Consider the following 56,168-nt stretch of genomic DNA (forward strand, 5'->3'; position numbering starts at 1 on the left):
CATCGCTTTAGAAGCCTTCTAATAGAGGAAACAGAACGACTGGCAAATATAATAGGTCTTGAAAGCGGCAAAACAATTTCTGATGCAAAAGGTGAAATTAGTAGAGGAATTGAATCGGTTGATTTGGCGATAAATGCTCCACATATGTTAAAAGGTGAATACTCTGTCAATGTTGGTGGAAATATCAACTCTTTTTCAATGAAACAACCTCTAGGTGTAGTTGCAGCGATTTCTCCATTCAATTTTCCAGTAATGGTACCGCTCGCAATGACTTCTATGGCAGTAGCTTGTGGAAATGCGGTAATTTTAAAACCCTCTGAACGTGTTCCGAACTCAGCTTTATTTATCTCGAATCTATGGAAAAAAGCGGGCCTGCCAGATGGGATTTGGAGTATCATTAACGGTGACAAAGAGGCAGTTGATGCATTACTTAAAAATCCAAAAGTATGTGCCATATCTTTTGTAGGTTCTACTAAGGTAGCTGAATATGTTTATCACGAAGGAAGCCGTAATAATAAGAGAGTAGCTTCTTTTGGTGGAGGAAAAAATCATATGATTATTATGCCGGATGCTGATTTAGATCAAGTCGTTACTGCCTTCCTAGGTGCAGCATTTGGTTCTGCATCCCAACGCTGTATGGCGATTTCAGCAGCTGTTCCGGTTGGTAAAGCTACAGCTGATGCATTTGTAGCAAAATTAAAAACTCGTGTACTAGAATTAAAAGTAGGGACATATACTGACAAGAATGCAGACTTCGGAGCTGTAATTACCCAAGAATCAAAAGATACTGTTATCAAGTATATCAATGAAAGTCTTGAAGAAGGCGCACAATTATATGTGGATGGCCGGAATCCTAAAATATGTGAAACGGAAAAAGGTTTTTATTTAGGACCAACGATTTTAGATCATGTTACTCCTGATATGAAAATTTATCGTGATGAGGTGTTCGGACCGGCACGTATTGTGGTACGCGTAAATAGCTTAGACGAAGCAATTGAATTAATTAATAATCACGAATATGGTAATGGTGTTACGATTTTCACAGAAAATGGACCTGCTGCAAGGAAGTTCTCAGAACAAATTGAAGTGGGAATGGTCGGTGTGAACGTACCGATTCCGATACCAGTTGGATACTACAACTTTGGAGGCTGGAAGCGTTCGAAATTCGGGGAAGGCCACATGTTTGGTCCAGACACCGTTCGCTTTTTCACAAAAACCAAAACGGTTTCAGAAAGATGGCCTGAATCCAAAAACAACGAAAATAAAGCGGAATTTTCCTTTCCAAGTAATCAATAACTAAAAAATTTCATTACATTGAGATATGGCGAATTTTCATAGGGAAATGTAATGAACAAATGAAATATATTGAAATAAGCGCAAAACGCTTGGATGATTTTATGATTCCAAGCGTTTTTTTGCTATTGAATTTATTTTATCTATAAATTTAAGAAACTCAAGATAATAGACAAAGAAAATTAGACATTCATCAAATAATAGCGACTGTGCTAAGTTATTCTCCTTATCAAAGAGTGAAGTATAGAGATATAACATACCAATTCTTACAGTCTATAACCGGTAGCATCAGGTAAATGTTTATCTACAACGATAAGCATTTGGTCAACTGTTTTTAATAGAATTATTTTACCTTTTTTCTGGTTTTCTTTTACTATTCACACCCAGTTAATTGACCGTTCACCCATATCACAAGAATGAATACCTAAAAAAACTATACAACCTAAACGTCACACTCCTTCCCCATTACGATATATTGGGGCAATCAAAGAAAATCACGTCATTATCCGGAATCTATTCACCCAAAAGAAGAACTAACAAATTGGGACTCCATCGTCCTCTCCCTTGGCCGCATACCCAACACAGAAATATTCGAAGAAATGAAAGGCCATGCACCCGTAGTGAAACAAATAGAAGACTGCCTTGGACCGCGTACCATAGAGGAAGCTACGCATGAAGAGATGATGAGTGTGATAAGTATATAAAGAAAAGAGACATCCTTTGGTGGGATGTCTCTTTCTCCCTAAACCCACATTTCATCCTTTTTTACATCGTTTTATTTAAATATCAAGACATCCACCTTTAATAGATCCTGTTTGTATTTAAAATATGATTTTCAAAAAAACACATTTAGTTAGTAATCCCTTTCATATAAAATTTAGAGGTGTAAGGCTGACCTATTATCACGTTTAACCTCATCTATGTATTTTATGATAGATGCATAGAAGGGTTTCTTAGAAAAGCGTTGATAATCACCAATTACATAAAACTCTTTTTTAGCTCGTGTAACCGCTACATTTAGTAAATTTGGCTTTGAACATGACCAATTAGCCGCTCCATCACTATTTACATCTGTACCGGTTACCAAATAAACAATATCGGCTTCTTTCCCTTGAAATGTGTGAACAGTACCTACAGATTTTTCCAACCAATCCTTAATTTCTTCATTAGAAATTGGCATATTTTTCAGCCTCTGTTTTAGGACCTGTTTGATACCATCTTTCACTGCAGTAAAAGGTGAGATTATATATACATCAGGAGGAGTGGAGGCCTTTTCCCATAACTCTACAATATGATCTGCAACTAAATCTCCCTGCTCTGTTACGAACTGACGATTTACAGCCAATCCTTTACAATCAAACCAGGCACTCTTCCCTCGACTCTTTTGAGGAGGTAATACCATTTTGTTATCATAGGCTATTTCATTCGCAATGGTAAACATAGGGTCTAAGCATCTTCTGTGAACCCATAATGGTGTTCCAATCCATTGGCCATAATTGTTGAGCGTTCCGTACGGATTTGCTAGATCTGCTAATGTTTGTACAGAGGCACCCGTACCAATATATTTATCATCTACATTGGAGTACTTCCTGATATCCCCTAAAATTGTTTCATCGATTGTTACAACTGGTTCAATTTGAATTGGGTCACCTACTACTATTACTCTCTTTGACCTCCATATAGCACCTGCTGATTGCTGGGGACTTGCTTGTCCTGCCTCATCTATAAACAAGTAATCTATACAATCCTCTTCTACACCTTTATACATAGAGCTAAAACTTGCAAAAGTTGTACTAACCAACGGTGTAATTAAATGAACTGACTTCCAAATATTCTTTAGATATAATCTATGATCCTTATCATTAAGATTCAATTGTTTACGATTATTTAATAAGCGCAAAGTAGATTTGATTGCTTCAAAATTAAAAGCTAACATTAATTTATGAAGCTTCATGGCCTTTAAAAACAGTAATCCCCTTGTGAAATTTAGTTCGTCCGTAAGCCAAATTGTATTTAATTGGCGACGTTCGTATGACTGCTTCGAATTTGACCAGTAGCCATCCTCAGGTAAAGTCAGTCCTTGATTTTTATAATAATCTACCTGTTCTGCGAAAGTAGCTAGTTTTTCTTTTACTCTTTCTACCTTCCCTTTAGTCTCCTCTAGTTGTTTTCTCTTTAGGTAAAGCTTTTTTTCTTCTTCTTTTAAGAATGAAATAATAACATTTAATTCCTTTTCCAACTCAATTTTTTTTATATTTTTTTTGAATAGGATTCTTTGCAAAAGGGATTGCTTAGGTAAGGTTTTAATTTGTTGTTCCGTCAATCGCTTTTGCTGTTCTAAATGTCTCTTCTCATCCTCTATATTCATTTGATCTTGCTCAAGTATAGGTAGCTGATTCTCTAACTCTTTTAATAGCATATCTGAAGCTTGTATGATCTTATAATCATCGGAAAATTTTTGAAGCTCCTCTTTTTTTTGCCTTACTAATTCGAAAATATTCTGAAAATCCTTTACAGCATCTTCCCAGTCTTTTAACTTTACTTGCTTACTATCCTGTTCCAATTGTTGAAGAAAAGCATCTCCATTGTTCTTACTACCATATAGCTTCCAACCAAATTTAGATATATTATCAGATTTTCCTAGAGCTCCAGAAAAAAGTCCCCAAGTATCACTATTGTCACCTAAAAGATCTTTTGCTGCTGATGGGTACATAGATAAATCTTCCGCCTCTTTAGCATACAATTCATCATAATCTTTGAATTTACTTTTTCCAGGAGGACGAATAATTTCATCCATTTTAGGTAGGTCCTTTGAGATATTTTCAACTGCCCCATTATTGCTAGAAGCAACAACCATAGAATATTTATTTAATGTTGAATCTAATAAATAGATAGGATAGGGATAACCATTTAGATTGATTGTTTTCACTTTCTTAAAACATTCAGTGGGATTATTAAATTGCACCATTCCTTTTGCTCTTTCAACTACAATGTTAGCAAAAATATCTTTTAATAACGTAGTCTTCCCTGTTCCTGGCGGTCCATTGACAGAACTAATTTTCTGGTCATTCTTTAAAATTTGATTTACAGCTACTTGCTGCATTAATGACAATCTATGATCTACTGGTGACGGCCAGCGACCATCTGGCATGTTATTCGGCTGTAAGATTTCTTCAATATATTTTTGATTTTCATCAATTTTTATTCGTTCTTCAATCCTTTTTCCTTCAATAAACTGACCAAGTGCTTTGTTCTCTCCTTTCTTTAGTATTTGTTCTAAGTCATCTTGGTAGAAGCTGTTAAAATTCTTAGATGTATGTTCTTGGTCTGCTTTAGTAACTTCCATCCCCAAATAGTTTAATTGATCATTATCTAATCGATGAAAATACTGCTGGTAAACTTGCTGAATCTCTATTAAAGACTCTTTTGTTACTCCATTAATAAAGATGGTCTGTGCCTGTTCCTCAAACAGTTCCAATTGGCTCCGAAAAGGTGTGCTGAGATCCTCGTAATTAACTCTTGAATTTTCCGTCATCATTTTCATTACATACATAAGAAAAGGAACAAACATAGAATTTTTTACATATTGCCCCCTGTTGTCCACCGAAAAGGAAAAACTAAATAAAGTTTTACGCTCCTTATTAATAATCTCTTCCTTATTTTTAAAATTTTCGCGTAAAAAACGGACAAGTTTATGATAATCAAAACAGGATAGATAATACTGGTATTGAACTTGATATTTGTTTTTATCTTTTAATTGATCTTTCTCCCAAGGGCTCTCATGAAACTTTATCAAACGTGTTTTATCCCTATTTTGATTATCTTTGAAATAATTTCCTTTTATATCACCTTTACCGGGAACCTCGCTTGGTGCTAATGATTCTAATAAGAGCCATGCCTTAAGAACTGACTTTATTTTGTTTATTTCCATCTTTTCACTCCCATTGTTATTAGCTTTACATTTACCTTAATGCTGACTGCAAAAGATTTCCAAAGTTTATCTTACAATTATAACACTTACCCAAATTTTGTATTTATCACAAACCTCACTTAATCATGATATTATTTAATCATAGCAAACCTATAGGAGGATAACATGAAAAAGCAGGTTAAAGTAGTTGCAGCCATCATTGAAAATGAAAAAGATGAAATACTATGTGCGTTACGCTCTCCAGATATGAGCATCCCGAACATGTGGGAATTTCCAGGTGGAAAAGTAGAGAAAGGCGAAGATATTTTTACTGCATTAAAAAGAGAGATTGATGAAGAATTACAATGCAAGGTTGAAACAGAGACTTCAGTCTTTAATGATAATACGCTTGAATATGAAACCTTTATCATTAACCTACTGTCAATAAAATGTAAGATCATTGAAGGCACCCCAACTGCCAATGAACATTCTAAACTGATATGGTTAAAGCGCGAGAATCTAAGCTCTCTAAAATGGGCTCCTGCTGACATTCCAGCAGTGGAGCAATTAATCAATGAAAAAAATAGTCTTCTCAAATGAGAAGACTATACTCTTTTAGTGAACTCAGTATATAAACTAGCTGGGACCTCATTCTCTAATTCCATTGTAACGGTAATTGGCTTTTCCCCTTCATATTCCACGGTGTTACCCTTGCCGATATAAATATAAGGTTCTGTCTTTCCATCTATTTCTTTATACTTTCTAATAAATAAATGTAAATGTATCCCTCTATCCTGGTTGAATACAATATTCTTTCCTCTCTCAGAACTTGGGGCTGTACTATTTGGAGTCTGCCATTGAAAAATGCGCTCGTTTATAAATTCATCGTGGTAATTAATGCTCTCTTTAATATCTTCTTCCTTGTGTAAATCAATAAATAAGAAATAGTCATTTCCATTCGAAAGTAGACCAGAACCCCTAAAGGCACTGTGGCTTTTGCGATAATTGGATAGTAATGCAGCATCACCCATTTGATATTGCTCATACAGCTTCAAATGTGGCACACCATAGTAGTCTTCTTTAAATTCCTTTTCATATCTAAAGATTCCATAAATAATAAGGTCTTCGATATACGTTCTATATTCTTCATTCTGTAGAACCTTTTGATAAGTAGAGGTCTTTGATAAATAGCCATCTTCAAGAGTAAATAACTTCAAGTTCCTCTTTTTCTGACCAGGATCATAAAAATCCTGATTTAGACATTGCAAGGCATGCCATACGCTATCTTCATCTACCTCTTTAACCAACTTCAATATCTCTTGTGTTGCGGTTTCTATCGAGATCTCATCATGATCCAATAGATATTTAGCAATAGCAAACTCATACACTCGCTTTAAAGGTAGCTTACTCGATAACTCCCTTAATACTCCTTCAAAAGCTTCGTCTAGTAATAGCCTTTTCAAGGAATCTTCTTTTTCTACCTTAGCTACAAATTGCAAATATGTTTTATCTCGATTAATAAACTTAATCGGATCTGGAGCTCCATCAAATTTCATATAATCCATTAATAATAAAGGAATTTTACCTTGATTCATTTTCTTAAATTCAAAGTACTCTTCCTTCAAATACTTCAAAGAATTAAAGTTTTCCTTATCAATCTGCGCTAATATCCGTTCTTCCGAGATTTTATCCATTTGAATATGTGTACAACCTGGAATATTTGCAAAGCCAGTCGCAATAGCAACCTTCAAGCTCTCTTTATCATAATAACGGCTTCCATTTAATGCGATGGCAATTAAAAACGTTTTACTATGATTCCCGATGAAATCAAGTACCGTTAGGAAAGTCTTGTCTTTATGTTTACGAAGTCCTCGTCCTAGCTGTTGAATAAAAACGATTGGAGAATTAGTAGGTCTTAACATTAATACGGTATTTACAGAAGGAATATCAACACCCTCATTAAAAATATCTACGGTGAAAATAAATTCTAAGTCATCATGATCATCTTCTAGCTTATTTATATAATGTGATCTCAGCTCGACTGAATCTTCTCCAGATAAACAGATACTTTTAATACCTCTACTATTAAATTCTTGTGCCATATATTGTGCATGTTCAACGGTTACACAAAAACCTAAACCTTTTCTTTTGTCCCCGTCATGGCCATAGAAATTCATATTCTTAATAATAAAGTCGACTCTCTCGTTAACCTTTAATCTCTTCGTTATCTCTGCTACATTGTCAATATCAACATCACTTAAATCAATTCCCTCAATGTCGGTAATACCAAAATAATGAAAGGGAATAACCAATTCATCCTCTAAAGCCTCGTGTAAACGAACTTCCAAAGCAACATTATTATCAAATAGGTCAAAAACATTTTGTTGATCGCTTCTCTCTGGAGTAGCTGTCATCCCTAACGTGAATTGTGGTTCGAAATATTCTAGTACTGCTTGATAACTAGGGCTTGTTGCATGGTGGGCCTCATCAAAAATAATATAATCAAACTCATCTCGTTTAAATTCCTCGTAACATTTAGACAAAGTTTGTATGGTAGAAAAAATATAATCAGCATTTTTTTGCTTTTGGTTCCCAGTCAGTAATCCAAATGTCAGTTTTTCATTAGGAAGGAGTTTTTCAAAAGTCTCTTTTGCTTTTTTTAATATTTCTTCTCTATGTACAATGAACAGTAATCTTTTAGGCTTGAATCCCTTTACATCAAAAGCAGACATATATGTTTTACCCGTCCCTGTTGCTGCTATAACTAAGGCCTTCTTTTCCCCAAACGATCTAATTCTTTCAAGGTTTTCAACCGCACGTTTTTGCATGTTATTGGGAATGATATATTCAGAGCTTTCATAAATAAATTGACTCGTATTTGTATAGCCCTTTAATTTACTCAAAAACTCTTCATACTTACTAATAAAATTGTCATCCGCAACGACGCTACTATTCCATAATCCATCATATTCCTTTAATACATCTTTAAGAAATTGAGCATCCTCTTTAGCAATAATCTCAACATTCCACTCAATATTACTCTTAAGGGCGCTTTGAGTAATATTAGAAGAACCAATAATCACCTTATAACGATCCTTAAATTCAAAAATATACGCTTTCGTATGAAAACCAATCGCCTTATCTGTTTCAAAAATCTTCAAATGGATATTACTAAACTCATTTACTTTCTTTAAAGCCTTCGCTTCGGTAAAATTCAGATAAGTAGAAGTAATAATCTTCCCCTTTACGCCCCTTTTTTCCGCGTTCTTAAAAGTATCCAACAACAGCTGAAGACCACTATAATTAATAAAAGCGACGCTGAAATAAAACCTTTCACACTCATTTATAGAAGAGATTAATTCATTTAATAAATTACCCTTGTCTGAATTGACAATTAGCTTTTTCTCGATGCTCATGATTTGCTCCTGACTGTGGTTATATGAGATTGTTTCAGATATCAAAAGATAAAATTGAATAACTTGTCGAACATTAGTGCTTAGATAATGATAGCATGGAATTTACCATAAAAAAACAGCTAACCAGAAGGGCCAGCTGCATAATCTTCGTTTATTTCAAATAATGTCTCTATATTCACTTTTGTTACTAGTAAAAAAAAGTGATACTATTATAGAAAAAGAGATACAGAGGCTAAAATTATGAATGGACTAGTTTTTGATAAAAGAAATTTCACTCCCGATCATGTGCATACTCTAAAAACACCGCTTCTAAATAACTATCCCATTGTATATATACTTTATAATGAGAAAAAGAGGCCCACTGCCTATATTGGGCAAACGGTTCAAGCTTCACGACGCTTGAGAAATCATATAGAGGATAAAAAGCGTAAGCATTTGAACCGTTCTATTTTAATTGGCCATGAGAAATTCAATCAATCTGCGACGTATAATATTGAATCGAATCTAATTAACTATTTCATCGCCGATAACCACTATCAGTTGCAAAACGTGAGCCAGACTAGATCTAGGGTAATGCATAATTACTATCAGAAATCCTTTTATAATGAAGAGCTATTTCAAGTTATTTGGGAGAAACTTAGGGAAGAGAAGATTGTGATTGATACTGTTGAGAACCTTAGGAACAAAGACATTTATAAGTTATCTCCTTATAAGGAACTCTCGCCTCAGCAGCTTGATATTAAAAATGAGATTCTTAATTTTTGTAAAGAACATGTTAGAAAAGAGGGGAATCATGTTATTGCCATTGAAGGAGATGCAGGCACAGGTAAAAGTGTCTTATTAAGCTCTCTGTTTAACACGATTCAAGATTTGGCTAAAGATGATAGCTCTCTTTTATTTGGAACAGATAATTACATGCTGGTGAATCACACTGAGATGCTAAAAACATATAAAAGTATTGCCAACAGCTTACCGAACTTGAAGAAAAAGAATCTCATGAAACCAACGCCATTTATTAATCAGAAGACAAAGGCGGAAGAAACAGCAGATATCGTATTAATAGACGAAGCTCATTTGCTTCTAACAAAGGAAGATTCTTATAATAATTTTCGCTACCAAAACCAACTCGATGAGATTATTAAGCGTAGTAAAATCGCCATAGTCATCTTTGATGCAAAACAAGTACTGAAAATAAAAAGCTATTGGAACGAGAGATTGCTTGAAGAAATCACCAATCAGTATAATGCGAAGACCGTAAAACTTACGGATCAAATGAGAATGAACGCCAATTCAGAAACGATCAAGTGGATTGACCACTTTGTTGAAAAGAAAATTCTTCATTTACCGTTAGAAGAAGACTCCTCCTTCGAGCTTGAATTTTTTGAAGATGCTGAGACATTTAAAACAGCTATTAAAAATAAAAACAACGAAATCGGTCTTTCTCGGATTGTATCAACTTTTGATTATTTACATAAAAAAGACGAAAAGACTTACTTTGTCGATGAAAAAGGAATTAACATGCCCTGGAATAGCACCCAAGATAATGTTACGTGGGCAGAAAATCCGAGTTCCATTAAGGAAGTTGGTTCCATTTATACCGTTCAAGGATTCGACCTAAATTACGTTGGAGTTGTTCTTGGCCCTTCCGTGAGCTATGATGAAAACAAAGACGAGCTAGTCATTTATCCTTCCAAATACAAAGATACAGGTGCATTCATTTCACGAACAGATTTGCCACCTGAAAAGAACCAAGAAATTAAAGAAGAAATCATCTTAAATTCCATCAATGTCCTTATGAAACGGGGTATACATGGACTATATATTTACGCCACAGACCCTAAATTAAGACAGAGACTACTCGAGCTAAAAAGGGGAAAACGATTATGAGTGATATTCAAAGGTTAATTAAGCAAGTTAATGAATTTAGAGATGAAAGAAACTGGAGACAATATCATAACCCAAAAGACCTCGCCATCTCTATCTCCATTGAAGCAGCAGAACTACTAGAAGACTTTCAATGGATCAACAGTGAAAAAGCACTTAAAGAAAATAAAGAAAACATCCGTGAAGAAATCGCAGATGTTTTGATCTATTCATTAATGCTATGTTCAGATCTTGGGTTAGATATAACAGAGATAGTGGAAGAAAAAATTATAAAGAATGGGAGGAAGTATCCAGTTTGTAATAAGGAGGATACTCCTTCTTAAAAATTATTAATCATATTTCTCCAGCTAAAAGGACCCTTCTTTCCAGAAGGGTCCTCAGTTTGTCGACAAAAGGCAATCAAGTGCTTATAGTTAATTCTGTTACATAATCCTGAACATTACTGAAGTGGTCCCATAAATTCAGTAATAATAAGAATATGTTCCTTCAGTTTGACTTTTTTTAGATTCTCTACTTTTTCTGCTCCACCTAAACCTAATAGAGGGGTATATCCAAAACACTCGTCATAGTTAGGGGTACTGTATTTACTTATCGCTTCAGGATAAGGCTGCCACATTAATTCATCGTTCATAAAGTCATTATCTTTTAAGTCATCAAAAAAGAATTCAAATCCGGATGAAACAACATTAACATATCCTTTCCTAAAGTTTAATAAATTTACATACTTATCTTTTTCCCATACTATAATATCACCCATTGCGGTTGTAAAAATAGGAATCGCCTGCTCATACCTTAGATAACTTCTCTCTAAAATATCTAAATAATCGTCTGGATTAATAACTTTTAAAAAGTCATTTACGAAAGTACCAAAACCATATTTTTTCCACGTTTCTATTAATTCTTCAGGAAGCTTATCCTTATATTTTAAAATAACATTTTCATCAACTGTTTCATGTTTTATAAAATCGCTCAATATAGTTTCCAATTAAAATACCCTCCTTTGATTATTGATTTAATTTCACATTTAAATAAGTATTCTTTAGCTGCTCAGGTGACATATTCTTCGCAATTTCCCTAATTTGTTCATCAACAACATCAATTCTATATTTCCATTGTGAACCTATCGAGGAATTTACTCTTTTATCCCCCAAACCTCCGATAATGTCTGCTCTTCCTCCAGCTATTTGATCTGGATTATGAAGTGCAGCTTTTGTTTCCAGCCATTCTGAAGCTTGCTTTGTCGCATCCGCTCTGGAAAGTCCTTGTTTTCGCAGTTCAGCAATTTTATCTTTAAGTGCTTCTTGTCTAGCCATTTTTTGAGCTGCATTTCCTTCTATTGCTCTACCTTCAGCAATATATCTGTCTCTATTTTTCAGATACTCGTCAACCGTTAATTCATTCATACCTTTTTCTTGGTCTTTTAATTGTCTTACAAACTCTTCGGAGTCATGTTTAACACTTTTTTTAAAATTAACTTCAATTTCTTTTATTCTAGGTTCAACATCTAATTGCTTTACATTCCCCGTACCCCTACCACTAACTTCAGACTCCACTTTCGCCATCGAAATCAACTGTTCCTTCAACCCCGCACCATTAACCACATTATAAGGTACTCCACCTGCCAACGACAGTTGGTTTTTAGGATTGTACGGCAATAGATTAGGAATTGAGGCTAATTCTTTTGCCTTCGTAGCGCCTTTTACTGCAGCGGCTTTTGTTGTGGCTACCCCTGTCTTTGTTACGGCTCCTGCGCCTTTTGTTCCGACTACTGATGTGACGACTGTTCCGAGGGCATAGGTTACCCAATGAGACCTGGAGTAGGCATCGCCATTTACCATATCTCTTTCATATGAATCAGATATTGCCTTTGAAATATATTTATAGGTTTTTATCGGGTGCATGATTGAATTTGCTACGCCTTCAATCGTTTCTCCAGGATCTGTGACAAAATCCCAAACTCCTGTCACAAAGTCTTTCCCTACATCATAAAGACCTACGCCAATTCCTTTTGCAATTTCAGCCGTTTGCTTAGCCGCTTCTAGCTGCAAAACATATTGCTGCTGGGTGGGTCCTAAGTTTTCATACCCGATCTGCTTGGCGATTTTGAGAAACTCATCCGGATCTGTGACATGATCGAGTTGTGCCTTCAATTCTTTGATCCGGCGATTCTCCGCTTCCTCTTTCTTAACCTTCAGATATTCCGCGTTCTCTTTCTTCCTTACTTCTAGGTTTTTATAGGCTTCACTATTTTTATAAGCTGTTGCATTAAAATAGAGAGGGGATACTTCTCCTCCCCTTGTACTGGATGCTTTCAATTGCTCCATAAGTGCCGCCACTGCTGCTTGGTCCTCTTCGGATTTTGCATATTCAGTCGTCCACTTATGATCGATTTTGTTTACTTTGTTTATTGTTTTGGTCCGTTTCTTTTCAGCCTTCTCTATATTCTCTAAGAACACATCATCGGAAAAAGGCTCTAACTGAATGATATCATCAATTTCAGCCAATATTTTTTTCAGATCATCTTTTTGGGCTGTGACCATTTCCTTGGAATTTCGGCTAGCGTTCTCCAGTTCTTCCTCTAAAAAAGGAACCGTAACCACGGTTTCACTGAGGTTAGCTTCGATTGTATCTCCTTGAATTCCACTTAAAAAGGCAACATGCCGATTGATCAGGCGTAGCCAAGAATCCACAACATCAATCTGTGCTTTGTAAAACCCTTTAATGGCCTCTGCGCCTTGACCCTGTAGCTCATCATCCAAATTAACGATACTCTCAAATCCTTTTTTTAATTCAGTGAGCTGTTTTTTTAGGTCCTTATATTGGCCGACACGCGTTTGCATGGCCTGAACTAGTGTTTGAGATTCGTAAATCATAGACATTATTGAAAGTCCTTTCATCTACTTTTATTATAAAATCTTAGAGATTAGCAAGTTTCCTTTTTATGTAATATACTCACTGTTAAATTGTGGATTATATATATTTTAGAAGAGTTTCTTCATTTATTCAAGAATTGAAGGGGTATTCACTAAACAATTACCCTCAAATACCCAGGATTTAATGTCACACATTTTATAAGGTAAAAAGAAAGGATAGATGAACAGTGAGGAATACCTGTTTACATCTATCCTTTTGTACGACATTTTTCGTTAACTGGTTTACTTGAAAATTTCATTGATTCTTTACTTCCCTTATTTCGACGACACCACCAGAAATCGGACAATTTGATCCGAGAAGTTAAACCAGTAATGGGCTTTTCTAGCATCGAACATGAATGACTGCTGTTCATGGAGTTCTGTTCTTTCCCCCTCTATTTCCACTGTTAACTTCCCTTCGATAATGAATAAAAATTCATGTCCGCTATGAGAAAAAGCGCTTCCTTTATTTTCTCCTGGCTTTAAGGTGGCAAGAATAGGCGAAAAAACAGCATCACGAATTCCGCTGGATAAGTTCTGATAATGAAATTGTTCATGATTCGAATCTGAATCTTCTTGGGAGCGGTCCTCAGAAAAAAAGAAACTTGGGTTGACATCTAATGTATCAGCGATTTTTTTTAATGATTCTAATGTGACGCTTGATTTTCCCCGTTCTACTTGTGATAAAAAACTGATTGAAACGCCTGTTTGTTCAGCCAGACTTTTTAATGTTAGTTTTCGCTCTTTCCTCAATAATTTCATTTTTTTCCCGATTGAATCAAAAGGCATACAGATTCCCCCTTTTTTTCATAGTATCTAGCTACATTATACATAACAAGTTTTGATGAATGTTCCGTCATTAATAGCTTATAAAAAATATTGACAGAAAATTTGTAATTATTTAAAATGAAAGAAATCATAAATTGAAGTGATACTTCAATTCCAAAGGGGTGACTCAAGATGGAGAAGAAACAAATGCGGCGAATTTTAGTCGCGAGTTTAGTCGGAAGTTCGATTGAGTGGTTTGACTATTTTTTATATGGGACTGTTTCAGCTCTCGTGTTTAACCAGATATTCTTTGTGAATGAGGATCCGACAATAGGGCTGTTGCTTGCCTATGCATCCTTTGCGTTAGCATTCTTCATCCGCCCTTTTGGCGGGGTGATATTTAGCCATATTGGCGATCGTATCGGAAGAAAGAAAACACTTGTTTTAACACTTAGTTTAATGGGGGTCGCAACATTTGGGATGGGGCTTCTGCCTACGTATCAAGCCGTTGGCATTTGGGCGCCGATTTTATTAATCACGTTGCGCTTAGTTCAAGGTCTGGGAATTGGCGGTGAATGGGGAGGCGCGCTTTTATTGGCCGTTGAATATGCTCCCGCTGAGAAACGGGGATTGTTCGGAGCTATTCCTCAGATGGGAATTACAATAGGAATGCTGCTTGGAACCGTTGCCTTATCTATTATGACAATGCTTCCTGAAAACGCATTTATGACTTGGGGATGGCGTATACCATTCATTTTTAGTGCTTTGCTTGTATTTTTTGGTCTATGGATTCGTAAAGGAATTGATGAAACTCCGTCTTTCAAAAAAGTAAAGGAATCCGGAGAAGTTCCAAAGCTGCCGATTGTAGAAACTCTTAAGCATTATTGGCGTGAAGTGCTTATCGCCGTGGGAGCCAAAGTGGTAGAAACAGCGCCATTTTATATTTTCAGCACATTTGTCGTATCATATGCTACTTCAAATCTCGGTTTCTCACGGACAGCTACATTAACTGCAGTCATGATTGCAACAATTATAACGACGATTTTAATACCATTCATGGGGAAGTTATCCGATACAATTGGCCGCAAAAAACTATTTATAGGCGGAACGATTGGGATGGCACTGTTTGCATTCCCATACTTCTGGTTGCTGGAGCAAAAATCGGTACTGCTATTAATCGTTGCAACAGTGATCGGTTTAGGGGTTATTTGGGCTCCCATCACAGCTGTTCTTGGAACGATGTTCTCGGAAATTTTCGATGCAAAAATCCGTTATACCGGCATCACGCTTGGATATCAAATTGGAGCAGCTCTGGCAGGAGGAACAGCGCCGCTAGTTGCAACAGCTTTACTTGATAGGTTTAATAACTCCTATGTTCCTGTCGCCATTTATATTATTTTTGCATCTGTCCTGTCACTAGCAGCGATTTGGGCAGTTAAGGATCGTAGCAATCAGAAATTAGACGAAACTCATAATAATAGAGCCATGTAATCCATGGTTCTTTTACTTCAAGGAGGACAATTGAATGTTAGTTATAAGTGAAAAGGAAATTCAACAATCATATGGAATGAAAGACGCAATAGCGGATGTAAAGGCGGTATTGCATGCACATGGTGCTAGAAAAATAGACAACCCTCATCGCACAGTACTTGCTTTCCCTCAACACGAGGCATCGGCACTTTACATGCCTAGCGCTGATTTATCTGAAGAAGTTTCGGCGGTCAAAGTCGTAACGATTTTCCCGAAGAATCCTTCAAGGGGGATGGCCACAACACAAGGAGTCATCTTGCTGTCAGATGCAGAAAATGGTGAACATTTAGCATTGTTGAATGCCTCCTATTTAACACGTCTCAGAACGGGGGCATTAAGCGGCATTGCCACAGACTTTCTTGCTCGTAAAGACGCCCGGGTACTCACGATCATCGGAACGGGAGCTATGGGATTTGAACAAGCAATCGGGGTGTTAGCCGTAAGGGACATTGAACGTATTTTATTAGTAAATCGCACACGAGAAAAAGCGGAGAAATTCGGTGAAAAGCTGCGGGCATTCGGAGTAACCGTTCCTTTTGAAGTTTTCGAAGATGTTTCAGCAGCTGTTCGTCAAGCAGATATTATTTGCTGTGCAACCCGCTCGAACGAGCCTGTATTTAATGGCCAGGATGTAAAGCCGGGCACACACATTAACGGGGTCGGGTCTTATTTGCCGGATATGAAAGAAGTGGATCATACCACGGTTTCACGCGCCGCTAAAATTATCGTCGACGATTTGGCGGGCGTGAAGGATGAAGCAGGAGAACTCATACATGCAGCCAATCGGGGAAATTGGTCGTTTAATGATATTCACGGGGAGCTTTATGAACTTGTAATGCTGAACAAAACAGGCAGGGAAAATGAAGAAGAAATTACCTTCTTTAAATCAGTCGGTGCCGCTTACTTTGACCTCGCTGTGGCAAAAGGTGTTTACTGCCAATCGAAAGAACGGAACATCGGGATGGAGATTGAGGTATAACAGAAGCCAATACATTTTGCTATCGCTGAATGAAATAACATACCGATTTTAAAAAAACAGGAGACGTTCAACATGAGACCTTGGACTTACCCCCGTCAGCTAAAAAAAGACTAGGCAACCATCGAGATTCGATATTCAATCGGAGCTCGATGGTTAAGTCGTTTTCCACCCTCAGCTTCAACAGACCTTAATCGATTCGCAACATTCCCCAAAGCAACAATACTCTGTTGTCCTATTACGGCATTTGGTGCCCAAATAATCTAAATGAACAAAAAAATGGATAGTCCCTTTGATTTTCAAAAGGTTCTATCCACTTCTTCTTACAGAAAAATATTTCTTACTTTTATAAAATGCAAGATAAAAAACTAATCCCTTCAGCTTTTACCCATCTTCTTCATCTTCATCCCAGTTTTCTTTTGCCTCTTCAAGACTTTCGATTGAATAGTCTAGGAAATTATCAGCTACCTTTCGACCATAGCCTTCTTGATTATCCCACATAATAACTGGGCATTCTCTATTTTTCATTTTATTAGTATCGAGGCAATAGGCAAATTCATCAATATCTTCTATAACCACAAGTCTATCTATTAAATCATAATACTTTTGATGACCTTTGGTAGCAATTTGTCCGTGCAATACAATATTCAAGATTAGTTGGTGATTTTGGTGAAATATTCGGCTTTACAGGAATTTATTAAGCAGTATGGCGAAGATGATGATTTTACAGGTGGAGTAAGTGAAGACAAAGTAAAAGAAACTGAACAAAAATTACAGGTCTTATTACCGGAAAGTTATAAGTGGTTTTTAAGAAATTATGGTTATGGTGGATTTTTTGGAGTGAGAATAATTGGATATGGTTTTACGGGTCCAGGTAGTAGATTGAGCGTATGGTAAGAGATTCTTCAAGACATTCAAGAACGTGGTGCGGAAGAAATCTTATTATTTGTATCAGATGGTTTAAAGGCATCGCAGATGCCATTCTCTCCATTTATCCAGATGCAAAATACCAAACGTGTTGTGTCCATCTTCAACGAAATATTTCTCATAAAGTACGAATTTCTGATCACCAAGAAATCTGTGACGATTTCAAAACGGTTTACCGTGCAGATAACTTGGAAAATGCACAGAAAGCGCTCCAAGATTTCGTGAAAAAGTGGAAAGCAGTCTATCCCAAAGTCACAAAACCATTAGCTGTAACCCCTTATATACTAACGTTCTATATCTTTCCAAAATCCATTTGGCGTAGTATTTACTCCACAAACTTGATTGAATCCTTCAATAAACAAATCAAGAAATATAGCAAGCGTAAGGAGCAATTCCCCAACGAAGAATCGTTAGAACGCTTTCTAGTTTCACCGTTTGAAGGATATAATCAACGGTTAGCAACCAGGTGCCATATAGGTTTTGACAAAGCTCGAGCAGAACTTGAAAATATGTTCAAAACAAAAGAATAAAAGAGCGTCTACAAGAAAAGGTAAAACTCATTTATACAAAATTATTGACGGTACCCAACACCATAATTGTTATTATTTTCTTCACTATTCAATATATAAAGTTGATAATGTATATTTCAATACTCTAATCTTTCTTAATCATCACCTAAAATTCTATCATCTAGCTTTTCTCTGTCTTCAGCAATTTGTTCATATGAACTAATAAGGTTACTTATATAATCAATTTGAACCTCTCGATTATCTTGAAACAAATGTACAGTAGCCCCCTTACTTATTAAAGACTCCATTGTTTTTTTGAAGTCTTTTAATTCATCTGTATCAAAATAATTACATTCTAGTACCACATTATTATCTTCTATATTTCTTTTAATATCTTGAATACTTGCTCCATTATTCTGTCTGATAATCGATACATACTTTAATTTATTTGAATCATCATCAATTTTCAGTCTCATCTTCACCATAAATTCTTACCTCCTTAAAAGTCTTTAATTGGTATTATAGGCTCACCTGGAATAGTAGTCCTCCACTCTCGAGTAAGCGGTTCATTATTTAATATTCTTTGTTGTTCTTGGTACCAAAATTCTTTAACTCCTTTATCCCTTTTTTTAGCAAATTTCTTATTCCAGATGTAGTCTGCATACTCTTGTTTTGTAATAGTTCTATTATCAATCTTATCTCTTAATTCTTTCATTTTCTTAGAACTCATTTGCTTTGTCATAGTTGGATACTCATTTAAATCTAATCCTTTTGTTCTCTCTGCTATAATATCTTTTGCTTCTTTTACATGAGGAACATCAGAGATTTTCTTACTAACTTCTTCCGTACCCCTACCATTAATTTCAGACTCCACTTTCGCCATAGAAATTAACTGATCCTTCAACCCCGCACCATTAACCACATTATAAGGTACTCCCCCTGCCATCGACAGTTGGTTTTTAGGATTGTACGGCAATAGATTAGGAATAGAGACTAGTTCTTTTGCCTTCGTAGCGCCTTTAACTGCAGCGGCTTTTGTTGTCGCTACACCAGTCTTCGTTACGGCTCCTGCGCCTTTTGTTCCGATCACTGATGTGACGACTGTTCCGAGGGCATAGGATACCCAGTGAGCCCGGGAATACATGAGGAGTAAATTCTTAGTTTGCGTTTTAATGTCTCACTTTTGATTTTAGGACGTTCTTATGTGTAAGTAATCGGTTTTATAGTTCAAAAAAACCTTGACTGAGTGAACACTCAATCAAGGTTCATTAGCTAATTAGTTTAATCTTTTTTATATTAATTATTTTCATTCTTGATTTGTTCAAACCATATCATAGCGATAGAACTTGCAGTTTTATTAGAATCATTTGTATGTACAAGATATTTATAATCTGTAGTCAGTTTATTTGCTTGGACATCATAAACAATCTTAATTTCTGTTGGCATTCACGATCATATTTTCTGCATAATTTAATCAATTCTTTAATGTTTTTTCTTTTATATTTTCTCAACTGCTTTTTGTAGATACACTGATATATCATAAGAAAAATTTGCATTACCCTCTTCATTGACTAATGCATCATTTCTCGCCTAAACTCGTATGTCTTATTTTATTGTGTCCAGAGATGGTATTACAAACAAGAGCTTATGTAGGTAAACTATCATGAAGTCAATTCTTTAAAATGACCTTTTCTTTTTCTGTCCACTTCTCATATGCTTTGCTTTTCAATTATCTGCACATGCTTTACTTTACTTTACTATTGAACTGGTCCCATAAATTCAGTAATAATGAGGATATGTTCTTTTAATTTAACCTTTTTTAAATTCTCTACTTTTTCCGCTCCACCCAGACCTAATAGCGGTGTATAACCAAAACATTCATCATATTCCAACTCATTATATTGTTTTATTGCTTCTGGATAAGGTTGCCAAGATAAATCTTCATCTCTGAATTCTAAGTCAGCAATATTTTGGAAGAAAAACTCAAATGTAAACATAATAGTCTTTACCTTACCGTACCTGTAATTAAGAAATCTAACATATCCATCTGACCAAATAACCAAATCCCCCATGCCAGTAGCAAACAATACTATTGAATTATTATACCTTTCACTACTATCTTCTAAAACCTCTTGAAATTCTTCTGGATTTACACTTTTAAAATACCCTTGCATAAAAGTTCCAAACCCATATTCTTTCCATAGATTTACCATTTCTTCTGGTACTACATGTTTATATTTTTCGATAATTTCATTCGGAACTTTATTATGTAACTTAAAATCCGTTAAATACTTATCCATTCAAATTCCTCCTCTAGTTTGTTAACTTTACATTTAAATACGTATTTTTCCGTTGTTCTTGTGTCATGTTCTTTGCTAATCCATTAATTTTTTCATCTACAATATCAATTCTATATCCCCATTGACTACCTATAGAAGAATTAATTTTCTTATCTCCCATTCCCCCAATTACCTCTGCTTTTCCACCCGCTATCTGGTCAGGATTATGCAGTGCAGCCTGAGATCTAACCATTCCTTGGCTTCTTTCTTAGCCTGAGATAAAGTTAGTCCTTCTCTTTGTAGTTCATTTATCTTTTGTACATAAGCTTCTTCCCTAGCAGCTTGTTGAGCTGCATTACTCTCCATTGCTCTACCTTCATCAATAAATCGCTTTCTATTTTGTTGGTATTCATATACAGTTAGTTCGTTCATACCCTTTTCTTGGTCTTTTAACTGCCTTGCAAATTCCTCTGAATCAAATTTAGTTTTATAGTTTACCTCAATTTCATTAATTCTTGGTATAGTGCTAAATCTTTAACTTCCTTACTATCCTTAACCGTACCCGTACCCCTAACTTCCGACTCCACTCTCGCCATCGAAATTAACTGTTCTTTTAATCCAGTACTATTACATTTATAGTTCCTGCATAAAAAGTGTCATCTCACCCCAATTCTCGTTCTTGTTACCCTACTGCAATCAAGCCCGTACGTTTGTTTACTATCATGAGTTTTGATTCAAGTTTAAAAATCATTCATAAAGCAAAAAAACTTGAAAGGCAGGTAGCCTATCAAGGTTTTTTTGACTCTTTCAGTACAAATAACATTAGAATTATAGAACGATATCTTGATAACCTACCTCTTCTACAACTTCATCTTCAATTTTAATTCCTAATCCATCTTCAATATCCCAAGTGACATCACATAGTAAACCTAGTCTTCTTTTTCCATTATTCCTTACTCTTCTTACAATTAACTCTGTAGGCTTCACTAATCTTTTTAAAGCTAGAATAGAATCGATTTTGGGAGCAATTTTATCTGCTTCTGATTTATTTCCTAACATCTCTCTATATTCTTCAAAATTCTCACTATAATACTCATATATTTGCATTTCCACTTCATCCATTATATTTTTCGTTTCATTTTTAAAATTACGAAAAGCCTCTCTCTGTATATTTGAAAAATTAGCATCTTCATGTCCATCTACACTTAATATTATTTCTATGTCCATATCAAACATTAGAATAGTTGTTTTACCTCTCCAATAGTTTTTTTGATATTCTAATTCTCCAAATAACTCATCATTAATCTTTATCATTCTTAATTACTCTCCTAACTTAACTTTTATGTTATATTCGCCAAATCCCCCCAGATGTTTAAAGACACTATTAATTTTTTAAGTTCATGCCAACTAGATTATTTTTTATCAGCAATACAAAATTATATACTTCTTAAAAGACTCTCACTGAAGTTTATTCAATAGAAAATTAATATAAATAGAGCGATTAATCCTAAGATTAATCGCTCAACCTCACTTATTTTTATCATGTATTGTTCTTATATACTAATCTAACATTTCATCCAAACGATAATAGAGATACTTATAAAAGTCATCAAACTTTTCCTCTCCAACTTCTTCATTAATTGGATCCCAGCTTACAATTGGACACTCATTATTTCGGAATATTGACGTGTCGATACAGTACGCCAACTCACCTAATTCTTCTATCATTACATATTCTTTCGGTAGATTGTCATCTTCATGTGATTTCTCCGTAAATTTGACACAAGAAGGAATATTTGTTTCTTTTGCACCTGCACCATAAATTTCAATTCCAAGTAGTATACCTTCACCATATTGCTCTAAAAACCATTTATAACTATCTGGTAGGATTACATTGAGCTTGTTTTCAATATCTCCTATTTGCTCAACACTGACCCCACCAGTTAAAAATATGGAATCATTATCATTGATAATCTCTATAATTTTTTCTTTTCCCAAATTTTTTTTCCTCCTTTTATGCAATTACAATCCTTGTCTTTCAATATCTAAAATTCTCCACTTCCAATACTCTGATTGAAATTTTTTATAATGGGCATTCAAAACTGGATTATTTCTAAAACTATCTCCATTTTCTAATAAGCGTGGTACCAATTAAACAGACTTTTATTATTTGATTCCTCCTGTAAAGCCGATTTTTCGTCACCAGTGACGGCTGCTATTCCTTCTAGGGCTGGAATACGGCTGTTGCACCCATTTCTGAAGATTCTAGTATACGTTTGATCCATTTTCCACCTAAGATGTAGTGGTTTAGAGCTTCTTCTACTAGCAGTTAAAATACGCTTTCAAAAATTCATAGAATGTAGGCCACGTTTCTTTTAATTCTCCTTTTAAAAGTAGCTCATCTCCGCTCTCAAAATTCACCGTATAGACTTTATCCGTTACTGTATCAAGCACTAATACAGCATTTGCTGACATTTCACTTAAAATTAAATACTTTTTCGGAAAGCCATGCTGTTTTCGGGAAATAAATGTATATGATTCAATATTATTCTCTTCATCTTCGATATCTAGTAACTCAAAAGGTACAAACTCTTCCCAAAAAGGTCCAGCATAATAATGATAAAATTCACGGAATGTATTTGATACATCTACTTCTAAACTATTTAATGCCTCATTTACTTTACTTTTATCTTCACGTTTATAAATGTCCTCTCCTAGAACTTGATCTAATTTCTCAGGCAAATTACTCATTTTTAATTCCCTCCTTAAGCTTCCGTCCCCTTGTTTTCTACTGATGTATGATACCTAGTTGATGCCCCAATAATAGCCCAATGCTTTTTGTTGTGAATGGTCTTTTGGTTTATTAGCAAAAAACACTTGTTGCCTATATTAGACAATCAAGTGCTTTTCTTTGTTTTTTGTCACCCAATCCCGCATTATATGATCCTTCATTATAATACTTTCGGCGTATAGAATTACAGAAGGCTTGCTTCAAGTGCATCACTCAACATAGAATCGAAATTATCAAAGAACTGAACTAAAATTCCTGAGGGTTTATCAAGTTCTACATATACTCTCTCATTTAAGTCATAACAATACCATGCAGTATCAGAATCCCCCCAAAATATGTATTTCTTTTGCCAATCATTTTCATACCAAAGCTCGTTTGTCTCAATAAATCCTTGAACCTCTTCATCTACTTCGTTATCAAGTAGCATTTCATCAACACCATAGATTACTAATCCATTAAAGTCTATTCCATTTACGTTCTTTAGAAATTCAAAATACGAATCAGGAATAATAATGTTTCCTAGTTTCTGTTGAATAGCTTGTTTCATTTTTATAATTTCTGAATTCGATACTGGCTGCCTAAGTGAACCATCATATTGTCCTTCAATTTTTTCTACCTCAATCAATAATTCTTTCCACTGGGGCATATGTACCTCTCCTGGTATCGTTTGTATTTGACATACCTTAATTGTATTAAAAAGGATAAAAGCAGCTTCCTATTGGCATCATTATTTAGATAAATATAGGTTATTAAAGAACCTAGCAAAACTATCTGCAAGGATATACATATTGCCTATTTCGTCCTCTGTTTCTATATCATGTACCCAAAAATATACCTTTCCCTGATACTCGCCACTAACCCCTAATAAAACTTCATTCCCTCCTGGGTCATTAGCAATTGAAATAAAATCTTCCGGTATTTCTCCTTCTAAAACCTCAAAAACTTTAGCTAAATTATTCTTCATATCCCCAATTCCATAAAACTTATTAACTAAATTTTCTCCTTCATCATCAGATATTCTGAAGTTAGATTCTTGAGGATATCCTCCATTGTATTCTAGTAGAAAATCAACATATTGTTTAGGTAGCGTAATATCGTACTCTTGTTCAAATTGTTTTATATCTTGTAAAGAAATCTTTGGATTTTTGCTTCTCATTTTTGTCATACTAACACTCCTATTTCCTTACTTATTTTTTATTATATTTTGATTGACCACCAATGTGTCTAAACTCTCTTTGGATGTCTTTATCTACTAGCACCATAGTAACTTCTTCTAATCTCTTCAATTTGTCCTGATTTTTCTTATACCCTTTCATGACTACATCATCTATATCTGTTACTACATCTGGTAGACCTTCCCCGGTGAGATCATCTCCTTGAGTCCCTCTATAGGCTATGACGATATTTTTTGTCTTATGGTTCACATATACCTTGGCATCAAAACCAGACTTTTTTATATTGGTAAGGGATTTATCAATTTTAATCTGTTCCCAAGCTTCTATTTTCCCATCTATTATTATTTTCACATTTTGAGTTTCTTTTAGATATGCTTCCTTCGTTAAAGCATAATAGGACTTATCACTTACACTCAAAGACTCCCATCCCCTATGCTATAATATCATTATATTGTAATTTTCCATTAAATTGGAAGGAAGTGCAACTATTTGTTAAGAAGATATCCAATACTCTTTCTTCTGTTAACTACATTATTGGTACTCGGAGGTTGTGGTATGAATAAAGCTGAAAAAGAAGAAAAAATCGAAAAGTCAAAAGAAGCAGCAATTGAATTTTATAAAAACTTAGAGGAACCTATTGATTTAGAGGTGACACAAGCAGAATTTTCTACAGAAACGAATGCAACAATCGTTTTTGTATATGGTCATGATAAAGGGAATAAGGATGTCTTGTATCATGCGACAGTTGAAACGGCTGACGACTATGCAGTCCTTAGCTTCGGAGATGATAAAGCACCAAAATAAAAAGGAGCCTTCGGGTTCCTTTAATAACAATAATAAGTATTAAAACCAATTCATAGCCTTAATCTTTTCGCATTAAACTTCGTCAGACAAAACATCATTGTAATCTTGTAATTCTTCCATAATTTTTTTAAATCTGTCAATATTGTTAATAAATTCGTCGTAAGAAATGTCTTGATAATTGAAAATCCCTTCTCCAAATTCATCACTTTCGAATATTCGCACTTCTGCACCTAACTTCAACAAATTATCAACTACCCCTTTTAAATTCTCCAAATTATCAATATCATCCGCATCCGTTTCGGCAATAAAATCTTTGTTTTCAATTTTATTTTTTATGTCTGTAATCCCTAAACCAGTGTACTTTCTTAAGGGAACTACACATTTACTAAATGGACCATTAGTGCTTATTTTAATTGCCATTTTACTCATCTATTATTCTCCTCTCCATTAAAATTCTAATTTGTCACACCTTTAAACGTTTCCCCATGATCTGTGACAAAATCAAGTCATTATCTATATGAGCCGTTTGTTCCTTATTTGGTAGGATACGGAGGTACATGAAACTAAATAAACCAAAAATGGATAGTCCCTTTGATTTTCAAAAGCTCTATCCACTTCTTCTTATATAAAAATATTCCTTATCACAAAGCATGAACTCACCAATCTTCTTCATCTTCATCCCAATCTTCTTTTGCCCATTCAAGGCGTTCGATTAAATAGTCTAAAAAATTTTCGGCAAGCGTTCGACCATACCCCTCATGATTATCCCACGTAATAATTGGGCATTCTCCATCTTTCATTTTATTCGTATCGAGGCAATAGGCAAATTCATCAATATCTTCTATAACCACAAGTCCATCGATTAAATCATAGTACTTTTGATGTCCTTTGGTAGCATCTACTACTGCAGGACCCGTAAAACCATATCCAATTATTTTCACTCCAAAAAGTCCACCATAACCATAATTTCTTAAAAACCACTTGTAACTTTCCGGTAATGAGACCTGTAATTTTTGTTCAGTTTCTTTTACTTTGTCTTCACTTACTCCACCTGTAAAATCATCATCTTCGCCATACTGCTTAATAAATTCCTGTAAAGCTGAATATTTCACCAAAATCACCTACTATTCTTGAAATTCATATTGCTCGGACAAGTTTGAAGAATACAACAAGGGAATAATCAAATTAGAAGCATAAATTCAATTCTCATTTTTCTTGAATCTTTCTGGGATTTTATTTTTCCATATTAACAGGAGTTCTTTAAATTCTTCAGTCTCCATTTCGTTTTCATAAGGCTCTTCATATGTATAAAAGTGTTCAAGCACTGTCATTTCTTTTTTTATTAACACACTTGTTGCATTAAGTTGGATTTCAAACTTATCATGTATACCATTTAAGACATTTTCAACTAACATAATATACTCATCTGCTTCTTCCTCTGTAGGGATGTCTTCAATAAAATCAGCGAATAATTTTATTTCATCCGATAATTTTATTCTCAATGTCCCAACATGGTCCCTAAAAAATTCGTATGAATATATCATACTCAACCTCCATCATAGTCCCTTTGAATTTCAATTGAGCTATCAGCCATTCAAAAAAACACTTATATCATTATCAATTCATATGAATCAAAATTTCACCAATCTTCTTCATCTTCATCCCATTCTTCTTTTGCCCATTCAAGGCGTTCAATAAAATAATCTAAAAAATTTTCGGCAAGCGTTCGACCATACCCCTCATGATTATCCCACGTAATAATTGGGCATTCTCCATCTTTCATTTTATTCGTATCGAGGCAATAGGCAAATTCATCAATATCTTCTATAACCACAAGTCCATCGATTAAATCATAATACTTTTGATGACCTTTGGTAGCAGTTACTACTGATGCACCTACAAAGTCATAACCAATTATATCAATACCAAAACTTCCCCCTGAGCCATAGTTATTTAAAAACCATTTGTAGCTCTCCGGAAGTGGGACTTGTAATTTATTTTCTGTTTCTTTAACTTTGTCTTCACTTACTCCGCCTGTAAAATCAGCATCTTTGCCATATTTCTTAATGAATTCCTGTAAAGCTAAATAATTCACCAAAAATCACCTACTAATCTTGAATTTTATATTACACGGATAAGTTTGAAAAATACAAAAAGGGTATGATTCATTAAAATTTCTTTATTCTTGTTCCCATGGGTGAACTTGTTCCAGAAGATATCTACGATTTTCTATAGAATTACTATTAAATCTTTTTATGTGGTTTTTCTTAAAAACACTTTCTTTGTCGGAATAGTCCATAGGTTGATCACTCATACCTGTAGTTACAAGAGTTACGAAATCTTTATTTATTGATGGAGAAATCATGTGAATATTGACCGACACTCTACTACCAGGAACAGTTTCACATATAGTATTTTTGATAGGGCCAAAGTATTTAGCCGCATGTTCTAAAATCACATTATGATGGTCTTGATCATTATCGTTTGTTTCAGTTACAGTAGTAGACCATCCTTTTTGATTTTCTAACAACTTAACGATTTCCACTTGCCCCTGTTCCCTTGCAAAAGTTAATGCGTCCATATCTTTCTTAGATTCACCACTATATTTAACTTCTGTATCTATGCAACTTTCAATTAATAGGTTTGCAATATCAACATGCCCATTACTAATTGCACCAAACAATGGGTTTCTTTCTGGTTCACTTACGTCCATATCTGCTCTACAAGATAATAAATATCTTACTATATCAATATGCCCTGCAGAAGCAGCTTCGTTCAATGCTCCACCACCGTATACTCCACCTAGCACATTAATATTTGAACCAAGTTCTATTAGTTTTTTAACTATATTTAACTCCCCTCTAGAAGCTGCTACATGAAGCCACGTACCAAAAGGAGTCATCATATTTAAATGTTCATTATTAGAGCCGATTAATTCGACTACTTTTTCAATATTGCCTTTTTTTATAGCCGAACGAATTTCTTTTGCAACTTGTTTATTATCCATCCCTTAACTATTTCCTCCTTTTCGCAATATCACCAAGTTTATTAAGCATTTCCACCATATCATCTCTGTCTCCGTCAGCATCTCTTACTTTTTTAATATTATCAACAACATTCCTAAGTGATTCAATCCCATGTAAACTGTGTCGTTACTTGGGGCAACTATAAAACTCTATAAAAGTTATAAAAAAACTCGACTGACTTTATCAATCGAGATCCGTAGATTTTATTATCGTGCTTATTTAAACAAAATATCGTTTTACAAATCCTTAGATGTACAATCTTCATGAGTATTTGATTTTCGTTAATCCCATTTTCTAAAATTGCTTCTAGTTATCTATTTTAGAAATCTTCTTCCCATGCTTCTTTTGCATCCAATAACCTTTGTGATAAAAACTCATAAAAGTTCTTTGCTGTATTGCAGTCATCAAGTCCCCCTTGTCTATTCCACGCTATTACTGGGCACTCATTATTCTCCATTTTGCTTGTATATAAACAATAAAAATATTCTCCAGCATTTTCTATAACTACTATATCCTTATCCAATCCCAACTCTCTATAACTCTTCGTATTAACAACAACTGGAGCTCTATTTGACTTAGCCACTCCTAAAATATCAACACCAAATGACCCACCAGAACCATAGGTCGTTAAAAACCACTTATAACTTTCTGGTAATTCCACCCCTAGCTCATTTTGAACAACATTGATTCGACTTTCATCTACTCCACCTGTAAAGTCATCGGATTCCTTATGTTCATTAATAAAATTTGTTAATTCCTCTTTTTTCATTCAGTACTCCCCCTGCCAACAATAATTGGTTTTTAGGATCGTAAGGCCATAGGTTAGGAATTGAGGCTAATTCTTTTGCCTTCGTAACGCTTTTTACTGCAGCCGCTTTTGTAGTGGCTACCCCAGGATTTGTGACAAACCTCCAAACTCCTGTCACAAAGTCTTTACCTATATGAGATGACTTTTTCGGTAGGATATGGGAATACGATAAATCTAAGTAATATATAAATGGATAGTTCCTTTTTGAATTTCTAAAGGCTCTATCCGCTTCTTCTTATATAAAAATACTTTTTACCACAAGCATGATAAATAAATTACCCTTAGCTTTTACCAATCTTCTTCATCTTCATCCCAGTTTTCTTTTGCCTCTTCAAGACTTTCGATCATATAGTCTAGGAAATTATTAGCTGCGGTAAAACCATATCCTTCTTGGTTATCCCAAAGAATCACTGGGCATTCTCCACTTTTCATTTTATTCGTATCGAGACAGTAAGCAAATTCATCAACATTTTCTATAACCACTATCCCGTCAATTAATTTATAATATTTCTGATAATCTCTGGTAGCATCTACTACTGATGGACCTACTAAATCATATCCTATTATATCTACACCAAAAATCCCTCCTGAGCCATAGTTCCTTAAAAACCACTTGTAGGTATCCGGAAGTGGGACCTGTAATTTATTTTCAGTTTCTTTAACTTGATCTTCACTTACTCCACCTGTAAAATCATCATCTTCGCCATACTGCTTAATAAATACCTGTAAAGCTGAATATTTCACCAAAATCACCTACTAATATTGAATTTTCAAAAGTTTTTTCAATTATATGGTTGGTGCTATCCATTTAAAAGGTAAAAATAATAATACTGTTAACCAATTTAATGCTAACAATTTAATCATCTAATAATTCATCATCTAGCCACAACTCTACGTCATCAACATCCAGCTTCTCAGTTTCATTAATTAATTCTAATCCACTTAAAAAACCTAAGAATGTTTCCGATATAAGATGTATATTTCCCCAATATAAGTTCATGTCATCTGAAGCAACTTCTATTCCTGCCATTATTTTAGCTTCACGTTCATTTTCATGGTTCCAGAAATAAACTTTTCCTATAAAGCTTTCCTTTACTCCTATGCATATTAAATTTCCTCCTGTGCTTTCTCCAATTGGAATCATACAATCTGGCATCCGATTTAAATAACCTTCTATTTGGTCGAATAAATTATTTTCACCAGCTAACCCATAAAAACCTTCAAATACTTGAGTACCCTCCTTAGATGTCCAAGGTGATGTCTCAATCGGTTTATACGTTACCTCATTTTCAAAAAACGTTTCATCATAGTTAAGAAGAAACTCCTTATAATCCTTTGGAATGAAAATATCATACATCGTCTCTATTTTCTTAATTTGATTTTCTCTTGAACTTAAAGAAAAGACATCTTGTTTCTTAATATTTAATGTGTTTAATTTATTTTCTATTTGATCTATATAATTGTTACCCAAATCAAAACCCTCCTCTTAAATCTGATGCAGAACCAATGTGTGGTTATTTTATGTAACTTCGTAGGTATTAACTGTATAGTAATGTCTTCTGAATGGTGGGATGATAGACCTTTTTCTCTCAGCCAGTTTTTCGCCTGGTTTTGACTACTAAACCCTTTTGCTTTCATTAATTTTTCATAGACTAACTTGAAGTCCCCATCAGATCCATTTTCCGCTTTAAATATTCAGCAATTTCTGTTTGTCCTCTTTCAATGGCAAATGCATAAGCATCCATATCTTTCATGTTGTCACCAGAGTATTTTATAGATATATCTATATTATTCTCAACTAACAATTTAACAATCTCAAAATGACCACCATATATTGCAGCAAACAGGGGATTTCTATCTGGTTCACTAGTATCAATCTCAGCATTCTGGTTAATGAGATATTCGGCTATATCTAAATGCCCTTTTGTAGCGGCTCTTTCAAGGGCATTTGTAGAAAAAGTTCCACCCTGTGCATTAGTATCTATCCCGGTATTAATAAGATATTCTATTATTTCTAAACGCCCATAAGCTGCTGCTATATGTAACCATGTACCAAAGGATGTCATCACTGTTAACATTTCTGGTTCTTTCTCAAGTAAATCTCTTACCGTATCCAATTGACCACTTTTGATGGCAACTCTAATGTCTTTCGCAATTTGAGTTTTATCCATTTAGTTTCTCCTTTAGGTCTTCTATTATTTCAATAATATCATCTAAGTCTGAATCCGCCTTTAGGGGGATATTTCTTCAAATTAAACAGTTGATAGGACCAACTTACGTCGTTTTTATCAAATCCGGCTATCTTTTTAATCTTAGTTTAGAAATTAATGCTTCAATACTTTCTGAAATAACCTCAAATGAATTCCTTTCGAAATCCTCTAACTTTACTCTACCGTTCTCATTATCAACCACCACTAACAAACCATTCCCTTCAATACCTAAAGGGATATTATCTAGTCTTTTGTTATGGTTGGTCTTATATCCTTCTAAGGCCCCCCGGAATGAATCACATTTGATGTTTGGCAAAACCGCCTCTAATTTGATATAGGAATCATTTGTATATCCGTCTAAATCCGCGAACCAATACGAATTAAAATATTCAACAATTGATTTATGAAATACCACTTCTAAAATCTCTTCTAACTGCTTGAAGTCATGTAATGTAGTTTTTTCTACCGGTTTCCATGTAATATAATCATCCTCGTCAACTTCACCTTCATACATTATTGAATTAAGCTCTTCAGTCACTGAAGTCTTAAATAAGAAGTCCATTCCTTCATCCGCAAGCTCTTGTCTCATTCTGAAGTATTGGCCCATTGATTTCTTAATAGACAAAGAACATCACCCTTTCCGTTATACTTATTAAACTCATTCCGGTAATTAATGCGCTAATTGAATTCCAAACTAAAAAGGCGAACTCCTTTGCGTTAAGGGTAGCCCCACGGAAAAAGAAATCTTGAAAGGTATATAGAGGTATATAGCCATTCAAGGTTCTGCTAATACATGTTTTAAATACACTTATTTTCCTTCTTTATAAGCTAATGCGATCTCCACTACTTCCTCTGGTGATAAATCCTCATCATTCCAAAAAATTAAGTCACTAGGGGCAGGATGAGGAACATTGCATTCTAAAACTTCTATATATTCACTTATTTCTTCATCAGACAGCATAGGATTATATATTTTATTTACTAGTTCAACTAATTCCTCTTTAGATAACTTTTTACTCATTTGTTCCGCCTCCCATTAATTAATGCCCTTTCTTTGCAAAATGATAAGCAGGATTTAAAATATTTAGGATACCAGATGGTCATGAGATATTCGGGTAGAAGAATATTGAATTAGTTGGACAATCGCCATCTTCGCTTTATGAGTAATGTTTTCGAGCTTTTTCGTTCCTTATTTTCGTCCTTTAGAGGATATGGGATTACATAAGGTGTATTATTTTTCTTCCAAAATAAAAAGTAGAACCAAATATCCTAATAGGGTTCTAAATCGATATAACATTTATCGTCGTCCATAATTTTCCTTAAAAATTCTTCTAAAGAATCAGCTATTTTTATCTCGTCGTAATAAATAGAATTATGTTTTTCGTCACCTAATTCAATAAGTAACAAGGCACTTTCATTTGATTCAAAAAAAATTAATTTATCCTCCTCAATTTCTTCATATCCTTCTATATCTGGAAAAAATTCAAAATCATTAACTTTTAATCTAGCATCTCTTATAGAAGCGGGTCCCATAATCCTGTTGATATTATATTCAGATTTTCTAAGAAAACCATAACCAACTTCTATAAGAAATCCTCTTAAATCATAAGGGAATTTTAGTCCTAAGATTGATTCAACCTCTTCAATTTCTTTTTCACTTACTGGGAAAAACTGATTACCATCCTTACTCTTAATAAAATCAAATCTCATTAATTACTTACCTCCTTTAAATAAATCATTGGCTGGAGATCAGTACCATGGATACCGGATTGGTGTTCGTTTGGAAATTTGCAGGATGTATATTCCACCATTCATGCTCTACTTGGAAACTATTCTTAATTATATGATGATCATATTTATCTTCCGCTCTTCAATCAGCAAAGGTTTTAATTCTTTCCGTAGTTTGATAAGTTCCTTTTTCTTGGGAGAAAAATTGTCTTTTTCCTTAAAGAACTTGTCTTTTCACTTTGTTGAATCCATCGATTTAAATAAGCAGGTGTAAGTTCATATTCTTCAATAAGTGCCTTTCTTGTTTTCCCACTTTGAAAATTGAATCATCTGATTTTTGAATTCGGAAGTGAATGTAAATACTATTAACTAAAAAGTTACTTTTCTTTTCTTTCTATTCTTTTTCATCCATCTTCTGCTTTAAATATTCAGCAATTTCTGTTTGTCCTCTTTCAATAGCAAATTCATAAGCTCTCATAGCTTTCATAGTATCCCCTGTATACTTAACAGTAATATCCATACCATTCTGAACAAGATACTTTACAATATTAATGTGCCCACCATAAATCGCTGAGATTAGAGGATTTCTATTGGGGTCACTAACATCTAAAATTGCACCATTATCGAATAAGTACTCGACAATACTAATTTCACCTTCACTAGCAGCATGTGCAATAGTGGCCGACTTTGGTACACCTTCATTTATGTTAATATCCATGCCAGATTCAACTAAAAACTTTATCATATCCAGTTTACCAGCTCTAGCAGCCACATGTAGCCACGTGCCAAAAGGTGTTATAAAATCAAGCAAACTTTTATCCGTATTAAGGATCTCTTTTGCTTGTTCTATATCCCCATTCTTAATTAAATCATAGATTTTTATTGCTTTTTCCTTATTATCCATTGTATTCTCCCAAAATATCTTTATTTCGATGCTGTTTTTTCTCCTAGTAGCTTAAGCATTTCAACCATTTTCAATATGTTGAAGACGTTCTATACCGTGTTGCCTTGCAAGACTTTCATTTCTTTAGTGAGACATCTTTTTACTTATCTCGAACAGCTCAACTACACTACAAGTAAGTGTATTTTTTAATTCATTTTTAAGCTTATTCATCTTAGAAGTTGTTGAATTGTTATTCTAGGACTTCTTCATTTTAATAGCATAACCATTTTTCAAATTTCCTACAGTGGGCGACCTTTTCGGCAAGTTCACTCGTCGAAAGCCATTTCGCTTTTGGTTGGTTTGAAGTATAACGACAATTTACATTATTCCCCTGATAAACACGACTACTTTTTTCTATTCTATCATTGCACACTGTACTCCATGATGGCACAACCCATGATCTATGAATTTCAAGAAAGCATCACTCATGTCGTCCAAAGCTTAAATCAAAAAAAACCTGCTGCCTAAAAGGCAATCAAGTGCTTATAGTTATTTCTATTACATAATCCTGAACATTACTGAACCGGTCCCATAAATTCAGTAATAATTCGAATATGTTCCTTCAATTTGACTTTTTTTAGATTCTCTACTTTTTCTGTTCCACCTAAACCTAATAGAGGGGTGTATCCAAAACACTCGTCATAGTTAGGCGCACTGTATTTACTAATCGCTTCAGGATAAGGCTGGCACATTAATTCATCGTTCATAAAGTCCTTATCTTTTAAGTCATCAAAAAAGAAATCAAATCCGGATGAAACAACATGAACATATCCTTTCCTAAAGTTTAATAAATTTACATACTTATCTTTTTCCCATACTATAATATCACCCATTGCGGTTGTAATAATAGGAATCGCCTGCTCATACCTTAGATAACTTCTCTCTAAAATTTCTAAATAATCGTCTGGATTAATAACTTTTAAAAAGTCATTTAAGAAAGTACCAAAACCATATTTTTTCCATGTTTCTATTAATTCTTCAGGTAGTTTATCCTTATATTTTAAAATAACATTTTCATCAACTGTTTCATGTTTTATAAAATCGCCAAATATAGTTTCCAATTAAAATACGCTCCTATGATTATTGATTTAATTTCACATTTAAATAAGTATTCTTTAGCTCTCAGGTGACATATTCTTCGCAATTTCCCTAATTTGTTCATCAACAACATCAATTCTATATTTCCATTGTGAACCTATCGAGGAATTAACTCTTTTATCTGCCAAACCTCCAATAATGTCTGCTCTTCCTCCAGCTATATGATCTGGATTATGAAGTGCCGCTTTTGTTTCCAGCCATTCCAAAGCTTGCTTTGTCGCATCCGCTCTGGAAAGTCCTTGTTTTCGCAGTTCAGCAATTTTATCTTTAAGAACTTCTTGTCTAGCCATTTTTTGAGTTGCATTTCCCTTCATGCCAATTATAATGTCGTTCTATCCTACTTTTCACAATATACATGTATTAATACTACTTTATGATGGTACAAACATTGTGAGCTGTGAATTTCAGTAAAGCATCTTCAATTCGTTAAAAGTTAAAAATTCTAACAAAAATCAATACCCGTTACCTAAAAGGCAATAAAATTCTCAACTTACAAATTTAACCACGCACTCATCATTCACTATCAAAGTATTTATAGCGTTTATAAACTAAATTGCTAATTAGTTCTACTTGTATGGTACAGTACAAATATATTTAATTTTTATATTCTCCGTTTCATCTCCACTTTTCGCTTCATCGTATTGGAAATCATAGAGTGCAATAACAGAATTAATCCAGTATGCTAAATTATCACCATTTACTAACTCTTTCATATTCGGAATAATTACTTCGCTATAAGAAAAATCATGTAAAATGTCGTCTATATTATTTTTTGGTTCTTCATAGAAACAAATTTCAATGTTATCTTCATCATAGTAACCAAATTCAAATTTTGTACCAAACTCAGAGTTTATTGAATCCCCATCTTCGGTATACTCTATATCAACAAACTCTTCAAAATCTTCAAATGATTTAGAAACGCCAAACCACACTGAAACCACACCACTATATTCCTTAGTTTCACCTCTCATTTTTTATTCACTTCTCCTCCCCTTGTACTGAATTCTTTCAATTGCTCCATGAGTGCCGTTACTGAGCTTGGTCCTCTTCGAATTTGGCATATTCAGTCGTCAACCTATGATCGATTTCGTTTACTATGTCTATCGTTTTGGTTCATTTCTTGTCAGTCTTCTCAATATTCTCAAAGAACGCATCATCGGAGAATGTCTCTACTTATTGATATCATAAATTCCAGCAAATATTTTTTTCAGGTCATCTTTTTGGGCTGTAACCATTTTCTTGGAATTTCGAGTGGCATTTTTCTGCTCTACCTCTAAAAAAGGAACCTTGAAGGGCATTTTGCCATTCAAGGTTTTAATCATTCACATTATATTTTAGGAATATCCACCACTTCGCCCCGAGATCTACTAATAAGAATATCAGGAATGTCAGGATTATTCTTTTTTAAGTTGTACTTTTGAATTTTGGATAATTCAGGGTCAAAGGAGATAGTCTGAGATGTAAAATTAAAGTTTATTAGTTTAATGTAAACCTTATTCAAAAAATCTTTCCATTCCTCTAACGAAGGACTTGAAACTTCATCAGGATTTTCTAATCTACGATAGCCGTCTGCATAATGAAACATTAGTAAACCCGTTCCTAAATCACAAGCTTCGTTATCCAAAATTACTCTTGGTACATCAAATCCACTATTCCAATTATAATTTGCAGCAAAATAATGAAGAAATAAAGAGTTGTCCGTATTCGTTAGCTCACTGATTATATAGTCTTTATCTGTATTAAAAAGTAACTGTTCGAGGAAACTAATATCTTGTTTATCCATTATTATCACACATACCTAACAGATGTAATGTAATCAAACTCACCTATTGTATAAATGTTTTTATCATACTCGAAATTATAAATTAGAATTACAGCATTATATGAATTTGTTAAATTAATATGTTTACTAATTTTAGGCATTATAACTTCTTCATATGAACAGCCTTCTAACAATATAGTAATATCATTACTATTCTCCTTTAATACATCTTTTTCTATAAAATCCTCGTCAGTTTCATCCAGATCAATATTAAAATCCATAAGAAATTTAGAAGCAATCGCCTCCCCATTTTCATCATATGTTATATCGACATACTCTTCTATGGAGTTTTCTTTTTTGAGATTACCTAACCATATAGAAACCATTCCTTGATTTTCCATAATAAAACCTCCAATAAAGGTAGGTTACCTTTAAAATATTATCAAGAAACCTTAATTGGTTTTAGCCATCAAGGTATATTGTTTTAACAGCTTCTTTTATATGTTCAATTACTTGATAGAGCCACTGAGTTGGTTCTATACCAAGAGAGGGAAAATACACACCATCTGCACAAAATTTAATGTATTCATTCTTTTCGATATCTGAATACTCGCTTACAATAAAATCTGTTAAAAAGACAATAGCAGATTCCAAATACTCTTTACTTTCCTCTGTTAATAATTCTTCTAATGCCTCTTCTGGTGATTCAATATCCTGATGAAAAGTTGCCGCCAAGAACTGAAAAACAGGTTCTTCTAATTTGTTAGAAGACAACAAAACATCACAACCTTCACTATTAACTTGGATATAGTCCCCTTCTTTGGATTTTCCCTTCCTTATTTTTGGTGTTATATAGTTAACTATAAAGCACTTAACTGACAATTAGATAATCTCTGTCTACATTGTCTGAACAAACAATGGCTAAAGAAACGACCACTCTTTACACAACGAGCCTGATCATATCGTAAGTTTCAGGCTTATTCCCTGTTTTTATTCTTTTTCATCAGTCTTCTGCTTTAAATATTCAGCAATTTCTGTTTGTCCAAATTCTCTAGCATATTCAAAAGCATTCATATTCTTAATATTTTCTCCCGTATACCTAATTGAAATGTCTATTCCTTTTTCAACTAGGCACTTCACTACTTCTATATGTCCACCATAGATCGCTCCAAATAAGGAATTTCTTTTTGCTAAGGTAACATCTAATTCTGCGCCTCTCTCTATTAAATACTTAACTATATCCACATGCCCCGCACTTGCTGCCGAATTTAGTGCTGAAGCATCAAATATATCACCTTTTGTATTGATATCAATTCCTTTATGTATCAGATATTCTACTAGTTCAATATGTCCTTTCTTTGCTGCAACATGTAACCAAGTACCAAATGGTGTCATTGAATGTAAAGATTCTGGATTATCGCCTATTAAACGCTTTACCTCATTAATATCACCAAGCTTAATAGCATTTCTTATAGTTTTATTTAGGCATTTTTCATCCATAACATTACCTCCTGTATTTCTAATTATCATTCTTGATTTTTTCAAACCATTTCCTGGCAATCAAATTTGCAGTTTGATTAGAATCGTTTGTATGTACAAGTTCATATTGATAATCTGCCGCTAGTTTATTTGCTTGTACATCATACACGAGCTTGATTTGTGTTGGCATTTCACGATCATGTTTTTTACATAAATTAATCATTTCTTTAATATTTTCATTTATTATTTTCACAACTGCTTTTTGTCGATTTACTGATATATCATAAGAAAAGTTTGCATTACCCTCTTCAGTGACTAATGCATCATTGAGTTTATGTCTCTCTACAATCTTACCATTGATATTATAAAAAAAATCGTTAGAGACTAGGCCTTCTTCATATGAACAATATATATATATTTTATTAGATCTTTCAAAAACATACTCTAAACATATCGAAACCATATCTACTTGCAATTCACTAAAGTAATCCTCAAATACTTTACCCAATTCATCTACTCCTAATTCAATATATTTACTTCATCATATTTTCGTCTATCTCATATTGTACGATAAATTGGATATCTCATTGTTTTATCAAAGCTACAAAACTTAATCCTCAGGTTTTTTGTATCTTTCTGGAATTTTATTATTCATTTGTCTTTTCGAAGATATAAAAGTGGTGAAGAAAGGTTGTATCTTTTTTTACAAGACACTCGTAGCATTCCCTTCTATTTCAAATTCATCGTATTCTCCTTCCATTACTTCCTGAACAATATCAATATCTCATCCACTTCTATTTCAAATACAATATCTTCAAAAATTTAGTCTTGCTTTACCACCATTCCATTTCTTGCTTAATAAAAATCATTGTTCCTCGTATAAACTATCAAGGAACTCATTAAAATCGTTTGATAAAAAGTACATATTTTCCATTTCATCATGTTCCTCATCATGAGCCCAATGAAATATTTGTCCAGAATACTCTTTATTTATTCCAATGCATATTTGATTTCCACTTGGGTCATCTGCTATTGGAATAAATCCTATTTGTACTATTTCCTCAAAAATATCAAACTTCTTCCCTAAATTATCAAACATACTACCAATTCCATAAAAAATATTCAATATACTTTCTCCCAACTCATCAGATATTTTATAAATACTTGGATTGGGATATCCACCATTATATTCTAATAAGAAATCTCTATAAGCTTTTGGCAAAATAATATCTTGGTTTTGCTCAAAACTCTCTAGGTTTTTTATAGAAAGATGGTCATGCACTTTTTCAATATTTATCATGCTTCTCACTCACCCATTATTCTGTCTGATTCACCCACATTACATTGAGCGTATTGATTTCTCACTTTCTTGTGCCAAATGGTAATTTAGCTTCGACACTATCAATACGATTAACTTCATTGGTTATTATCTTTCTTTAATCAGCTAGTAACTCCAAGTAATATTTATCATTTTCTTCTATCTTTCTTAAAAATTCTCCAAGAGAAGTCGCAATTTGAATATCATAATAGTAAACTGGACTTCTATTATTTTCATTCAATTCGATTGACATTAAAGCTGATTCACTACCTTCAAAAAATATTAGTTTGTTATTCTCAAATTCATCATAGATTTCTATGTCGGGATAAAACTCAAAATCATTAACTCTTAATCGAAAATCTCTTACGGAATAAGGATCCATAATACGATTAATATTAAACTCTGAACCTTTAATAAACCCGTAGCCAACCTCTATATAAAAATTAACCAACTCCTTAGGAAATTTTAAATCGAGTACCTTCTCAACCTCTTTTATTTCGTTTTCAGTCACTGGATTAAAGCTATTTTCTTGGTTTGCCTTAATAAATTCAAAGACCACTATTTTTTAACTCCTTTAAATAGTTTATTTGCTGGTGAACCCGTTCCATGAATACCAGCTTGATGCTCATTCGGGAATTTTGCAGGATGCATATTCCACCATTCATGTTCTCATCCAACAGTATTTTCAATTATATGATGAGCATCATACTTGTCTCCTTTTCCCCTAATTATTTTACCTGTTTTTTCTGAAATAACATTTTCATTATACAAATGCCACCTTTGCCCAGTATTTCCTTCCCACTCTTTGATTACTTTATTTTTTACTTTATCAAATTCAGCCCTATGCTTAGCTGTTTCTATTGATGACATTTTTTTATATTTTTTATTTCTTAAGGCCATATGCTTTGATCCCCTTTTAGATTAATTTTTATATCATGGATATGCCGTTGCTATTGATTCATCTCTATTCAAGTACATTTCTACTTTAATACAAAGCATACAATCATTATCCCATGATAGTACATGGTACAACCTTCATTAGCTTTGAATTTAAATATCTCATAAAAAACAAAAACACCTGTTACCTAAAAGGCAATCAAGTGCATTATTGTTAACTTTTATAAGCATTTCATGGCAATTATTATGCTTAAACCAAGGATTTTGTTTAATTTTGTAAGTTTAATACTTGTTCTTTGTAACGATACTTCATATATTTTAAATATCAACCCGTCAATTCTGAATTTCATTTTCACTGCTTAGTATCCTCATAAAGTCCCATGATTCTATGCTTAATTACACCAACTATTCCTTTAATTTAAGGATTTTCTATATAACTTTCTGCAATATCAATATCATCTGTCATTTCTAATTCTGGAAATTTTTCATCTAATTTTCTTAAGCAATTAATAAGTTCTTTACTTTGTATAATTTCTGCTATATCTTCAAAAACTTCACTTATCCAATATAAATCTTCTTTACTACAATTCTCTAAATACCTTATAGTATTTTCCTCATTTTCTGAGAGAACTTCTATTATTTCATTCCAACTTTTTTGTATCCCATAGTCATCATTTAAATTTAATTTTTTTCTTTCATTTAATATAACTTCCATTTTATTTGCATCCATATTAATCCTCCAAACTCTATCTACGGTTGTTTAGTAGCATCTGGAAAAATCGTCCCTATCTCTCCATTTGTTTTTATAACTCCAACCCTAACCCCAGTATACTATGAAAGTTAATACACCATTTTCCACCATAATGGTGTATTACGTGAAATGATAAAATAGAAAAAGAAGTACGAGAATAGGCGAGATGACATTTTACTGGGTGATGAATATAAACACATGGACTAGACATAAAACTAAATTTATGCAACTTAAAGCACTTGATTGTCAACTAAAGACAACAAGTGCTTCTTACGTTTTAGAAGTGAGTAGGTACATTATTTCTTGACGTTTATACGAGGTACAATAATTTTTTAGCAAGCAGGAAAATAGTTTTTATTAGTAACTAAAAGACAGAAAGTTACCTAAAAACCAAATAGAGAAGTTGAAGGAAGCTTTAAGAAATAAAAAATATAAAAAAATGTCACCAATAGAAACAGCTAAGCATAGGGCAGAATTTGATTATCTAAATTATTTTTTTCACCTATTTGGTGTTCTTCTATAATAAAATTAAACTATTTAATCAGTAAACGAGTTTACATAATAGTAATACATCTTAAACTTCCAATTCTACTTTTAAATTATTTATCAATTCAGCAAGTGAGTTAGCAAGAACTTCGTATTCTTCAGTTTCAAAATTCTCTATCAATACCTGTCCTGTTTTATTGTCAAAGATAATACCCATATCTTCTGGAGAGACAAATCCTATTTGTATATATCTAAGTTCTCTCCCATTTTTCTCTTCATATTGTTTCATTACTTCAAAAAATTCTAATATAGATTTACCTGGTTCTAAAGGTTCAAGATTAACTAATCTTGAGCCGTAAAAGCCTTGTAAGCTTAAGAACCAATACGAATTAAAGTATTCTTTCATTGCATGGTGAATATTCATACCCAGTTTTTCTTCAATTTCTGTAAAATTATCTAAATCAATTTTTTCAATAGGTTTCCAATATACATATTCTTCGTCATCTGGATTACTTAAATACAATCGAGGATCAATCTCTTCATCCCACGGTACTTTAGGATATGTACCATATTTTGTATCCCATACATTTATGAGTTCTTTAAAATAATGTTGTAATGCTTTTTTTATGTCCATGTTATACCTCCAATAAAATTACTTAATACTTGAAGACGTTCAGCGTTTTCTTGATCTTTCCCCCATATACCTATTTGTTTCTCTATATTATGGATTCCTCCACTCCCCGGATGCAACAGTTGTGGAATAGCCATTGCTTGTCCGCCACCACCAATATGATGATGTACTAAAGGTTTTCCTTCTGTATGGCGGCTAATTCCTTCGGAGTCATAGACTCTTTCCCTAAACCGATAGGGGTAAATTCTTTAACCCATTTATAAATAGTTACGTCTGATACACCATATTCGCCACTTAATTCTCTTACTGAATTACCCGAGTGATAAAGATCTACAATAGTCTTCTTGAATTCATTATTATATTTTTTACCTGTATTTCTTACATTAAAGTGGGTCCATGAAACTATACTAACTCCAATAAGCAAATTCATCTATATCTTCTATAACCACAAGTCCATCGATTAAACCATAATACTTTTGATGATCTTTGGTAGCTACTACTGATGCACCAACTAAGTCATAACCAATTATATCAATACCAAAACCTCCACCTGAGCCAAAGTTTTTTAAGAACCATTTGTAGCTTTTCGGTAATGGGACTTGTAATTTATTTTCAGTTTCTTCAACTTTGTCTTCACTTACCCCTCCAGTAAAATCATCAACATTACCATAGTTTTAATGAATTCCTGTAGACCTGAATAATTCATCTAAATCACCTTCTATTATTGAATTTCAAAGTCCTTTCAAATGGTTGGTGTTATCCATTTAAAAGGTAATCATAATAATACGGTTAACTCAGAAAAGCCTTGAAAGATCTACGCTTTCAAGGCAAATTGTAACTTATCTATACCGCCAATTTATCTCCCCATCTTCATGTATTGCCGGTAAATATATTCCCTTTTTAATTCTATGCTCATCAACAATAAACCAATTATCTTCGTTCAGCAATTCTTCATTGAAACTACCTTCCTTGAATTCTTTCTCCTCATTAACAAGAGCCTCTAGAAAATCTTTATACTTTATTAAATTTTCATAGGCTACGATAGATCCATAAAACCACACGCCTTCTTTATTATCATTCTGTATTTCACCCAAACATTCATTACGGAAATATAAGAACATAACCTCACTCCTTTGGAGAAATTATTATAAACTTGCTAGGAACTTCTCCTCTTATTAAATATTCCTATCCCTTTCGGTCCAAGTTACGCTCTTTTCTTCCAAATCTCTACTATCTGGATAAAGAGCGGTTTATTCGGGACTGGGTAGCCCCACAAAAAAGAAACCTTGAAAGGCATAGCAGCCAGTCAAGGTTCTTGTGCGTATTTATATTTCTTGCTTAACTAAATCTAATAAAAAATCCCCAAAGTCATTAGCAATTTTTTCATATGTTTGACTTTCTAACTCAACTCCAGGTACAAATGAAACTACTTTAGGTTCTCCTTTATCATCAAGTTGATTAAAGTCTAAACAAAAAAGTTCATCACTTCCAGTATCATAAATAACCAAGAGGTTACTAGGAAGATTAATTTCTTTCCGTTCCGTTAGAGTATACCATATAGCGTCTGGAACAGAAGAGTTCTCAAAATCAGCACTAATAATTCCGTAAATCTCTTGGGCCCCGAAGTTACCTGCACCAAATGTCTGTAAATAATCTAAATATAAACCAGTAAACCTTAATCCTAACTTTTCTTCAGCCAAATTTATTAATTCAGTTGAACGGCCTCCAATAAAGTCAGCAATATCATCATCATTCAATATTATTTGTTTTGCTTTTTGATAAGCTTCAACACTCATTTTCATCCCCCCTTTTCTAATTTAAAATCCTTTGTTCTGTTTTTTCAGTATTCACTTCTCCATTTATTAAATTCAGCTCTAAAAATTTATTCCCGAAGGTATGGTGTTAGGATTGATTGATATGAATTATAGAACTATTCTCTTTATGAAACGTCTGTGTAACCTCTGCTATTGAACTCTCATTTCTCTGTGTCGTGTGATGAAGATTTATAGACTTTCCATCTGGTCCAAGTGGAGCCAATCCCTTTTTCATTCTCTCAAGATTAGTTCTTCCTCGTGCGTCTTTCATATTCGGGTCTATAATATCATCTCTTTGGTAAACTTTCATATTTTTAAATTCAGTTGTTTTATTCTAATAATTATAACCATTACCTATACCCTTACCACTAACTTCCGACTCCACTTTCGCCATAGATATAAGCTGATCGCTCACCCCCGCACCATTATAAGGTACTCCACCTGCCAACGACAGTTGGTTTTTAGGATTGTATGGCAATAGATTAGGAATAAAGGCTAATTCTTTTGCCTTTGTAACGCCTTTAACTGCAGCTGCAGTTAAATTGTAGGCGATGCTATATCATAACGGTCCTGCAAAATGTCGATTGGCTGTTTTTGATACCTTATACAAGTAATGAAACAAACTTGCATGATCATCCTATTGTCATGAACTATGAATTCAATTATTACATTTCATACTAAAAAGAAAAAAGCACCTGCTGCCTAAAAGGCAACCAGTGCTTTATCGTGTTCTTTAGCAAATAATCCACAAAATATGTTCGTTAGCCAACTCGCTTGTTTCATTTCGTTAGTTGTTTTTTCCCTCTAACTATACGCCGTATTTCTTTCTTTTTTCATAACTAAGTTTCTTTATACAACTCATGATGATACAACCGTCAATCCCAGTTATCAATTGCCTCTTGAAAGCTATCTTGTAAATATGCATTAAAAGTTTTATATCTATTTAATGCTTTTTGGCTTATATCATCCCATCGCACAACATTATATTCATCTATTGTGCTTAAGCAGTAAACAAACTCATCAACATTCTCTATAACAATATATTTTTTTGGTAAACCAAACTTTCTATAACGCTTTGTACTTTCAACTACGGATGCGCGGTCTGCTCCTTCAACACCAAGTATGTCTACTCCACAAATCCCTCCGGAACCAAACTTTTTAACAAACTCTTTATATTCTGGTGGGAAAGTCACTTCCAATATTTTCTCTCCCCTTGAAATGTCACTATCAGAAGCCTCTCCAATAAAATCTCCTTTTTCCATATATTGATTTATCAATTCTAATAGTTCATTATTCATGATTAATCACCTCACTCCAGATTATTAAAACTCCGTTTCCAGTACTTCTTTCTGAAGTTGTTGAATTGTTTATCTAGAACTCCATCATTATCAATTACATTCGAAGGGCGAACTTTTGCGGCAAGTTCACTATTAATTCGAATGCCTCTTGGCTTTTGGATGGTTTGAAGTATAAGGCTAATTGATTTTATTTTTCTGATAAACACGTCTCAAAAACTCAATAAATCATAAAAACCCTTGAATGGTGGATAACAAATCAAGGATAAGTTTTTGTTAATCCATCATATCAAAAAAGTATTCATTGTCTTCATCAATTTTTTTTATAAAACTCTCTAATGAATCAGCTATTTTAGTATCAAAGACGTGTACAGAGGTCCTTTGAGTATCATTTAAAGCAAGTGTTAAATATACACCCTCATTTACTTCATAAAAAACTAGTTTGTCTGCTTCTTCATATATCCCCTCTAAGTCAGGGTCATACTCATAGATACCTTCCCTTAGTGTAATATCTGCAATTGTATCAGGATCCATTAATCTACTTATTGAATTCTCATTATTGCCTTTAAAAAAACCATAACCAACTTCTAAGTAAAACTCCCTTAGTTCAGGGGGAAATTTAAATCCAAGTCTTTCCTCTGCTTTAATAAGATCATCTTCTTTTAAATGAAAAAACTTATGATTACTATTTTTTATATAATCAAATTTAGCCACCATCAATTACCTCCTTAGAAACAATTACAGCATCATATGACTTTGTAAAATTAAAGGAACCGAAGTCATTGGACGTGGTGTGAAAAGACTCCCCTTCTTCATCATATGTAATACTGCTTTTTCAATATAATCCTCGTCAGTTATATCCAAAAATTCTTTCCATTCCTCTAATGAAGAACTTGAAACTTCATCTGAATTCTCTAACATACGATAAAGTACGGCCTTCTAGTATTTAGTTAGCCTTCTAAGGTATGAGGCTACCTGCGCCGAGTAAACAAATAAGAATAAATCGCTTCATTTCCTCCTGGATCATTAGCAATTGAAATAAAATCTTCTGGTATTTCTCCTTCTAGAACCTCAAAAACTTTACCTAAATTACTTTTCATATCCCCAATCCCATAAAACTTATTGACTTTCTTGCTCTATTAACCTCTACAACTACTTCAAATTGACCGAATTTACTTTTTCCACCATTCTTTTCCCACTCCTCAACTACTAACATAATATTTTCTATAAACACTTTAAAAATTTATTAATAAACTAAAATAAAAAGCATTAGATGCAAGAATCAAATCCCGCATCTAATGCTTCTCAGTTTTATTAGCTAGAATTTTTAGAAACTCTTCAAAATTATTACTCGCAAAATAAGTCACGGGTTCTAAATCTGCAGACTCTTCATGATTCCAAACACAAATAGGAGGTTCTTCGTTATTCCCTCGGTAGTCTAAACATACAAAATCACCTGCAAATAAAACTGCTATTGGCAATAATTCTACCCCTACTAAATCTTCATCAGAAACAATTCTCTCTTCTAACTGGGTTCTAACAACACCAATATCATAAAATTCATTATCACTTTGGCCAATCACTTTTAGTATACACAAAAACCTATCAATAACATAACTCTGATTATTACAGACGAAACTATCTTTTATCGGAACAGCTCCATTATTCTTTTTAATAAATTCTTTATATGCACTAGGTAATTTAATTCTCCATTTCGTTTCTTTCTCAGATAACAAAGTATCGTCTGGTACTGGATAAATTACAGAACCATCTTTAATTTCCATAATACTTATACCTCCTCAATTTTATGTTATCTTGGAGCATCTGCCCACATACCTTTTGTTCTTCCACCATTATGAGGTGTGATATGAATGCCAAATGGAAATAATTCCATCTTACCAGGCACTTCGGTATGATGCCATTTTGAGTTCCACCAATTTTAACCGTTTAAATTGATGTTTATCTGACAACTTACAAAACTCTTCAGGCAGATGAACAGTTTCCTTAACTAGATCCACACTAGAAAAATCAGCAAATCCATATCTCATACCTTCTACTTTATTTACAGTTATTTTTGGAATATGACCTTTTGATATTGCCATTTCTTTTATCTTTCTTCTTTGAGATAAAGATAAACTATCTCCACCTGGAATAGAGATTAATAGTAATACCGAATTCTGCTTTAAAAGAACTTATTGAATTAAACAAAAAAATGCATCCAAAAATGAGGAAATAAAATGAATGATATTTTTGTTAAATCACTTTATGAGTCTATCGTGAAAGAGAACCTTCAACTATACAAAGACTTTTATGAAACAACGAATGTTACTTCTAAAACAGATGATTATTGGAAAAAGGCTATTGGTTTTTACGATAGTTTAACTGACGAAAATAAAGATACATTAATGAAGATAATTGAACAAACTATGATTGATACTATTTCAAACATGCTAGGAGTAATTGATGGAAGTTCGACTTTAAAAGATTGTTCCTTAGAACCTAAATTACTGCTCGATTCTATTGATACGGAAGGAGAACTGCAAGATTCGTTTTTAGAATTCATAGAAGAAAGAGATAGTAACAGCTAATTGGATTTTTTATTACAGAGGTGTGACAGCTGTTCCAAGGGCATAGGATACCCAGTGAGCTCGCGAATAGGCGTCGCCATTTACCCTATCCCTTTCATATGAATCCGAGATCTAAATGAATAAAAAAATGGATAACTCCTTTTTCGAAAGGCTCTATCCACTTCTTCTTCAGTTTGTTCGGCACTAGCCCCCATTAAAAAAACCTTGAATAGCCTTTAGCCAATCAAGGTTTTCGTGCATCTGAAAATATTCTTCTGTATCTATAATATTAAATATAATACTATTTCACCCTATAAATTTTATTCACTAAAGCTGACAAGTTCTTCTTCCCAGAACCCACCTTGAGTTAAAGAAACAGCGTCAATTTGATGAAGGCTCTTGGAAATCCAGTCTAACAATTCTTTAGTTGCATTTTTTTCAAGATAAGCTCTTCTTCCATTAACAGCTTTTACCTTTTTTATAAATTCTACATAGAACAACAAAGACTCTGCAAACTTTGCTATTGTAGAATTTATTAATACACTATTATTTTCATTATCATAATCAATATATACGACCTCAGAGTTAGATTCATTAATACACACTGGATATCCGCTACCAGTATACCCTAAGTATATAAACCTATCATACATTTTTCCTAAACTGTTATTTTTTTCAGTTAGTCTAATCCCACCACCGTTGATTGAAGATTCGAATGTTAGAAAAGGTGGAGCAGACTCAGGTAATCCTGATTTAATTAAAAAACTTTTGGTTTCATCAGTTAATGAAAATGAATTAATATTAGATTCATCATAATTAACCAAACCATAGGTTTCACTATTCCATTTGTCCAAAAATTCCTGTGGCGAAATCATATTTTATACCCCCACTGTTTAAAATTAATAATTTACTTCAGTTGATTGTTTGTAATAATGTTATGGTTTCTTTTCAGAAGTAAATACTTCTCCAATTTCAGTCAACGGGTCGTTCCCCCTAATATTGTGTTCTTTCTCAAAATTGTGTATTCCTCCAAAGCCTTTATGCAATGATTGTGGAACCGCAGCAGCTTGACCTCCGCCACCGATATGGTGATGTATTAACTTATCACCCTTAGAATCTTTATACTGAAGAAAATGTTTAATAAAATCATCATCTACTACAGGGACTAATCCATTCTCAATTCTTTCAACATTTGCTTCACTGAAAAATTCAGGATGATTATCTAGTAATTCATTAAAGTGTTTTGAAGCACTTCTTTCCCATCCTGCTGCGTTAGTTCCGCTTTTTTTCTTTCCCTTATAGTTCATTTCGGTGACGAGTCTAGGGTCAGCCCTGTATTCTATTGGTATTTTTTCAATTTCAATATCACGGTAAGCTCTAATATTACTATAATTAAATTTCACTGTATTTTCTACAGCATTATCTATACCCTTACCATTATACGAACGAGATATGATAAATGGCGACGCCTACTCCCGCTCTCACTGGGTTACCTATGCCCTCGGAACAATCGTCACATTAGTATTCGGTTGGCGAAGGCTTGTTCCTCCTGCGAGGGAAACTTGTTCCATAATTATCCGTTTTGGTATTTCTTTTTCACCTATTTCTTCACCTATATTTTTTAACTTGAGTTTTCCTGATCTAGCTATGTCTGTTATTGTAGCTTGAACCTTCTGAACCTGCTTTTGCGCAAATTTCTTACTGTAAGGAATGAACTTTGTACCACTTGGACCTTTTATTCTAAGTCAGCTCGCCGGAGGTAAATCCATATTTTTTTCTAAAGAATGATTTTTAGACCCGGACTATTATCCTAGAAACCCGATATGACTTAAGATGATATATATTCAAATTTCAACAATGAAAAGACCTTAACTTTTTTCGTTAAGGTCATACACAAGCTTTGCTTGTCCTCCATTATTCTTTTTTAAGGTATTCCAATACTCTTATCATATTCAGATTCAGGTAAGTAAGTCATATAGTTAATCACATTTGAAGTTATTGGAGCTGGTTTATCTCTAGTCATTTTTATCATTTACATAGTTTTGTACAAACTGTCTATTTTTGTCACTTTGAGGCAACAAGCCTAAATGTTGAAATTCAAAAATCATTTGTCGTTGAGTCGGCGATATTTTTGAGTTTATTACGTCTTCATAATTATAATGAATATTTATCTTTCCAGGATACTGCAATGTTAAGGTTAAATTTGTCCATGCCTCTTGATCATTCTTAATAAATATTTGTCTTAATTCACTAAACTTTGTTTGTAATTCCAATAACAAGTCATCGTAAGTTTTTTCATTCACCCTATATTTTTCAGGAATATCATGAGAATAAATAAAATCCTCATTCTCAGAAGTATTGAAATAAAAGTACACCTCTCTAGAACTATCCAATATTTCGGCATACAAGTAAATCTCATACCATTTACCATCAGGTATCATACTTAAAACATGCTCTGCTAACATGGGATACATCCGATCCATCTGTTGCTCCATAACTTCACTAACCTCCAATTTGATTTTGTATTGTGACCTTCTTGGCTCTACCAGCGTCGATTGAGTACTCAACCATAATACTATCAGGTCTAGCAGAATTACCAATGTGAATGATTGATGCAAGTTCTTACAAGACAAGTGAAAAGACGCGCTAAACCAAAAGAAATGCTGGGTGATTAAAAGCCGGTTTTCTAAATAAAAAAGAGCCCAAACCAACAAGGTTGTGAGCTCTTAACCTAAGCTTAAAACAATTTGAGACGCTGTAATGATGTCTAGCGACACTGACCATCAATGCGAGTTCTTCAGTTGCGCAAGTTAGGAAATGGTTCATTTTTTTCACATCTTTACACTTTATATTTAATAAAATTAATTAAATGAGATTGTAAATAATTATGGAAACCATACCAATTAAAATCAACGTAATTAACAGTGGCTTTTCTCGTTATGTAAGTAATATCGATCATTACGGTACAGGGGATTTAGAGGTTGTAATAGCTAGCGATGAAGATATCAAGAAGGCAAAGCATTTTATTAATATGAGTTATGACGGAAGTTAACGGGCAAGCATTACGCAAGCCCATTTATTTTTATGTAGTACCAATTCAACAACTTTTAGGATTACATCCGCACCTGTAACTTATTAATTTTCGTTCTTTAGGCCCCTATATTATGAAATCTAGGTGTTATGCCCATGCTCACTTATTCCTTTTCCATATAGTAATAAAAAAAGGAGGAGAGAAAGTGAGCAAAAAAAAGGATCGCTCTTCACGCAAGGATGAAGTAAAAGTGAGCAAAAAAAAGGATAACTCTTCACGTAAGGATGAAGTGAAAGTGAGCAAAAAAAAGGATCGCTCTTCACGCAAAGATGAAGTAAAAGTGAGCAAAAAAAAGGATAACTCTTCACGTAAGGATGAAGCAAAAATAGGATCGGCACACCAAGAGTGTATTGACCATGCTTATCGTATTCCTATATTTTTAAGTACGACAACTCATTTAAATGATAACCAACAACAGTTTCTTAACCGTCTAATTTTTGAGATTGAGAATGCTTTGCTTTTTCCACGTACATTACCTTTAAGCGAAAGTTATCCCGAATCCATTTTAACCGATATTCGTCGGTTAGTCTCATCAAGCTATGGAATGTTGGCAGTAAACTTCCGTCGTTTTCAAATTCAAACAGTTGGCGTCAATGAGGGACCCCTTCCACCATCCACTCCAATCTGGGAAGGATCAGTTTACTCACAAGTAGAACCTTCAATGGCTTTTCAATTTGGTCTACCCTTATTATTAGTAAGGGAAGAGGATACTGACGCAAATAATGGAATTTGGGCAGGAGGAATTGCCCCACTTAACCTATTTATAGTTTGGCATTCTGAAACTCAAACTGTTGATCAATTCTTTAGCACTCCTGAATGGAAATCAGCCTTTGTAAATTGGAGTGCACAAGTAAGAAATGCTTTTTATATTCAGACAGAGCCTAAGTTCAAGTACAGATGTGAATGATAAACTGGTAATTTAGCATCCAGTCGAAAATATACAAGGCTTTGTTCACCTTATATATTTTCGACTTATTTATAAAAAAACAAAAAGTTATTCACCAGTTGAAAAAAGTGTCAAGAACAGTGAATAGTTCACTAAAAGTAAATTTGTGCTTACTCGAGACAAACCTTTTAAAATTTCTAAAAGGGCCAAAGCAATTCTAAGAGCTCCCATTTGTAATTCACATAGAAGCTTTTAAAATATATGTTTTCATTTTGTGGATACTAACTACAGAAGAGCCTTGGCCTGTATCCATAAAATAATAAGAATACAAGATTAAGTGGGTTTACACATTTGATTTGGCCAAACCCAGCTAAGAGAAGGATTTCTCCTCCTCTCTGTTCTTCTAATTTGCGCTGGAAAGACCTGGGTACAGCATAAGAAATGTTTTCTGAATCGCTTTTAAGATTAATCCTTGAATCTAGTTTTTATAGATTTAATTTCTTTTTAACCTCTTTAGACAAATCATCCGCTTCAATCACCTCAGGATCTCCGGTATATCCTTCGAGACTTCTAGGAAGATGTAAAAGCGTTCCTATTTTGTATGGTTCTTCAACATAAAAATATACAGCCTTTTCGTTCCCATTTTCATCGAATCCTTTTAAATTATAAACATATTGCCCCTCATTATTAGTTTGTTCTGGTTCTTCATCGATTTGCACATAATAATCTTTTTCAAACATCACTTCTTTTTTACCACAACCGACTAACATAAAAGTCGCTAGACAACTAAATATCGCTAATGATTTAATAATTTTCATATTTATTCCTCCTCGTATGATAAGCTTTAAATGAAGGATGAATTACTTTTAACTTTTTTAATAGTCAAATCCTTCATTCAGTAGCTACTGCTGAAAACCATATTTTAATTTCTCAATAATCTCACTTTTAACCAGATTTCCCTGTTAGTTGCCTTTTTTGTAGTGCTGAGGCACTTTTCCATATGTGCCTATACGCCATAATAACTCGATCGGACCCATCTTAAATCGCTTAAGCCACATGGCACTATAAATCATTTGAAGAATTAATATTCCTACAGAAATCATTATTAATGTCGTTAAATGAACATGATTGTTCAAATTAAATATAGAGTCAATGCATATAATCAAGAAAGTTTGCACTAAATAATTTGTCAATGCCATTCTCCCTAAATTCTTCAAAGGTGAAAGCCAATTTTTTACTGTTGTATGCTGAAGAAGCAGCGTCAATGTTGTAACATAAAACAGGCTGACAGCGAGTCCGCCAACAGTACCGGCCACATCGATCATACCAGTGGTTGATGTAATCCTGTACTGCAAGTATAAAGATATTGGGATAGCTGCCAAAGCTATTATTTGCAGTTGGCGAATGGTCTTTTTATACTTATTAAGATTCTCAAGAACTTGTAATTGCCCCACACATAAACCAAGTAAAAACATTGTAAAAATCATAAACACATAGCCGATCCAAAGAGATGGAATCAACAGAATGACTGCGATTATAAAATTTGTTTTAGGTTTGAATTTATAAAATGGGATTAAAATAAAGCCGCATATGGCATAAGGAAGTAACGCTTCACCTGGCTGGAAGAGATGATGAATAAATCCAATAGCTAATAAAATTAGCAACCGACGGATAAATAGTTTTCTTCCATTGTTCCCATTTGAGTTGGCTCGGAATATAAACAGATAAAAACCAATTCCAAATAAGAAAGAAAAAATCGGGAAAAACCGCTGACCCACGCCATAATCCAAAACGACCCTTGCAACATAATCAAGTGTTCCCTGTTCAGGGACAAGGTAGTTAATCATTTGTGTAATGTTAATCAGAATAATTCCTATTAAGGCAAAGCCGCGCAAGAAATCTAATTCATCTATTCTCTTCATAAATATCACTCCGCCTATCATGTAGTTTAAGAAAACAGTATGGAAGGAAGATTAAAAACCTTCCATTTGCTGTTTGCATATTAATCTGCCAGTTTGTTTAAATAACTCCGTCGAATGATGAAAAAACTTATAACAAATAGCAGTAAAAATATACCTACACCGAGGGCTGTCATTTGATAGAATGTAGATGAAATATAGTTGCGCATACTAAACATCCCTACAAATAAAACAATAGCTGCGATGGTAAACGGGATAAAAGTTAAAGTGGCCAACTCCTTCGTTACAACAGAAGATAGTTCTTTAACAGAAAGACCAATTTTTCGAATGCCCGCATATTTTTCCTTTTCTTCTGCGAGTGACGTTTGCAGATAGAAATAAAGAATACTCATTGCTGCGCTCAAAAAGATCAAACTCAACATAAATCCGATGAAAAACATGATACTTTTCACAAATTTCTCCGCATCATATAAATCAATTTTAGAAGCTGTTAGGCGAATATCCGGCTCTGTATGAACCTGTGATAAAATGGTTTCAGCTACCTCTACCTTGTCCGTCCAATGATCTACCTCATATGCAAACACTTTATAAACTGGATAATCAATTGTTCTATATACCTCATCAGGAACGATAAAATATGCATTTCGTAAACCTGTTGATAAAATATTTTTTTCTTCTAGATCGGCATAATGAAGTTCTCCAAACGGGTAATCATGAATGATTTCAGTATTTGGACGTACACCCTCATTACCGGCTGCAACATAATACTCGTTATCCCCTAGTTTTATCGGCTTATGCAAACCAAGAGCATTATAATTCGAAACGGACATAAAGCCAATCCGATGTTCATCCTCGGCTTTGAAGGCTGAATAATCGGCAGTATACTTACCTTCTTTGCCTAATGTTTCTTCAATAAACGTTATATCTTCCTTCTCGGCCTCCGATGTGTTACTAGGAAGGGAGATATATTGGAAGCTGTAAGGATATGCGGCCTCAGTATTTTCCTTCACATTATAGTAGGAGCTATATAGAACGCTTGTACATACAAAAACACCAAGCAGTAAAACCGTTAAAAGGTATATGATATGCGCATGGGAACGTCCTTTTGCCTTTAAGTTGGAAACAAACAGCATATTCGTTTTTCGAAAATATGATGGTCTCCTTTGCAATAGACGAATGGCTAGTAGCGCACCTTGAGTAATTATGAAATAAAGGGTTAATAATAGGCTGGCAATTAGAGCAATATAGCCGAGCGATTCAAAAGGCTTTATCCAACTCATTTCCTTGATTATTGACACGAATAAAAAGGCACTGACAATAGCGGATAGCACTAGTTTCAATGGTGCTGATGCAATGAGCTTTTCCTGTGTCATATCTGATTTTAAGAGCTGTACGATTTCTTCTTTTTTAATAAAGCGTGTCATCCATTTTGATACTACAATAAATAAAATACCAAATAAAACAATCGTTAACATGATGGATTGTAAGGGTAGATACATGCCAAAGCTATCCGCACGTAATACCCTTTTAGCTACCATTAAAAATAACGGGGCGATGATAAGTCCGAGTCCAATCGCTGTGATAATTGCTGCTCCGGCAATAAGCATGTTTTCTCTAAAAACCATTTTGCGAATTTGCTTCATGGAGGCACCCGTCATCATAAATACGCCAAGCGTTTTTGTTTTCTTTTTTAGAAAAGCAAACAGCGAATAAATGATAAAGACAAATGAGAAAATATAAATAAAGAAGCTAGCAAGCATCATTGTTATTCCCAGTGTGCTTGTGGTATCAACTTCCGCCATCATCGGATGGAAAGCTGTTGTCGAAAAAAGAAAAAAGATGAGAATCGAGAACACACTGCTTAAAAAGTAAGAAATATACGTCGATTTATCTCGTAAAATATTTTGGACGACAATATGATTAAAACTCATGCCGACCACCGCCTAAAAACGTGAGGGTATCCATAATTTCTTGATAAAATTGCTGTTTGCTTTTACCCCGATGTATCTCATTAAAAAGAACACCATCTTTTATAAAAATGACACGCTGGGCAAAACTGGCAACATAAGCGTCATGCGTCACCATTAATATGGCTGTGTTAAAAGACTTGTTAATCGATTCAAACAATCCCATCACATTATTTACGGCTTTAGAATCTAAGTTTCCAGTTGGCTCATCTGCTAGCAATAAGCTTGGTTCATGAATGACCGCTCTTGCAATCGCCACACGTTGCTTCTGTCCTCCTGAAATTTCAAATGTACGCTTTTTTAAAATCTCTCCAATCC

At 33.9% G+C, this 56,168-nt stretch carries 67 protein-coding genes and 10 pseudogenes (2 of these 77 cut by a window edge); 12 read left to right on the forward strand and 65 right to left on the reverse strand.

Translation table 11 applies throughout. The features are described from left to right. A protein-coding gene (locus tag ACQKKK_RS08280) for a CoA-acylating methylmalonate-semialdehyde dehydrogenase (protein ID WP_427615831.1) crosses the window boundary here: on the forward strand, positions 1-1,296 show its 3' portion. It extends 228 nt beyond the left edge of the window; the window shows 1,296 of its 1,524 coding nt (coding positions 229-1,524); the start codon falls outside the window, past its left edge; the stop codon is at positions 1,294-1,296. A gap of 874 nt (positions 1,297-2,170) precedes the next feature. Here ACQKKK_RS08280 and ACQKKK_RS08285 read toward each other — a convergent pair. After that, on the reverse strand, positions 2,171-5,224 hold the full coding sequence (locus tag ACQKKK_RS08285; protein WP_427615486.1) for an AAA domain-containing protein: 3,054 nt from the start codon (positions 5,222-5,224) through the stop codon (positions 2,171-2,173). A gap of 165 nt (positions 5,225-5,389) precedes the next feature. Between ACQKKK_RS08285 and ACQKKK_RS08290 the strand changes: the two genes are divergently transcribed. After that, a complete protein-coding gene (locus ACQKKK_RS08290; RefSeq protein ID WP_427615488.1) occupies positions 5,390-5,803 on the forward strand; it encodes a (deoxy)nucleoside triphosphate pyrophosphohydrolase in 414 nt (137 codons plus the stop codon). Between the two features lie 5 nt (positions 5,804-5,808). On the opposite strand, the gene ACQKKK_RS08295 is transcribed toward ACQKKK_RS08290, so the two are convergent. Beyond that, positions 5,809-8,619 (reverse strand): DEAD/DEAH box helicase, encoded by a 2,811-nt coding sequence (locus tag ACQKKK_RS08295; RefSeq protein ID WP_427615490.1) that lies wholly within the window; start codon positions 8,617-8,619, stop codon positions 5,809-5,811. 240 nt (positions 8,620-8,859) lie between these two features. Here ACQKKK_RS08295 and ACQKKK_RS08300 point away from each other — a divergent pair, with 240 nt between their 5' ends. Both ACQKKK_RS08300 and ACQKKK_RS08305 read left to right on the forward strand, forming a co-directional pair. Next, positions 8,860-10,506, forward strand: a complete 1,647-nt coding sequence (locus ACQKKK_RS08300) for a DUF2075 domain-containing protein (protein WP_427615492.1) — start codon at positions 8,860-8,862, stop codon at positions 10,504-10,506. Further along, complete coding sequence (locus tag ACQKKK_RS08305) at positions 10,503-10,826, forward strand: nucleotide pyrophosphohydrolase (RefSeq protein WP_427615494.1); 324 nt, start codon at positions 10,503-10,505, stop codon at positions 10,824-10,826. The genes ACQKKK_RS08300 and ACQKKK_RS08305 overlap by 4 nt, the downstream gene beginning before the upstream one ends. A gap of 116 nt (positions 10,827-10,942) precedes the next feature. On the opposite strand, the gene ACQKKK_RS08310 is transcribed toward ACQKKK_RS08305, so the two are convergent. The 3 genes from ACQKKK_RS08310 to ACQKKK_RS08320 form a co-directional block, all read right to left on the reverse strand. After that, the gene (locus ACQKKK_RS08310; protein ID WP_427615496.1) at positions 10,943-11,488 is read right to left on the reverse strand and encodes a T6SS immunity protein Tdi1 domain-containing protein; all 546 of its coding nucleotides are present in this window, start codon (positions 11,486-11,488) and stop codon (positions 10,943-10,945) included. Positions 11,489-11,507: 19 nt separating this feature from the next. Next, the gene (locus ACQKKK_RS08315) at positions 11,508-13,382 is read right to left on the reverse strand and encodes a polymorphic toxin type 15 domain-containing protein (protein ID WP_427615498.1); all 1,875 of its coding nucleotides are present in this window, start codon (positions 13,380-13,382) and stop codon (positions 11,508-11,510) included. Positions 13,383-13,691: 309 nt separating this feature from the next. Next, the gene (locus tag ACQKKK_RS08320; protein ID WP_427615500.1) at positions 13,692-14,204 is read right to left on the reverse strand and encodes a helix-turn-helix domain-containing protein; all 513 of its coding nucleotides are present in this window, start codon (positions 14,202-14,204) and stop codon (positions 13,692-13,694) included. A 171-nt stretch (positions 14,205-14,375) separates the two neighbouring features. On the opposite strand from ACQKKK_RS08320, the gene ACQKKK_RS08325 reads away from it, so the two are divergent. Then, complete coding sequence (locus ACQKKK_RS08325; RefSeq protein WP_427615502.1) at positions 14,376-15,674, forward strand: MFS transporter; 1,299 nt, start codon at positions 14,376-14,378, stop codon at positions 15,672-15,674. Positions 15,675-15,708: 34 nt separating this feature from the next. After that, positions 15,709-16,692 (forward strand): ornithine cyclodeaminase family protein, encoded by a 984-nt coding sequence (locus ACQKKK_RS08330; protein ID WP_427615504.1) that lies wholly within the window; start codon positions 15,709-15,711, stop codon positions 16,690-16,692. A gap of 381 nt (positions 16,693-17,073) precedes the next feature. Here ACQKKK_RS08330 and ACQKKK_RS08335 read toward each other — a convergent pair. Continuing rightward, positions 17,074-17,310 (reverse strand): annotated as a pseudogene (locus ACQKKK_RS08335) (SMI1/KNR4 family protein); the annotation flags it as partial. 48 nt (positions 17,311-17,358) lie between these two features. Between ACQKKK_RS08335 and ACQKKK_RS08340 the strand changes: the two are divergent. Next, positions 17,359-17,586, forward strand: a complete 228-nt coding sequence (locus ACQKKK_RS08340) for an SMI1/KNR4 family protein (RefSeq protein ID WP_427615506.1) — start codon at positions 17,359-17,361, stop codon at positions 17,584-17,586. Then, positions 17,587-18,146, forward strand: a pseudogene (locus tag ACQKKK_RS08345) (IS256 family transposase); the annotation flags it as partial. 134 nt (positions 18,147-18,280) lie between these two features. Here ACQKKK_RS08345 and ACQKKK_RS08350 read toward each other — a convergent pair. The 11 genes and pseudogenes from ACQKKK_RS08350 to ACQKKK_RS08400 form a co-directional block, all read right to left on the reverse strand. Further along, on the reverse strand, positions 18,281-18,610 hold the full coding sequence (locus tag ACQKKK_RS08350; RefSeq protein WP_427615508.1) for a hypothetical protein: 330 nt from the start codon (positions 18,608-18,610) through the stop codon (positions 18,281-18,283). Positions 18,611-18,624: 14 nt separating this feature from the next. Beyond that, a complete protein-coding gene (locus tag ACQKKK_RS08355; RefSeq protein ID WP_427615510.1) occupies positions 18,625-19,215 on the reverse strand; it encodes a hypothetical protein in 591 nt (196 codons plus the stop codon). Between the two features lie 667 nt (positions 19,216-19,882). Further along, on the reverse strand, positions 19,883-20,425 hold the full coding sequence (locus ACQKKK_RS08360; RefSeq protein ID WP_427615512.1) for a T6SS immunity protein Tdi1 domain-containing protein: 543 nt from the start codon (positions 20,423-20,425) through the stop codon (positions 19,883-19,885). Between the two features lie 13 nt (positions 20,426-20,438). Next, positions 20,439-20,908: pseudogene (locus tag ACQKKK_RS08365) on the reverse strand (polymorphic toxin type 15 domain-containing protein). Positions 20,909-21,232: 324 nt separating this feature from the next. After that, positions 21,233-21,718, reverse strand: coding sequence for a DUF6985 domain-containing protein (locus ACQKKK_RS08370; protein WP_427615514.1), 486 nt, complete (start codon positions 21,716-21,718; stop codon positions 21,233-21,235). 246 nt (positions 21,719-21,964) lie between these two features. Beyond that, positions 21,965-22,402, reverse strand: a complete 438-nt coding sequence (locus ACQKKK_RS08375; protein ID WP_427615516.1) for an SMI1/KNR4 family protein — start codon at positions 22,400-22,402, stop codon at positions 21,965-21,967. A 134-nt stretch (positions 22,403-22,536) separates the two neighbouring features. After that, positions 22,537-22,689 (reverse strand): hypothetical protein, encoded by a 153-nt coding sequence (locus ACQKKK_RS08380; protein ID WP_427615518.1) that lies wholly within the window; start codon positions 22,687-22,689, stop codon positions 22,537-22,539. Between the two features lie 37 nt (positions 22,690-22,726). Beyond that, complete coding sequence (locus ACQKKK_RS08385; RefSeq protein ID WP_427615520.1) at positions 22,727-23,155, reverse strand: SMI1/KNR4 family protein; 429 nt, start codon at positions 23,153-23,155, stop codon at positions 22,727-22,729. A gap of 224 nt (positions 23,156-23,379) precedes the next feature. Continuing rightward, on the reverse strand, positions 23,380-23,841 hold the full coding sequence (locus tag ACQKKK_RS08390) for a YrhA family protein (RefSeq protein ID WP_427615522.1): 462 nt from the start codon (positions 23,839-23,841) through the stop codon (positions 23,380-23,382). A gap of 81 nt (positions 23,842-23,922) precedes the next feature. Next, entirely contained in the window at positions 23,923-24,360 is a 438-nt protein-coding gene (locus ACQKKK_RS08395; protein WP_427615524.1) for an SMI1/KNR4 family protein, read from the reverse strand. A 22-nt stretch (positions 24,361-24,382) separates the two neighbouring features. Further along, positions 24,383-24,787, reverse strand: a complete 405-nt coding sequence (locus ACQKKK_RS08400; protein WP_427615525.1) for a hypothetical protein — start codon at positions 24,785-24,787, stop codon at positions 24,383-24,385. A gap of 138 nt (positions 24,788-24,925) precedes the next feature. On the opposite strand from ACQKKK_RS08400, the gene ACQKKK_RS08405 reads away from it, so the two are divergent. Continuing rightward, positions 24,926-25,174, forward strand: coding sequence for a hypothetical protein (locus ACQKKK_RS08405; RefSeq protein WP_427615527.1), 249 nt, complete (start codon positions 24,926-24,928; stop codon positions 25,172-25,174). Between the two features lie 72 nt (positions 25,175-25,246). On the opposite strand, the gene ACQKKK_RS08410 is transcribed toward ACQKKK_RS08405, so the two are convergent. The 27 genes and pseudogenes from ACQKKK_RS08410 to ACQKKK_RS08540 all read right to left on the reverse strand — a co-directional run. After that, positions 25,247-25,603, reverse strand: a complete 357-nt coding sequence (locus tag ACQKKK_RS08410; protein WP_427615529.1) for a hypothetical protein — start codon at positions 25,601-25,603, stop codon at positions 25,247-25,249. Positions 25,604-25,830: 227 nt separating this feature from the next. Beyond that, positions 25,831-26,286, reverse strand: a complete 456-nt coding sequence (locus ACQKKK_RS08415; protein WP_427615531.1) for an SMI1/KNR4 family protein — start codon at positions 26,284-26,286, stop codon at positions 25,831-25,833. Between the two features lie 87 nt (positions 26,287-26,373). Continuing rightward, complete coding sequence (locus ACQKKK_RS08420) at positions 26,374-26,718, reverse strand: tRNA-Val4 (RefSeq protein ID WP_427615533.1); 345 nt, start codon at positions 26,716-26,718, stop codon at positions 26,374-26,376. A gap of 95 nt (positions 26,719-26,813) precedes the next feature. Continuing rightward, on the reverse strand, positions 26,814-27,269 hold the full coding sequence (locus tag ACQKKK_RS08425) for an SMI1/KNR4 family protein (protein WP_427615535.1): 456 nt from the start codon (positions 27,267-27,269) through the stop codon (positions 26,814-26,816). Positions 27,270-27,440: 171 nt separating this feature from the next. Then, positions 27,441-28,181 (reverse strand): annotated as a pseudogene (locus ACQKKK_RS08430) (ankyrin repeat domain-containing protein); the annotation flags it as partial. A 338-nt stretch (positions 28,182-28,519) separates the two neighbouring features. Next, entirely contained in the window at positions 28,520-28,969 is a 450-nt protein-coding gene (locus ACQKKK_RS08435; RefSeq protein ID WP_427615536.1) for an SMI1/KNR4 family protein, read from the reverse strand. 327 nt (positions 28,970-29,296) lie between these two features. Further along, entirely contained in the window at positions 29,297-29,752 is a 456-nt protein-coding gene (locus ACQKKK_RS08440; protein WP_427615538.1) for an SMI1/KNR4 family protein, read from the reverse strand. 112 nt (positions 29,753-29,864) lie between these two features. Further along, a complete protein-coding gene (locus ACQKKK_RS08445; protein ID WP_427615539.1) occupies positions 29,865-30,479 on the reverse strand; it encodes an SMI1/KNR4 family protein in 615 nt (204 codons plus the stop codon). Between the two features lie 181 nt (positions 30,480-30,660). Next, positions 30,661-31,179, reverse strand: a complete 519-nt coding sequence (locus ACQKKK_RS08450; RefSeq protein WP_427615541.1) for an ankyrin repeat domain-containing protein — start codon at positions 31,177-31,179, stop codon at positions 30,661-30,663. Between the two features lie 127 nt (positions 31,180-31,306). Continuing rightward, the gene (locus ACQKKK_RS08455) at positions 31,307-31,825 is read right to left on the reverse strand and encodes a SecY-interacting protein Syd (RefSeq protein ID WP_427615833.1); all 519 of its coding nucleotides are present in this window, start codon (positions 31,823-31,825) and stop codon (positions 31,307-31,309) included. 201 nt (positions 31,826-32,026) lie between these two features. Continuing rightward, complete coding sequence (locus ACQKKK_RS08460; protein ID WP_427615543.1) at positions 32,027-32,239, reverse strand: bacteriocin immunity protein; 213 nt, start codon at positions 32,237-32,239, stop codon at positions 32,027-32,029. 248 nt (positions 32,240-32,487) lie between these two features. Beyond that, positions 32,488-32,928: an SMI1/KNR4 family protein gene (locus ACQKKK_RS08465; protein ID WP_427615544.1), complete on the reverse strand. Its 441-nt coding sequence runs from the start codon at positions 32,926-32,928 to the stop codon at positions 32,488-32,490. 3 nt (positions 32,929-32,931) lie between these two features. Continuing rightward, positions 32,932-33,079, reverse strand: a pseudogene (locus ACQKKK_RS08470) (hypothetical protein); the annotation flags it as partial. 261 nt (positions 33,080-33,340) lie between these two features. Continuing rightward, positions 33,341-33,850, reverse strand: coding sequence for an ankyrin repeat domain-containing protein (locus tag ACQKKK_RS08475; RefSeq protein WP_427615546.1), 510 nt, complete (start codon positions 33,848-33,850; stop codon positions 33,341-33,343). 554 nt (positions 33,851-34,404) lie between these two features. Further along, the gene (locus tag ACQKKK_RS08480; RefSeq protein WP_427615547.1) at positions 34,405-34,950 is read right to left on the reverse strand and encodes a T6SS immunity protein Tdi1 domain-containing protein; all 546 of its coding nucleotides are present in this window, start codon (positions 34,948-34,950) and stop codon (positions 34,405-34,407) included. 54 nt (positions 34,951-35,004) lie between these two features. Next, positions 35,005-35,277, reverse strand: a complete 273-nt coding sequence (locus tag ACQKKK_RS08485) for a polymorphic toxin type 15 domain-containing protein (RefSeq protein WP_427615548.1) — start codon at positions 35,275-35,277, stop codon at positions 35,005-35,007. Between the two features lie 276 nt (positions 35,278-35,553). Then, entirely contained in the window at positions 35,554-35,958 is a 405-nt protein-coding gene (locus ACQKKK_RS08490) for an immunity 22 family protein (protein WP_427615550.1), read from the reverse strand. A gap of 356 nt (positions 35,959-36,314) precedes the next feature. After that, positions 36,315-36,770 carry a DUF4274 domain-containing protein gene (locus ACQKKK_RS08495; RefSeq protein WP_427615551.1) on the reverse strand — a complete coding sequence of 152 codons (456 nt, stop codon included), beginning with the start codon at positions 36,768-36,770 and terminating at the stop codon, positions 36,315-36,317. A gap of 5 nt (positions 36,771-36,775) precedes the next feature. Next, on the reverse strand, positions 36,776-37,150 hold the full coding sequence (locus ACQKKK_RS08500) for an immunity 22 family protein (RefSeq protein WP_427615553.1): 375 nt from the start codon (positions 37,148-37,150) through the stop codon (positions 36,776-36,778). A gap of 61 nt (positions 37,151-37,211) precedes the next feature. Next, positions 37,212-37,526, reverse strand: coding sequence for a contact-dependent growth inhibition system immunity protein (locus ACQKKK_RS08505; protein ID WP_427615834.1), 315 nt, complete (start codon positions 37,524-37,526; stop codon positions 37,212-37,214). 213 nt (positions 37,527-37,739) lie between these two features. Beyond that, on the reverse strand, positions 37,740-38,249 hold the full coding sequence (locus ACQKKK_RS08510; protein WP_427615555.1) for an ankyrin repeat domain-containing protein: 510 nt from the start codon (positions 38,247-38,249) through the stop codon (positions 37,740-37,742). Between the two features lie 19 nt (positions 38,250-38,268). Next, a complete protein-coding gene (locus ACQKKK_RS08515) occupies positions 38,269-38,691 on the reverse strand; it encodes a DUF600 domain-containing protein (protein ID WP_427615836.1) in 423 nt (140 codons plus the stop codon). 402 nt (positions 38,692-39,093) lie between these two features. Then, the gene (locus tag ACQKKK_RS08520; protein ID WP_427615556.1) at positions 39,094-39,528 is read right to left on the reverse strand and encodes an SMI1/KNR4 family protein; all 435 of its coding nucleotides are present in this window, start codon (positions 39,526-39,528) and stop codon (positions 39,094-39,096) included. A 136-nt stretch (positions 39,529-39,664) separates the two neighbouring features. Further along, complete coding sequence (locus ACQKKK_RS08525) at positions 39,665-40,105, reverse strand: SMI1/KNR4 family protein (protein WP_427615557.1); 441 nt, start codon at positions 40,103-40,105, stop codon at positions 39,665-39,667. After that, positions 40,105-40,443: pseudogene (locus ACQKKK_RS08530) on the reverse strand (LXG family T7SS effector ribonuclease toxin YxiD); the annotation flags it as partial. The gene ACQKKK_RS08525 and the pseudogene ACQKKK_RS08530, both read right to left, overlap by 1 nt. A 418-nt stretch (positions 40,444-40,861) precedes the next feature. Then, positions 40,862-41,173: a hypothetical protein gene (locus ACQKKK_RS08535; protein ID WP_427615558.1), complete on the reverse strand. Its 312-nt coding sequence runs from the start codon at positions 41,171-41,173 to the stop codon at positions 40,862-40,864. Positions 41,174-41,193: 20 nt separating this feature from the next. Further along, positions 41,194-41,274, reverse strand: a pseudogene (locus tag ACQKKK_RS08540) (EndoU domain-containing protein); the annotation flags it as partial. Positions 41,275-41,567: 293 nt separating this feature from the next. On the opposite strand from ACQKKK_RS08540, the pseudogene ACQKKK_RS08545 reads away from it, so the two are divergent. Further along, positions 41,568-41,675 (forward strand): annotated as a pseudogene (locus tag ACQKKK_RS08545) (hypothetical protein); the annotation flags it as partial. A gap of 93 nt (positions 41,676-41,768) precedes the next feature. On the opposite strand, the gene ACQKKK_RS08550 reads toward ACQKKK_RS08545, so the two are convergent. The 14 genes and pseudogenes from ACQKKK_RS08550 to ACQKKK_RS08615 all read right to left on the reverse strand — a co-directional run bounded on the left by ACQKKK_RS08550 (position 41,769) and on the right by ACQKKK_RS08615 (position 47,522). Further along, the gene (locus ACQKKK_RS08550; RefSeq protein WP_427615560.1) at positions 41,769-42,314 is read right to left on the reverse strand and encodes a SecY-interacting protein Syd; all 546 of its coding nucleotides are present in this window, start codon (positions 42,312-42,314) and stop codon (positions 41,769-41,771) included. Next, positions 42,305-42,496, reverse strand: a pseudogene (locus ACQKKK_RS08555) (hypothetical protein); the annotation flags it as partial. The pseudogene ACQKKK_RS08555 and the gene ACQKKK_RS08550, both read right to left, overlap by 10 nt. Continuing rightward, entirely contained in the window at positions 42,481-42,741 is a 261-nt protein-coding gene (locus ACQKKK_RS08560) for a transposase (RefSeq protein WP_427615562.1), read from the reverse strand. The gene ACQKKK_RS08560 and the pseudogene ACQKKK_RS08555, both read right to left, overlap by 16 nt. Next, positions 42,719-42,943, reverse strand: a pseudogene (locus tag ACQKKK_RS08565) (SMI1/KNR4 family protein); the annotation flags it as partial. The gene ACQKKK_RS08560 and the pseudogene ACQKKK_RS08565, both read right to left, overlap by 23 nt. 207 nt (positions 42,944-43,150) lie before the next feature. Then, entirely contained in the window at positions 43,151-43,432 is a 282-nt protein-coding gene (locus ACQKKK_RS08570; RefSeq protein ID WP_427615564.1) for a hypothetical protein, read from the reverse strand. 204 nt (positions 43,433-43,636) lie between these two features. Then, positions 43,637-44,107: an SMI1/KNR4 family protein gene (locus ACQKKK_RS08575; protein WP_427615565.1), complete on the reverse strand. Its 471-nt coding sequence runs from the start codon at positions 44,105-44,107 to the stop codon at positions 43,637-43,639. Positions 44,108-44,213: 106 nt separating this feature from the next. Further along, complete coding sequence (locus tag ACQKKK_RS08580; RefSeq protein ID WP_427615566.1) at positions 44,214-44,435, reverse strand: HNH/ENDO VII family nuclease; 222 nt, start codon at positions 44,433-44,435, stop codon at positions 44,214-44,216. 565 nt (positions 44,436-45,000) lie between these two features. Further along, on the reverse strand, positions 45,001-45,423 hold the full coding sequence (locus ACQKKK_RS08585) for an SMI1/KNR4 family protein (protein ID WP_427615567.1): 423 nt from the start codon (positions 45,421-45,423) through the stop codon (positions 45,001-45,003). Between the two features lie 273 nt (positions 45,424-45,696). After that, positions 45,697-46,134, reverse strand: a complete 438-nt coding sequence (locus ACQKKK_RS08590; protein WP_427615838.1) for an SMI1/KNR4 family protein — start codon at positions 46,132-46,134, stop codon at positions 45,697-45,699. 24 nt (positions 46,135-46,158) lie between these two features. Continuing rightward, on the reverse strand, positions 46,159-46,341 hold the full coding sequence (locus tag ACQKKK_RS08595) for a hypothetical protein (RefSeq protein ID WP_427615568.1): 183 nt from the start codon (positions 46,339-46,341) through the stop codon (positions 46,159-46,161). Between the two features lie 50 nt (positions 46,342-46,391). Continuing rightward, positions 46,392-46,520, reverse strand: a complete 129-nt coding sequence (locus tag ACQKKK_RS08600) for a hypothetical protein (protein WP_427615569.1) — start codon at positions 46,518-46,520, stop codon at positions 46,392-46,394. Between the two features lie 195 nt (positions 46,521-46,715). Then, positions 46,716-47,204 (reverse strand): SMI1/KNR4 family protein, encoded by a 489-nt coding sequence (locus ACQKKK_RS08605; RefSeq protein WP_427615570.1) that lies wholly within the window; start codon positions 47,202-47,204, stop codon positions 46,716-46,718. A 26-nt stretch (positions 47,205-47,230) separates the two neighbouring features. Then, positions 47,231-47,314, reverse strand: a complete 84-nt coding sequence (locus ACQKKK_RS08610) for a hypothetical protein (protein WP_427615839.1) — start codon at positions 47,312-47,314, stop codon at positions 47,231-47,233. Between the two features lies 1 nt (position 47,315). Then, on the reverse strand, positions 47,316-47,522 hold the full coding sequence (locus tag ACQKKK_RS08615; protein ID WP_427615572.1) for a hypothetical protein: 207 nt from the start codon (positions 47,520-47,522) through the stop codon (positions 47,316-47,318). Positions 47,523-47,657: 135 nt separating this feature from the next. On the opposite strand from ACQKKK_RS08615, the gene ACQKKK_RS08620 reads away from it, so the two are divergent. Further along, positions 47,658-48,008, forward strand: a complete 351-nt coding sequence (locus ACQKKK_RS08620; protein WP_427615573.1) for a transposase — start codon at positions 47,658-47,660, stop codon at positions 48,006-48,008. Positions 48,009-48,307: 299 nt separating this feature from the next. On the opposite strand, the gene ACQKKK_RS08625 is transcribed toward ACQKKK_RS08620, so the two are convergent. From ACQKKK_RS08625 to ACQKKK_RS08635, 3 genes are all read right to left on the reverse strand, one after another. Further along, positions 48,308-48,862, reverse strand: a complete 555-nt coding sequence (locus ACQKKK_RS08625) for an SUKH-4 family immunity protein (protein ID WP_427615575.1) — start codon at positions 48,860-48,862, stop codon at positions 48,308-48,310. Between the two features lie 60 nt (positions 48,863-48,922). Next, a complete protein-coding gene (locus tag ACQKKK_RS08630; RefSeq protein ID WP_427615577.1) occupies positions 48,923-49,390 on the reverse strand; it encodes a hypothetical protein in 468 nt (155 codons plus the stop codon). Between the two features lie 612 nt (positions 49,391-50,002). Further along, entirely contained in the window at positions 50,003-50,482 is a 480-nt protein-coding gene (locus ACQKKK_RS08635; protein ID WP_427615579.1) for an antitoxin YezG family protein, read from the reverse strand. 876 nt (positions 50,483-51,358) lie between these two features. Here ACQKKK_RS08635 and ACQKKK_RS08640 point away from each other — a divergent pair. Further along, entirely contained in the window at positions 51,359-51,985 is a 627-nt protein-coding gene (locus ACQKKK_RS08640) for a hypothetical protein (protein WP_427615841.1), read from the forward strand. 464 nt (positions 51,986-52,449) lie between these two features. Here ACQKKK_RS08640 and ACQKKK_RS08645 read toward each other — a convergent pair whose 3' ends face one another. The 4 genes from ACQKKK_RS08645 to ACQKKK_RS08660 form a co-directional block, all read right to left on the reverse strand. Then, positions 52,450-52,782, reverse strand: a complete 333-nt coding sequence (locus tag ACQKKK_RS08645) for a DUF1093 domain-containing protein (protein WP_427615581.1) — start codon at positions 52,780-52,782, stop codon at positions 52,450-52,452. Between the two features lie 144 nt (positions 52,783-52,926). After that, positions 52,927-53,886, reverse strand: a complete 960-nt coding sequence (locus tag ACQKKK_RS08650) for a DUF418 domain-containing protein (protein WP_427615583.1) — start codon at positions 53,884-53,886, stop codon at positions 52,927-52,929. Positions 53,887-53,966: 80 nt separating this feature from the next. Next, positions 53,967-55,814 (reverse strand): ABC transporter permease, encoded by a 1,848-nt coding sequence (locus ACQKKK_RS08655; RefSeq protein WP_427615584.1) that lies wholly within the window; start codon positions 55,812-55,814, stop codon positions 53,967-53,969. Then, a protein-coding gene (locus ACQKKK_RS08660) for an ABC transporter ATP-binding protein (protein WP_427615586.1) crosses the window boundary here: on the reverse strand, positions 55,804-56,168 show its 3' portion. It continues 397 nt past the right edge of the window; the window shows 365 of its 762 coding nt (coding positions 398-762); its start codon lies off the right edge, out of view — the gene reads right to left on this strand; the stop codon is at positions 55,804-55,806. The genes ACQKKK_RS08655 and ACQKKK_RS08660 overlap by 11 nt, the downstream gene beginning before the upstream one ends.

The sequence above is a fragment of the Peribacillus sp. NPDC006672 genome (assembly GCF_050274955.1).
Taxonomy (GTDB): Bacteria; Bacillota; Bacilli; order Bacillales; family DSM-1321; genus Peribacillus.

Excerpts from the sequence above, each read along its gene's own strand:
- ACQKKK_RS08285 (WP_427615486.1), bottom strand. The coding sequence starts at position 5,224 with ATGGAAATAAACAAAATAAAGTCAGTTCTTAAGGCATGGCTCTTATTA.
- ACQKKK_RS08290 (WP_427615488.1), top strand. The coding sequence starts at position 5,390 with ATGAAAAAGCAGGTTAAAGTAGTTGCAGCCATCATTGAAAATGAAAAA.
- ACQKKK_RS08295 (WP_427615490.1), bottom strand. The coding sequence starts at position 8,619 with ATGAGCATCGAGAAAAAGCTAATTGTCAATTCAGACAAGGGTAATTTA.
- ACQKKK_RS08300 (WP_427615492.1), top strand. The coding sequence starts at position 8,860 with ATGAATGGACTAGTTTTTGATAAAAGAAATTTCACTCCCGATCATGTG.
- ACQKKK_RS08305 (WP_427615494.1), top strand. The coding sequence starts at position 10,503 with ATGAGTGATATTCAAAGGTTAATTAAGCAAGTTAATGAATTTAGAGAT.
- ACQKKK_RS08315 (WP_427615498.1), bottom strand. The coding sequence starts at position 13,382 with ATGTCTATGATTTACGAATCTCAAACACTAGTTCAGGCCATGCAAACG.
- ACQKKK_RS08320 (WP_427615500.1), bottom strand. The coding sequence starts at position 14,204 with ATGCCTTTTGATTCAATCGGGAAAAAAATGAAATTATTGAGGAAAGAG.
- ACQKKK_RS08325 (WP_427615502.1), top strand. The coding sequence starts at position 14,376 with ATGGAGAAGAAACAAATGCGGCGAATTTTAGTCGCGAGTTTAGTCGGA.
- ACQKKK_RS08330 (WP_427615504.1), top strand. The coding sequence starts at position 15,709 with ATGTTAGTTATAAGTGAAAAGGAAATTCAACAATCATATGGAATGAAA.
- ACQKKK_RS08350 (WP_427615508.1), bottom strand. The coding sequence starts at position 18,610 with ATGGTGAAGATGAGACTGAAAATTGATGATGATTCAAATAAATTAAAG.
- ACQKKK_RS08360 (WP_427615512.1), bottom strand. The coding sequence starts at position 20,425 with ATGGATAAGTATTTAACGGATTTTAAGTTACATAATAAAGTTCCGAAT.
- ACQKKK_RS08370 (WP_427615514.1), bottom strand. The coding sequence starts at position 21,718 with ATGATAAAGATTAATGATGAGTTATTTGGAGAATTAGAATATCAAAAA.
- ACQKKK_RS08380 (WP_427615518.1), bottom strand. The coding sequence starts at position 22,689 with ATGGATCAAACGTATACTAGAATCTTCAGAAATGGGTGCAACAGCCGT.
- ACQKKK_RS08385 (WP_427615520.1), bottom strand. The coding sequence starts at position 23,155 with ATGAGTAATTTGCCTGAGAAATTAGATCAAGTTCTAGGAGAGGACATT.
- ACQKKK_RS08390 (WP_427615522.1), bottom strand. The coding sequence starts at position 23,841 with ATGCCCCAGTGGAAAGAATTATTGATTGAGGTAGAAAAAATTGAAGGA.
- ACQKKK_RS08395 (WP_427615524.1), bottom strand. The coding sequence starts at position 24,360 with ATGACAAAAATGAGAAGCAAAAATCCAAAGATTTCTTTACAAGATATA.
- ACQKKK_RS08405 (WP_427615527.1), top strand. The coding sequence starts at position 24,926 with ATGAATAAAGCTGAAAAAGAAGAAAAAATCGAAAAGTCAAAAGAAGCA.
- ACQKKK_RS08410 (WP_427615529.1), bottom strand. The coding sequence starts at position 25,603 with ATGAGTAAAATGGCAATTAAAATAAGCACTAATGGTCCATTTAGTAAA.
- ACQKKK_RS08420 (WP_427615533.1), bottom strand. The coding sequence starts at position 26,718 with ATGATATATTCATACGAATTTTTTAGGGACCATGTTGGGACATTGAGA.
- ACQKKK_RS08435 (WP_427615536.1), bottom strand. The coding sequence starts at position 28,969 with ATGAAAAAAGAGGAATTAACAAATTTTATTAATGAACATAAGGAATCC.
- ACQKKK_RS08450 (WP_427615541.1), bottom strand. The coding sequence starts at position 31,179 with ATGGATAAAACTCAAATTGCGAAAGACATTAGAGTTGCCATCAAAAGT.
- ACQKKK_RS08455 (WP_427615833.1), bottom strand. The coding sequence starts at position 31,825 with ATGGGCCAATACTTCAGAATGAGACAAGAGCTTGCGGATGAAGGAATG.
- ACQKKK_RS08460 (WP_427615543.1), bottom strand. The coding sequence starts at position 32,239 with ATGAGTAAAAAGTTATCTAAAGAGGAATTAGTTGAACTAGTAAATAAA.
- ACQKKK_RS08465 (WP_427615544.1), bottom strand. The coding sequence starts at position 32,928 with ATGAGATTTGATTTTATTAAGAGTAAGGATGGTAATCAGTTTTTCCCA.
- ACQKKK_RS08475 (WP_427615546.1), bottom strand. The coding sequence starts at position 33,850 with ATGGATAATAAGGAAAAAGCAATAAAAATCTATGATTTAATTAAGAAT.
- ACQKKK_RS08485 (WP_427615548.1), bottom strand. The coding sequence starts at position 35,277 with ATGGCTAGACAAGAAGTTCTTAAAGATAAAATTGCTGAACTGCGAAAA.
- ACQKKK_RS08490 (WP_427615550.1), bottom strand. The coding sequence starts at position 35,958 with ATGAGAGGTGAAACTAAGGAATATAGTGGTGTGGTTTCAGTGTGGTTT.
- ACQKKK_RS08495 (WP_427615551.1), bottom strand. The coding sequence starts at position 36,770 with ATGGATAAACAAGATATTAGTTTCCTCGAACAGTTACTTTTTAATACA.
- ACQKKK_RS08500 (WP_427615553.1), bottom strand. The coding sequence starts at position 37,150 with ATGGAAAATCAAGGAATGGTTTCTATATGGTTAGGTAATCTCAAAAAA.
- ACQKKK_RS08510 (WP_427615555.1), bottom strand. The coding sequence starts at position 38,249 with ATGGATGAAAAATGCCTAAATAAAACTATAAGAAATGCTATTAAGCTT.
- ACQKKK_RS08515 (WP_427615836.1), bottom strand. The coding sequence starts at position 38,691 with ATGGTTTCGATATGTTTAGAGTATGTTTTTGAAAGATCTAATAAAATA.
- ACQKKK_RS08520 (WP_427615556.1), bottom strand. The coding sequence starts at position 39,528 with ATGATAAATATTGAAAAAGTGCATGACCATCTTTCTATAAAAAACCTA.
- ACQKKK_RS08535 (WP_427615558.1), bottom strand. The coding sequence starts at position 41,173 with ATGGATGCAAATAAAATGGAAGTTATATTAAATGAAAGAAAAAAATTA.
- ACQKKK_RS08550 (WP_427615560.1), bottom strand. The coding sequence starts at position 42,314 with ATGGACATAAAAAAAGCATTACAACATTATTTTAAAGAACTCATAAAT.
- ACQKKK_RS08560 (WP_427615562.1), bottom strand. The coding sequence starts at position 42,741 with ATGAATTTGCTTATTGGAGTTAGTATAGTTTCATGGACCCACTTTAAT.
- ACQKKK_RS08570 (WP_427615564.1), bottom strand. The coding sequence starts at position 43,432 with ATGTTCTTATATTTCCGTAATGAATGTTTGGGTGAAATACAGAATGAT.
- ACQKKK_RS08575 (WP_427615565.1), bottom strand. The coding sequence starts at position 44,107 with ATGAGTGTTGAAGCTTATCAAAAAGCAAAACAAATAATATTGAATGAT.
- ACQKKK_RS08580 (WP_427615566.1), bottom strand. The coding sequence starts at position 44,435 with ATGAAAGTTTACCAAAGAGATGATATTATAGACCCGAATATGAAAGAC.
- ACQKKK_RS08585 (WP_427615567.1), bottom strand. The coding sequence starts at position 45,423 with ATGAATAATGAACTATTAGAATTGATAAATCAATATATGGAAAAAGGA.
- ACQKKK_RS08595 (WP_427615568.1), bottom strand. The coding sequence starts at position 46,341 with ATGTTAGAGAATTCAGATGAAGTTTCAAGTTCTTCATTAGAGGAATGG.
- ACQKKK_RS08600 (WP_427615569.1), bottom strand. The coding sequence starts at position 46,520 with ATGAAAAGTAATTTAGGTAAAGTTTTTGAGGTTCTAGAAGGAGAAATA.
- ACQKKK_RS08605 (WP_427615570.1), bottom strand. The coding sequence starts at position 47,204 with ATGGAAATTAAAGATGGTTCTGTAATTTATCCAGTACCAGACGATACT.
- ACQKKK_RS08610 (WP_427615839.1), bottom strand. The coding sequence starts at position 47,314 with ATGGAATTATTTCCATTTGGCATTCATATCACACCTCATAATGGTGGA.
- ACQKKK_RS08615 (WP_427615572.1), bottom strand. The coding sequence starts at position 47,522 with ATGGCAATATCAAAAGGTCATATTCCAAAAATAACTGTAAATAAAGTA.
- ACQKKK_RS08620 (WP_427615573.1), top strand. The coding sequence starts at position 47,658 with ATGAATGATATTTTTGTTAAATCACTTTATGAGTCTATCGTGAAAGAG.
- ACQKKK_RS08625 (WP_427615575.1), bottom strand. The coding sequence starts at position 48,862 with ATGATTTCGCCACAGGAATTTTTGGACAAATGGAATAGTGAAACCTAT.
- ACQKKK_RS08635 (WP_427615579.1), bottom strand. The coding sequence starts at position 50,482 with ATGGAGCAACAGATGGATCGGATGTATCCCATGTTAGCAGAGCATGTT.
- ACQKKK_RS08645 (WP_427615581.1), bottom strand. The coding sequence starts at position 52,782 with ATGAAAATTATTAAATCATTAGCGATATTTAGTTGTCTAGCGACTTTT.
- ACQKKK_RS08650 (WP_427615583.1), bottom strand. The coding sequence starts at position 53,886 with ATGAAGAGAATAGATGAATTAGATTTCTTGCGCGGCTTTGCCTTAATA.
- ACQKKK_RS08655 (WP_427615584.1), bottom strand. The coding sequence starts at position 55,814 with ATGAGTTTTAATCATATTGTCGTCCAAAATATTTTACGAGATAAATCG.